This is a genomic window from Deltaproteobacteria bacterium (assembly GCA_019310525.1).
Lineage (GTDB): Bacteria > Desulfobacterota > DSM-4660 > Desulfatiglandales > HGW-15 > JAFDEE01.
Genome location: JAFDEE010000040.1, coordinates 1 through 49,123, shown reverse-complemented (window position 1 = coordinate 49,123; position 49,123 = coordinate 1). Strand labels below are relative to the sequence as shown.

The 49,123-nt window shown below is 55.9% G+C and carries 47 protein-coding genes; 21 read left to right on the top strand and 26 right to left on the bottom strand.

Going from position 1 to position 49,123, the window contains the following annotated elements; genetic code table 11:
- Positions 1 to 116 precede the first annotated feature (116 nt).
- The 6 genes from JRF57_09480 to JRF57_09455 all read right to left on the bottom strand — a co-directional run bounded on the left by JRF57_09480 (position 117) and on the right by JRF57_09455 (position 5,847).
- A complete protein-coding gene (locus tag JRF57_09480) occupies positions 117 to 557 on the bottom strand; it encodes a dinitrogenase iron-molybdenum cofactor biosynthesis protein (GenBank protein ID MBW2303930.1) in 441 nt (146 codons plus the stop codon).
- Between the two features lie 45 nt (positions 558 to 602).
- Positions 603 to 1,031 carry a NifB/NifX family molybdenum-iron cluster-binding protein gene (locus tag JRF57_09475; GenBank protein MBW2303929.1) on the bottom strand — a complete coding sequence of 143 codons (429 nt, stop codon included), beginning with the start codon at positions 1,029 to 1,031 and terminating at the stop codon, positions 603 to 605.
- A 69-nt stretch (positions 1,032 to 1,100) separates the two neighbouring features.
- Positions 1,101 to 1,463, bottom strand: coding sequence for a NifB/NifX family molybdenum-iron cluster-binding protein (locus JRF57_09470; GenBank protein MBW2303928.1), 363 nt, complete (start codon positions 1,461 to 1,463; stop codon positions 1,101 to 1,103).
- 182 nt (positions 1,464 to 1,645) lie between these two features.
- Positions 1,646 to 2,872, bottom strand: coding sequence for an aminopeptidase P family protein (locus tag JRF57_09465; protein ID MBW2303927.1), 1,227 nt, complete (start codon positions 2,870 to 2,872; stop codon positions 1,646 to 1,648).
- Positions 2,873 to 3,252: 380 nt separating this feature from the next.
- Positions 3,253 to 4,635, bottom strand: coding sequence for a sigma 54-interacting transcriptional regulator (locus tag JRF57_09460; protein MBW2303926.1), 1,383 nt, complete (start codon positions 4,633 to 4,635; stop codon positions 3,253 to 3,255).
- Between the two features lie 393 nt (positions 4,636 to 5,028).
- Complete coding sequence (locus JRF57_09455) at positions 5,029 to 5,847, bottom strand: MBL fold metallo-hydrolase (GenBank protein MBW2303925.1); 819 nt, start codon at positions 5,845 to 5,847, stop codon at positions 5,029 to 5,031.
- A 12-nt stretch (positions 5,848 to 5,859) separates the two neighbouring features.
- Between JRF57_09455 and JRF57_09450 the strand changes: the two genes are divergently transcribed.
- From JRF57_09450 to JRF57_09440, 3 genes are all read left to right on the top strand, one after another.
- A complete protein-coding gene (locus JRF57_09450; protein ID MBW2303924.1) occupies positions 5,860 to 6,264 on the top strand; it encodes a response regulator in 405 nt (134 codons plus the stop codon).
- 2 nt (positions 6,265 to 6,266) lie between these two features.
- Positions 6,267 to 8,228, top strand: coding sequence for a PAS domain S-box protein (locus JRF57_09445; GenBank protein ID MBW2303923.1), 1,962 nt, complete (start codon positions 6,267 to 6,269; stop codon positions 8,226 to 8,228).
- A gap of 298 nt (positions 8,229 to 8,526) precedes the next feature.
- Positions 8,527 to 9,234, top strand: coding sequence for an epoxyqueuosine reductase (locus JRF57_09440; protein ID MBW2303922.1), 708 nt, complete (start codon positions 8,527 to 8,529; stop codon positions 9,232 to 9,234).
- Between the two features lie 76 nt (positions 9,235 to 9,310).
- Here the strand turns inward: JRF57_09440 and JRF57_09435 are convergent, their stop codons facing one another.
- The 9 genes from JRF57_09435 to JRF57_09395 form a co-directional block, all read right to left on the bottom strand.
- Complete coding sequence (locus JRF57_09435) at positions 9,311 to 10,807, bottom strand: amidohydrolase family protein (GenBank protein ID MBW2303921.1); 1,497 nt, start codon at positions 10,805 to 10,807, stop codon at positions 9,311 to 9,313.
- Between the two features lie 24 nt (positions 10,808 to 10,831).
- Positions 10,832 to 11,446 carry a BMC domain-containing protein gene (locus JRF57_09430; protein ID MBW2303920.1) on the bottom strand — a complete coding sequence of 205 codons (615 nt, stop codon included), beginning with the start codon at positions 11,444 to 11,446 and terminating at the stop codon, positions 10,832 to 10,834.
- 235 nt (positions 11,447 to 11,681) lie between these two features.
- A complete protein-coding gene (locus JRF57_09425) occupies positions 11,682 to 11,972 on the bottom strand; it encodes a BMC domain-containing protein (protein ID MBW2303919.1) in 291 nt (96 codons plus the stop codon).
- Positions 11,973 to 12,272, bottom strand: a complete 300-nt coding sequence (locus JRF57_09420; protein MBW2303918.1) for a EutN/CcmL family microcompartment protein — start codon at positions 12,270 to 12,272, stop codon at positions 11,973 to 11,975. It lies immediately after the preceding gene.
- Positions 12,273 to 12,366: 94 nt separating this feature from the next.
- Positions 12,367 to 13,803 carry an aminotransferase class V-fold PLP-dependent enzyme gene (locus JRF57_09415; GenBank protein ID MBW2303917.1) on the bottom strand — a complete coding sequence of 479 codons (1,437 nt, stop codon included), beginning with the start codon at positions 13,801 to 13,803 and terminating at the stop codon, positions 12,367 to 12,369.
- A 198-nt stretch (positions 13,804 to 14,001) separates the two neighbouring features.
- Positions 14,002 to 15,279 (bottom strand): TRAP transporter large permease, encoded by a 1,278-nt coding sequence (locus JRF57_09410; protein ID MBW2303916.1) that lies wholly within the window; start codon positions 15,277 to 15,279, stop codon positions 14,002 to 14,004.
- 4 nt (positions 15,280 to 15,283) lie between these two features.
- Positions 15,284 to 15,763 (bottom strand): TRAP transporter small permease, encoded by a 480-nt coding sequence (locus tag JRF57_09405; GenBank protein MBW2303915.1) that lies wholly within the window; start codon positions 15,761 to 15,763, stop codon positions 15,284 to 15,286.
- Positions 15,764 to 15,827: 64 nt separating this feature from the next.
- Entirely contained in the window at positions 15,828 to 16,829 is a 1,002-nt protein-coding gene (locus tag JRF57_09400; protein ID MBW2303914.1) for a TRAP transporter substrate-binding protein, read from the bottom strand.
- Between the two features lie 189 nt (positions 16,830 to 17,018).
- Complete coding sequence (locus JRF57_09395) at positions 17,019 to 17,543, bottom strand: helix-turn-helix transcriptional regulator (protein MBW2303913.1); 525 nt, start codon at positions 17,541 to 17,543, stop codon at positions 17,019 to 17,021.
- A 426-nt stretch (positions 17,544 to 17,969) separates the two neighbouring features.
- On the opposite strand from JRF57_09395, the gene JRF57_09390 reads away from it, so the two are divergent.
- The 3 genes from JRF57_09390 to JRF57_09380 are packed head-to-tail and all read left to right on the top strand — an operon-like array spanning position 17,970 to position 20,578.
- Complete coding sequence (locus tag JRF57_09390; GenBank protein MBW2303912.1) at positions 17,970 to 18,251, top strand: TIGR04076 family protein; 282 nt, start codon at positions 17,970 to 17,972, stop codon at positions 18,249 to 18,251.
- Positions 18,248 to 18,769, top strand: coding sequence for a 4Fe-4S dicluster domain-containing protein (locus tag JRF57_09385; protein ID MBW2303911.1), 522 nt, complete (start codon positions 18,248 to 18,250; stop codon positions 18,767 to 18,769). The genes JRF57_09390 and JRF57_09385 overlap by 4 nt, the downstream gene beginning before the upstream one ends.
- Complete coding sequence (locus JRF57_09380) at positions 18,770 to 20,578, top strand: aldehyde ferredoxin oxidoreductase family protein (GenBank protein ID MBW2303910.1); 1,809 nt, start codon at positions 18,770 to 18,772, stop codon at positions 20,576 to 20,578.
- Between the two features lie 194 nt (positions 20,579 to 20,772).
- Here the strand turns inward: JRF57_09380 and JRF57_09375 are convergent, their stop codons facing one another.
- The 7 genes from JRF57_09375 to icd all read right to left on the bottom strand — a co-directional run bounded on the left by JRF57_09375 (position 20,773) and on the right by icd (position 28,595).
- Complete coding sequence (locus JRF57_09375; protein MBW2303909.1) at positions 20,773 to 21,240, bottom strand: hypothetical protein; 468 nt, start codon at positions 21,238 to 21,240, stop codon at positions 20,773 to 20,775.
- An 87-nt stretch (positions 21,241 to 21,327) separates the two neighbouring features.
- Entirely contained in the window at positions 21,328 to 22,053 is a 726-nt protein-coding gene (locus tag JRF57_09370) for an ABC transporter ATP-binding protein (protein MBW2303908.1), read from the bottom strand.
- Between the two features lie 4 nt (positions 22,054 to 22,057).
- Positions 22,058 to 23,923: a branched-chain amino acid ABC transporter ATP-binding protein/permease gene (locus JRF57_09365; protein ID MBW2303907.1), complete on the bottom strand. Its 1,866-nt coding sequence runs from the start codon at positions 23,921 to 23,923 to the stop codon at positions 22,058 to 22,060.
- Positions 23,923 to 24,861, bottom strand: a complete 939-nt coding sequence (locus JRF57_09360) for a branched-chain amino acid ABC transporter permease (protein ID MBW2303906.1) — start codon at positions 24,859 to 24,861, stop codon at positions 23,923 to 23,925. Before JRF57_09360 ends, JRF57_09365 begins: the two co-directional genes overlap by 1 nt.
- A gap of 297 nt (positions 24,862 to 25,158) precedes the next feature.
- Positions 25,159 to 26,319 (bottom strand): branched-chain amino acid ABC transporter substrate-binding protein, encoded by a 1,161-nt coding sequence (locus tag JRF57_09355; GenBank protein ID MBW2303905.1) that lies wholly within the window; start codon positions 26,317 to 26,319, stop codon positions 25,159 to 25,161.
- 163 nt (positions 26,320 to 26,482) lie between these two features.
- The gene (locus tag JRF57_09350) at positions 26,483 to 27,184 is read right to left on the bottom strand and encodes a GntR family transcriptional regulator (GenBank protein ID MBW2303904.1); all 702 of its coding nucleotides are present in this window, start codon (positions 27,182 to 27,184) and stop codon (positions 26,483 to 26,485) included.
- Positions 27,185 to 27,356: 172 nt separating this feature from the next.
- Positions 27,357 to 28,595 carry an NADP-dependent isocitrate dehydrogenase gene (gene icd, locus JRF57_09345; protein MBW2303903.1) on the bottom strand — a complete coding sequence of 413 codons (1,239 nt, stop codon included), beginning with the start codon at positions 28,593 to 28,595 and terminating at the stop codon, positions 27,357 to 27,359.
- 281 nt (positions 28,596 to 28,876) lie between these two features.
- On the opposite strand from icd, the gene JRF57_09340 reads away from it, so the two are divergent.
- From JRF57_09340 to JRF57_09295, 10 genes are all read left to right on the top strand, one after another.
- Positions 28,877 to 29,536 (top strand): hypothetical protein, encoded by a 660-nt coding sequence (locus JRF57_09340; GenBank protein MBW2303902.1) that lies wholly within the window; start codon positions 28,877 to 28,879, stop codon positions 29,534 to 29,536.
- 344 nt (positions 29,537 to 29,880) lie between these two features.
- Positions 29,881 to 31,461: a citramalate synthase gene (locus tag JRF57_09335; GenBank protein MBW2303901.1), complete on the top strand. Its 1,581-nt coding sequence runs from the start codon at positions 29,881 to 29,883 to the stop codon at positions 31,459 to 31,461.
- Between the two features lie 156 nt (positions 31,462 to 31,617).
- Positions 31,618 to 33,159: a 2-isopropylmalate synthase gene (locus JRF57_09330; protein ID MBW2303900.1), complete on the top strand. Its 1,542-nt coding sequence runs from the start codon at positions 31,618 to 31,620 to the stop codon at positions 33,157 to 33,159.
- Between the two features lie 58 nt (positions 33,160 to 33,217).
- Positions 33,218 to 34,471 (top strand): 3-isopropylmalate dehydratase large subunit, encoded by a 1,254-nt coding sequence (gene leuC / locus JRF57_09325; protein MBW2303899.1) that lies wholly within the window; start codon positions 33,218 to 33,220, stop codon positions 34,469 to 34,471.
- Positions 34,472 to 34,575: 104 nt separating this feature from the next.
- Complete coding sequence (locus tag JRF57_09320) at positions 34,576 to 35,070, top strand: 3-isopropylmalate dehydratase small subunit (protein MBW2303898.1); 495 nt, start codon at positions 34,576 to 34,578, stop codon at positions 35,068 to 35,070.
- 73 nt (positions 35,071 to 35,143) lie between these two features.
- Positions 35,144 to 36,829, top strand: a complete 1,686-nt coding sequence (ilvB, locus tag JRF57_09315; GenBank protein ID MBW2303897.1) for a biosynthetic-type acetolactate synthase large subunit — start codon at positions 35,144 to 35,146, stop codon at positions 36,827 to 36,829.
- A 74-nt stretch (positions 36,830 to 36,903) separates the two neighbouring features.
- On the top strand, positions 36,904 to 37,401 hold the full coding sequence (ilvN, locus tag JRF57_09310; protein ID MBW2303896.1) for an acetolactate synthase small subunit: 498 nt from the start codon (positions 36,904 to 36,906) through the stop codon (positions 37,399 to 37,401).
- A gap of 115 nt (positions 37,402 to 37,516) precedes the next feature.
- Entirely contained in the window at positions 37,517 to 38,575 is a 1,059-nt protein-coding gene (gene ilvC / locus JRF57_09305) for a ketol-acid reductoisomerase (protein MBW2303895.1), read from the top strand.
- A 26-nt stretch (positions 38,576 to 38,601) separates the two neighbouring features.
- Positions 38,602 to 39,666: a 3-isopropylmalate dehydrogenase gene (locus tag JRF57_09300; GenBank protein MBW2303894.1), complete on the top strand. Its 1,065-nt coding sequence runs from the start codon at positions 38,602 to 38,604 to the stop codon at positions 39,664 to 39,666.
- Positions 39,667 to 39,742: 76 nt separating this feature from the next.
- The gene (locus tag JRF57_09295) at positions 39,743 to 40,570 is read left to right on the top strand and encodes a nitrilase (protein MBW2303893.1); all 828 of its coding nucleotides are present in this window, start codon (positions 39,743 to 39,745) and stop codon (positions 40,568 to 40,570) included.
- A 143-nt stretch (positions 40,571 to 40,713) separates the two neighbouring features.
- Here the strand turns inward: JRF57_09295 and JRF57_09290 are convergent, their stop codons facing one another.
- The gene (locus JRF57_09290; protein ID MBW2303892.1) at positions 40,714 to 41,031 is read right to left on the bottom strand and encodes a TusE/DsrC/DsvC family sulfur relay protein; all 318 of its coding nucleotides are present in this window, start codon (positions 41,029 to 41,031) and stop codon (positions 40,714 to 40,716) included.
- An 80-nt stretch (positions 41,032 to 41,111) separates the two neighbouring features.
- Positions 41,112 to 42,551, bottom strand: a complete 1,440-nt coding sequence (locus tag JRF57_09285; GenBank protein MBW2303891.1) for a cobyrinate a,c-diamide synthase — start codon at positions 42,549 to 42,551, stop codon at positions 41,112 to 41,114.
- Positions 42,552 to 42,955: 404 nt separating this feature from the next.
- On the opposite strand from JRF57_09285, the gene dsrA reads away from it, so the two are divergent.
- From dsrA to JRF57_09260, 5 genes are all read left to right on the top strand, one after another.
- Positions 42,956 to 44,377, top strand: coding sequence for a dissimilatory-type sulfite reductase subunit alpha (dsrA, locus tag JRF57_09280; GenBank protein ID MBW2303890.1), 1,422 nt, complete (start codon positions 42,956 to 42,958; stop codon positions 44,375 to 44,377).
- Positions 44,378 to 44,399: 22 nt separating this feature from the next.
- The gene (dsrB, locus tag JRF57_09275; GenBank protein MBW2303889.1) at positions 44,400 to 45,587 is read left to right on the top strand and encodes a dissimilatory-type sulfite reductase subunit beta; all 1,188 of its coding nucleotides are present in this window, start codon (positions 44,400 to 44,402) and stop codon (positions 45,585 to 45,587) included.
- A gap of 34 nt (positions 45,588 to 45,621) precedes the next feature.
- The gene (locus tag JRF57_09270; GenBank protein ID MBW2303888.1) at positions 45,622 to 45,852 is read left to right on the top strand and encodes a dissimilatory sulfite reductase D family protein; all 231 of its coding nucleotides are present in this window, start codon (positions 45,622 to 45,624) and stop codon (positions 45,850 to 45,852) included.
- An 88-nt stretch (positions 45,853 to 45,940) separates the two neighbouring features.
- Positions 45,941 to 46,567 carry a tetratricopeptide repeat protein gene (locus tag JRF57_09265; protein MBW2303887.1) on the top strand — a complete coding sequence of 209 codons (627 nt, stop codon included), beginning with the start codon at positions 45,941 to 45,943 and terminating at the stop codon, positions 46,565 to 46,567.
- Entirely contained in the window at positions 46,564 to 47,196 is a 633-nt protein-coding gene (locus JRF57_09260; GenBank protein MBW2303886.1) for a YkgJ family cysteine cluster protein, read from the top strand. Before JRF57_09265 ends, JRF57_09260 begins: the two co-directional genes overlap by 4 nt.
- Here JRF57_09260 and JRF57_09255 read toward each other — a convergent pair.
- Together JRF57_09255 and JRF57_09250 are read right to left on the bottom strand one after the other, a co-directional pair.
- Positions 47,177 to 48,322 (bottom strand): hypothetical protein, encoded by a 1,146-nt coding sequence (locus JRF57_09255; GenBank protein ID MBW2303885.1) that lies wholly within the window; start codon positions 48,320 to 48,322, stop codon positions 47,177 to 47,179. The genes JRF57_09260 and JRF57_09255 overlap by 20 nt on opposite strands.
- On the bottom strand, positions 48,319 to 49,123 hold an 805-nt coding region (locus JRF57_09250), incomplete at its 5' end, for a HEAT repeat domain-containing protein (protein ID MBW2303884.1). The genes JRF57_09255 and JRF57_09250, both read right to left, overlap by 4 nt.

Here is a 49,123-nt window from a genome sequence, read left to right as displayed (position 1 = left end):
GGCAGACAGGTCAGACTCAAATTTTAATCCTCGAAATACTCCAATGTATTCCTGCGGTTAAAATTTTCGCCTTCCTTGACCCTTGGACAAAATTGAACATTTTTCAAAGGTCTCGTCTAGTGTATGGTTCCCCCTTTTTCGGCTCGGGATCCTGATTGAAGGTGCCTGGCACACCCCTTTTGTCGTGTACCGCCCCCCCGGCGACACCGCCTTGAACCGTTCCGGCGGCATCCCGGCATGAAAAAGTCGCCGTGGAGCAGTTCTCCCTGGAAATAGGCCTTGAGGACCTCCTCCGCCCGGCCGGATATTTCCTGGATAAGGGCAATTCCCTCGCTGGCGAGCAAACGCGAAAAAGCGCTGGAGACGGCCCCGCAGATCAGGAGATCCACTCCGAGGCCCTTCATTCGGAGGCACCTGGAGGAAAGGTTTTCTTCATCCAGAAAGATTTCGAACCGAGAGGATTCCTTCCCGTTTTTTTCTTCAACAATAAGAAGCCGGGAAGCCGTATCCAATACCGGAGATACCTTGTCCTCCCAGATGGGAATGGCGATCTTCATCAAGGGCTCCTTGGGTTATTTTACCTCCCGGAGGGGCAAAATTTGCTACGAAACCCCACCGTTCCCCCGGCCACCGAACCGGGAACCGAATCCACCTCTGCCTCCCCCCCGTCCCATACCCGAGTGAGGGGGCACGTTGGGCCTGTCGGAAGGCGTCAGTCGGCCGTTCCGGAGTTTTTCGACAGCCTCCCTGGCCTTTCCCGTTTGGCCGAGATACAATTGCAATCCTCCGGCGGTGAGGGCCTGAACCGCATTGGGCCCGCAAGACCCCGTAATTACGGCCCGCGCCCCTTTCGAAGCTACCAGCTGGGCAGCCGCGATTCCTGCCCCGCCCCTCATACCGGGGCCCCCGTTCGGGATGACCTCGAAGCTCATGTCTTCTGTATCAACAATGAGGAAGAAGGCACATCGCCCGAAACGTGGATCGATTTCAGAGTCCAGTTCTCTTCCCGTTGAGCTGACGGCTACTTTCATTTCCATTCCTCCCTTTTCAAGACCTTTGCAAAACGCATATTCAGGATGATTCCATCAGGAGATGTCCTCTCAAACCCAGTGCCCTTCTACATTGGCGTCGCTCGCGGCTTGATGTTTCCCTTCCAGGTGATCCTTTACGACATCCCGGATCCTCCCCTTCAGTCCCATAAAGACGGGTATCCCCGCCGCTTGAAGGGTTTTGAAGGCCTTTGGGCCGCAATATCCCGTCAAGACCGCCTCGGGCCGTTGGGCTATTACGTTTTGAGCGGCCTGGATGCCTGCCCCCTGGGGAAGATCCAGGACCTGGGTGTTTTCCAGAACCTCGAAATTCATTGTGTCGGTATCGACGATAAGGAAACGGGCGCATCTTCCGAACCTGGGATCCATCTCGGAATCCAGATCCATACCTTGGGCCGTGATTGCGATTCGCATCTGTCTGAATGCCTCCTTGTCTGGTTTTCCCCATGGGGACCGAAATGTTGGTTTTTGCCTCCGCTTCTCTTCGATCAGAGTTTCGCAGCGGTATGAAAAACAAGCAGGGACTCCCGCCCTCCCATGGCCTTTTCCCCGCAGCCGCGGATCATGGACCAAAAAGGGGCGGTGCAAATCCCGGTCTAAGGGATCGTAATGAGGTCCTGATCCGTCAAGGTAAGCCGTTCCAAGCCCGAGGAGGTGACAAGGTAATCGTCTTCAATACCGACAACGCCCCGGCCGGGGAAAATAAATTTGGGTTCAAGGGCAAAGACCATTCCCTCCTGGAGAACATCAGGGAAGGACGGGGTGATGATCGGGTACTCGTCGATCTCGAGTCCGAATCCGTGGCCGATAAACTTCACTTTCCCTTCCCCGTACCCCATAAAGACATCCCCAAATCCTTCCCTTCCGGCAAGGTCCTCGGCCAGATGATACAACTCCCGGCAGGGAACGCCCGGTTTTGCTTCTTGGGCCAGGAGGTGAAGGATCTTCCTGCTGCAATCGTGGGCCCTCCTGAGGTCATCCGGGAGTTCGCCCAGAACCAGGGTCCGGGTTTGGTCGCTGAGATATCCGTTGACTCCCACCCCGAAGTCAACGCTGATGGGCTCGTTTTTTCGAATTTTGCGGAATCCCGCCCCTTGGGCCATGGCGGGGGTAGTCCCCATCCCGCCCACCGGAGTATCTCCGAAGGAGACGACCGCTCCGCTTTCGCCCGAGACCACATGGGCATAAGTCATCTCTTGATTCCAGCCCCGCATCCTGAGAATCCCCATGTGGCCTTCCCGCCGGGCGATTAAAGCAAGGTGCCCGTCGATTTCCAATTCGGTCATCCCTTCCCGAAGGAGCCCCCGGATTTCCCTGTATCCTTTATCCAGGATTTTGGTTGCCCGGCGGATCTGCTCCACCTCGTAAGGAGACTTGATCATCCGAAGTTTCCGGATCTCCGGGGAGACGTCCGAGAAACGGGTATCGGGCAGGTTCCCACTGAACCAGAGATATTGAGCGGCTGGAAGAACATCCAGCTCCAGGCCCAGGTGCTCGAATCGGCGATGGCCGTGGTCAGTCAGGATATTCCAGATTTCCCGGCGGCCTTGGATTGGAATGATGTCCTCCAGTGAGGATTCCTCCCGCGCCCGCTGGTAGCTCTTTATGACCATCAAGAGGGGAGCACCTTCTCGGGGAACGTAAAGAACGGAGCGCTGGAGGGTCCCTGTCAGGTAAAAGATGTCCACGTTTTGGAGGAAAAAGGCGCCCGTCATATCCCTGGAATCCAGGATCGACTGAAGACCCTGGATACGCCGCCGAATCTCTTCTTCAGGAACTTTTTCCAATCCCGCACCTTCTGCACAACTCCTTGTAAAATCCATCTCGAATCACCCTTTCCTTCGCGGTCCCTTTTGTCCGGGAAGCCGATCCTTTCCTCTATTCCTTCCGGGACCTAAAGCCTCGATTCACCGGCCCTCAGGCCCGCCCGAAGCATTCCCCCTTTGAAATACATATCCCTGCTGTCAAAGAACTATCGGTTCTCCAGTTCCCCGCCTCTCTCCCGGCAGGTTGGATATCCGGCGATATGTTCAAAGGAGAGCAGGAAATATGCCATTTGTATGGTAAAGGGGCGGATGCACGGTTATCTATTAGAAAATACATAGGAAATATGATTATTCCCTCTGAAGGTCAACCGGGAGGCTTGTCGCGATATTGCAATATTTTTAGCACAAATATCGCAGTATCGCAAAGAAGGATTGTCTCATTCGTTGATTCCTTTGGGTAGGTTTTCTCTCCCCGGGGCCTGGATACGGAGACGCTTCATTTTGCGCCATAGCGTAGAGGGGTGAATTCCCATCTGGGCGGCCGCTGCCTTTCGATTCCAATGGTTTTTTCGGAGAACCTCGTAAATAAACCCGCGCTCGACTTCCTCCAGAGAGAAATTTTGGCTTTCCGGTTTTCCGGAGGTCATTTCTGTCCCCTCCCTCGGCGGGGGGCGGAGGGATTCTGGCAGGTGCTCGATGCCGATCAACCGATCACGGCACACCACAGTGGCATATTCGATAATGTTTTCAAGCTCCCGGATATTGCCCGGAAAATCATGGGCCATGAGGATGGGGAGAACCTCTGGGAGGACTCCCTGAATCTCCTTTCCGCTCAGGCGGTTGAATTTCCGGATGAGATGGTCCACCAGGAGGGGAATATCCTCCTTTCTCTTCCTCAGGGGAGGGAGAACGAGTCTTACCACGTTGATTCGGTAATAGAGGTCCTGCCGGAAGACCCCTTCTTTTACCAGCTTTTCAAGGTCCCTGTTTGTGGCTGCTACTATCCTGACATCGGCTTTTAAGGACTTGGTGCTTCCCAGGGGCTCGTAGACCCGGTCTTGGAGCACCCGCAGGAGTCTCACCTGGAGGGCCGGTGAGATATCCCCGATTTCATCCAGGAAAAGAGTGCCGCCCTCTGCCAGGGCCAGCCTGCCGGGTTTGTCCTTGTACGCGGTGCTGTGGGCGCCCTTCTCGTATCCGAATAATTCCGATTCGAGCAGGCTGTCCGGCAGGGATCCGCAATTGACCACAACGAAGGGACCGTCCTTTCTGGTGCTTAGGGAATGGATCGCCTTGGCGAAAAGTCCTTTGCCCGTTCCGCTTTCTCCCTCGAGCAGGATGGTGGCCTCGCTTTCCGAGACCTGCTCCAGCATGCGGAAAAGGCGTTGCATCTCCTTGTTTTTGCTTATGATATCCAGGAAGGAATGTCGTCCGGCCAGCTCCTTTCGGAGTTCTTCCAGGACGCTCAGGTCCCTGAAGGTCTCCACCCCGCCGATGACCCCTCCCTTTTCGTCCCGCAGGAGGGCCGTTGAGATGCTGACTGGAAGGCGGTCTCCCTCCAGGTTGACGATAAAGATGGACTGGTTCACGATCGGGACACCGGTCTCCATGGTTCTTCTCAAGGAACAATCCTTTTCGCAGATGCTGGCCCTGAAGACCTCCCAGCAGTGGCGTCCCAGTGCCTCCTCCTTCTTGATGCCCGTTATGTTCTCCGCGGCCCTGTTGAAAGATGTAATGATGAAGTCGCCGTCTACGGTAAATACACCGTCCGCGATGCTGTCCAGTATGATTTGGGTCTGGTTTTTGAGGGGTTGTTTCATCCTGGCTCCCTTTAGCGGCCCTTGAATCCCTATTCCAATCGGTCACGGGTGAATGTCCCATTCTGGGAATGGGAGAACCTTGGGCCTTCAGGGGAAGACTTTAATCGGATCGTTTTTATAATAGGGTTCAAGGATCCAAGGGTTCAAGTGGCCGAGTGATTGTTGTAGAAACTAATAAGCCGGCCCCTATGCATTTCCCCTTGCCCCCTCGGCCCCTGGGGCCCTAAAGCTATCGGCTACAGCCGATAATAGTTTGCTGGGAGACTTTCTTACCACGCGGGGCACGGGCACTTGCAAATTTTTTTTATCGGCCCTCGCTGGTGCAGTTTTCAATATAATCTCGAAAACCATTATAGCAAGCGGAAGGACGGCCGGCGCCTTCCTGGGCCCGATCTATTCCGGGAACCATAGGATTTTTCCCGCGCCGGCCCCGATAACTTTTCCGGGAAAGTGGTTGCGGAGTTCCTCGGTGTACTTCGAACAATGGGCCGGGCAGATCCATTTCAGGGATTCCAGCAGTTCAAACTCCTTGAAACCGTGAAGCCCCCCCACCAGGGCCGCCACCGATCCAAGCCGTGATGCCTGCTTCAGAATGGCCCCGACACCCGGATGGGAACAACCTGTGATCACCACCAGGCCCCTTTTGAACCGAACCACCAGGGACTGTTCAATGCGGGCCAGCTCGCCCGTTGAAAAGATTCCGGGATGGATTTCAACCGGCTCCTGGATCGTGACAAAGTTGCTCTTTCCGGTCGGGACGGTTATGGAGGCAGGAAGGTAGACTGGGATGGAGCGACCGGAGAGCACTTCGGGCAGACCGCCCGTATGATCGAAATGGGAGTGGGAGATAAAGACCCCGTCCAGGTCTGCGGGGTCGATGCCAAGGTGTCCCATGTTGTGGAGGAGGATTTCACCCTTGGCGCCTGTGTCGAAGAGTATCCTTTTCCCATGGGCCTCCACCAGACAGGAAAATCCCCAATCCGGGATCAGTTCCGGTTCCAGGGAGGTGTTGTCATATACGATAGTGATCCTTGCAGCTTCAGTCACAAAGCGTACCTCCTTCGCGTGAATTCTCAATAGCACAGAATGGCCCGGGTACGTCAACCCCGATATCGTGAATCCCCACGTTCCGCTTTCCCCTGTTAGTTGACGAAGGCCTCTCCAAGCGGATATAAAATCAACAGAGTCGGAAATTCTCCATCCATTCTTCATCGGGAGAGGGGTATGAATAAAAGAATCCTTATTATTGATGATGATCCCGACGTGATCCTTTTCCTTTCAACACTCCTTGAGGACAACGGGTACAGAACCCTCAGCGCCCAGAACGGCCGGGAAGGGCTGAAGCTCATCGAGAGCGAAAGGCCCGACCTGGTACTCCTTGATCTCATGATGCCCCAGAAGAGCGGCCTTTCCCTGCTCTCGGAGATGAAGGGCAGGGATGAATTGAAGGAGATTCCCGTGATCATGGTGACGGGTGTAGCCGGGGAGACGGGCATAGAATTTGAGTCCTTTCTGGATAAAAAACCCGGGACCTCTGCCGGCCCGGCCCTGTTCCGTCCCGACGGCTACGTGGAAAAGCCCGTGGACCCTGATAAACTCTTGGCTCTGGTCAAGGAGGTCTTGAAATAGGGATGGAAACCCTCAACCTGGCCATAGTAGGCGGGGGCAACGGCTGTGTGGTCTTCATGGACCGGCTCTCTTCGGATGGATCGAGGCGGCTGCCCTTGAATCTCATCGGGGTGGCGGACATCAACCCCGAGGCGCCGGGGATCCGGCGTGCCCGGGAACTGGATATTTTTACTACCGTAGACTACCGGGACCTTTTCCAACTGGAGGATCTTCATCTTATCCTGGAACTGACCGGGAGTCCGGACATCGTCGAGGCCCTTCACCGGGAGAAGCCCCCGTGGGTCAGGATCATGGATCATACGATCGCGGATTTTTTTTGGGATCTCATTGATTACATCATCGACCGAGAAGTGGAGTTGAGAAAAAGACACGAGGAGGCCCAAAGACTTTATTCCGAAAAACTGGAAAGGGAAGTCGAGGCCCGTACCCGTGAACTGGAAGCGGCACAGAGAGAGGCCCTTCTCCAGAAAGAGATCGCCGAAGGCATCATCCATGGATCGCCCACGCCCATGTTCGTGATCGACAAGAACCATAAGGTGGCGTACTGGAATCAAGCCTGTGCAAACCTGACCGGATACAGCAGTGAGGAGATGATCGGGACCGACTGGCATTGGAAACCCTGGTACAAGCGGAAGATCCCCTTGCTGGCCGATCTCATCATCGACAGGGATTACCGGAGGATGAAAAAGCTCGATGAACGCATCGGGCTCAGAAGGTCCCCTCTTATCGAGGATGCTTACGAATCCGAGCACTTCTTCCCCCAGATCGGGGAAAAGGGAACCCACATCCATCTGTTCGCGGCCCCCATCAAGGACGACCGGGGCGAGATCCAGGGCGCAATCGTGACCTACATCGATATCACCGACAAGGTGAGAATGATGCAGGAACTCAGGAAGCGGGAGGCCTTTGAGCAGAACCTGATTCAGAATTGCATCGACGGCATCATCGCGACCGACAATGAGGGTAAACTGGTTATCTTCAATCAGGCCGCTTCCGAGATCCTGGGGTATTCTCCCGAGGAGGTGATCGGGAGGAGGAGTTACAGTGAAATCTTTTCCAGGGAAACCGCCAAGGACTTGAGAAAGACCTTTTACAGCGACGAATACGGCCCTTTTGGAAAGGTCGTCAACAAGGAGATCGAGGTAACCAACAAGCAGGGTGAACCCGTTCCCGTACGTTTCGCCGGAACGCTCCTGTATGACAACGGCGAGGAAGTGGGCAGTGTGGCCTTCATCCAGGATCTCAGGGAGGTGCGTCGGCTTCAGAAGGAAAAGGAGCAATCAGAGCGGATGGCGGCCATCGGCGAGACCGTGGCGGGTGTGGCCCATTACATCAAGAACATTCTCAATGGTTTGAAGGGCGGGGGATATGTCATAAATTCGGGGATCAGGAAGAAGGACATGGCGCTGGTGGAGAAGGCCTGGCGTATGCTGGAGAAGAGTATAGACCAGATCGGGCAAATCGTTATGGATATGCTCGTCTACGCCAAGGATCGGAAACCCGAATTCCGGCCCGTGGATCCTAATGAGCTGGTCATGAACGTCATAGGTCTCATGGGGGAAAGGGCCGAGTTGGCGGGGGTGCAACTGGTTCACCGGCTCGACCCCGAACTGGGCGAAGTCTCCATGGATAGGACGGCCATACACCATTGCCTCCTGAATCTGGTCAGCAATGCCATCGATGCCTGCACCCTTGAAGGAATCACCCGGGGCAGGGGCAAGGTGATCGTGATGACCGACAGGCCGGAAGGGTGGAGCGTTCGCTTCAGGATCGTGGATAACGGAACCGGAATGGACGAGGAGACCCAGAAGAGGCTTTTCACCGGGTTCTTCAGCACAAAGGGTTACAAGGGGACCGGGCTCGGGCTGCCGGTGACACTGAAAATCGTAAAGGAACACGGAGGGGAACTGACCTATGAATCGGAACCCGGCAAGGGTACCACCTTCACCCTCCTGCTTCCTTAGAAGCCATTGACAATGGGTGAAGGGTAAAGGGATGTTCCCTTCGCTACGTTCCCGCCAAACAGCCGGCGGGCAGGCGCTACGCCGTCCATGGCTTCGTTCTCCCTGCCTGCGGCAGGCAGGCTGCTCCAGAGCCAAAATAGGCCGCTTACGGGAAAATCCCTTTACCCTTTCTTGGACAGGCCGCGCCCGAGGCGGGCAAGCGTCCACGCATAATTTGGGTTCAACAGGCCGTTGAAAAACTACTGTGCTCGCCACGTTTTTCAATAGCCTGTTAAGAGAAAAGGAGAAAGGTACGGCCATGGAAAGCTTGCTTGGGGCTTACACCGCGGAGTTGAAGAAAAGGATCAGGGGCTGGGGCGCTGACTTGGTGGGCGTGGCCGACATTGCGGCCTTGGAAGGGCTCAGGGTGGAACCCCTTGGCCTGTTGGATCCCTTCTCCCGGGCGATTGCGATCGCGGTTCGCCTCCCTCGGGTGATCTTCCAGGGGATCGAGGACCGGCCCACTCCCCTCTACAAGGCCGCCTATGAGACGGCGAACCGGCTGTTGGACGAGATCGCCTTCAAGACGGCCGTTCACCTGGAAGATGCCGGTTATGAAAGTCTTCCTATCCCTGCCTCCCAGATCCTGGACTGGGAAGGACTATATGGGGCCGTAAGTCACAAGGCCGTGGCCCGCGTGGCGGGTCTGGGCTGGCAGGGAAAGAGCCTGCTGCTCGTCACCCCCCAATACGGCCCCCGGGTTCGACTCGTTACAGTCCTGACCCAGGCCCCCCTGGATCCCGACTCCCCCTTGGAAAACCGGTGCGGAGAGTGCAACAACTGCCGGGATGCCTGTCCGGCCGAGGCCATCAAGGGTGTGAATACGGAGCATCATTACAAGGATCGGGAGGAGGCCCTCTTTTTTTCCCGATGCGTGGATCAAACCGTGAACCGTTTCGCTAAGTTGCCCGGGATCGGAACCCCCATATGCGGAATATGCATCAAGGTGTGTCCTTACGCCGATTGAAAGGAAATCAGGAAAAGATTCGCCGCCCGGGACCGGGAGTTCCAGGCCCGAACCGGGGAAGTTTCGGTAGATCGGGTTATCCCATGTCCCCGTCAACCCCCCTCTCCAGGTACCGTCCGATTTTTCTCATCACCCCTTGGCTTCCCTGCACCGGATCCAGAATCCGCCCGGACTTGATGATTGCTACGGGCCAGCCCGTGAGCCTCTTTCCTTCGTGCAGGGCATAGTCGGCCCTGGATGCCGCGGCCTGGTGGGTGACGGCTTTCTCCAGCAGTGGGTCCACGATGACAAGGTCTGCGTCGCTTCCGGGAAGGAGGGTGCCTTTGCGGGGGAAGAGCCCGAAGACCTTAGCGGGTTCGGCGGTCATCTTTTCGATGAGACGCTCCAGAGGAAAATTCCTCTTGCCGGCCTCGTGGAGAAGGGAAGGAAGGTGGGTGCCCAGGGCCGGATAACCTGGCGGTGTTCCCCAGACGTCCGGAGCCGCACCTTTCTGCTCCCTGGTCATGGGGGTATGGTCGGTGCCGATGGTATCCAGGGTTCCCTCCCTGAGGCCCTCCCAGAGGGCGTCCTGGTCTTCACGCTTCCTTATGGGGGGGGACATCTTGTAAAGGAGATTCAGGTTCTGCTCGAGGCAAAGGGTCAGATAGGGGGAAGTGGTTTCGAAGTAGAGATTCTTCCTCCTGTGCTTGAGGCTTGCTGCAGATTGCACAGCCTCCTTTGAGGAGAGGTGAACGAAATAGATCCGCGCTCCGCTTTCATCCGAGAGGCGGGCCGCCCTCTCCACCGCCTCGGCCTCTCCAAACCCAGGATGGCTCTCTTCCCAGGTGGAGAGGGATCGACTGGAGGGATCTTTCCTCTTCAACTTTTCCGTGGCCCGGGCGACGACCCGGTGGTTTTCCGCATGGATATTCAACACGGCGCCTTTTCCAAGGGACGCCACGGTTTCCATGAGATCCATGAGAAAGTCGTCTTCGGCGTCGGGAATGAGGCCCGGGATGCCGCACATCCAGGTCTTGAAGGAGGTGACGCCGAACCGGGAATGGTAAAGGGGGATTTCCTCCAGTTGCTTGCGGTTGAAGATGGCGAGATGGATGAATACGTCACACAGGGAGATTTCTCCGATGCGCCGGATCGTATCCTCCAGCATTGGGAGATAGGATTCTTCGGAATTGACATAAAGCCCGATGGTCGTGACCCCGTTGAGCACCGCAGAGCGGGTTTCCGTGGCCAATTCGTCCTGGAATTCGGCGTAGATTCCCAGGTGGACATGGGGGTCCAGGATCCCGGGAATCACGTATTTTCCTCGGACGGGCACGATCCGGGCGCCGGCCTCGGGTAGGTCTTCTCCTATTTCGAGGATTCTGCCTTCCTCGATCCTGATGTCCATGGGTAAAAGTCCCTCATAGGGGACGACGCATACCCCGCCTTTGAGCAAGAGAGGAGAAGTCCCGGTCTCCTCCAGGGGAGGGAAGGAATCGGTGCCAAGGGAGGACGGCCTATCGGCCTCCCCCAGCCAGGTGGGGACGAAGGGCTTTCCCCTTTCTTTTTTTAGGTAATGGGGTATGAAGACCATGATTCAGATCAGCCCCATAAGGCCTCAGGGGTTTTCGATCGCTGCAACGGCCGCCTCCAGGGCGGACCTGATTTCCGATTCCCGGCCGGAAAGGAAAAGCCTCCCAAACCGGCCGAAGGGGTTGAAGTGTACCAGTTGCACGTCGCTCGCCTTCTCCGCCTCGTTGGCGGCCGAAACAATATAGGCCGCCGGCTCCACCTCGAAGACAAGGAGAGAGAGGCCCGGAAGGAGGAGATTCCCCTTCCTGTTCTTGTTGATTTGCTGGGCCTGATAGGGATTCACCTTGTGGATGATCTTCGATGAGACCACCTTGGGCCTGAGTCTCTGGGAGATATCCAGCCCGCAGGTCTCCAGGATGGTCTTCCCGGCGTCCTTCACGGACTCCACGGAAAAGGAGTGGATTTCCAGGACCCCGAATTCCCTCTCCACCATTTGAAGACCCGGCCTTGCGTCGCTGGCCTTGAGGGCCAGGTCGAGCAGGTTGTACACCTCACTGCCCGGGGCCAGTTCCATCCACAATTCCGCCATGTTGGCCAGGGGTACGTCCCCGTCGAGCTCCGAGCCCAGGAAGGCGGCGAACTGAGGCTGCATGCTGTCTATGAAGGCATACGTCCTGAGTTGAAAGTGTTCCTCAGCCATAAGGACCCGCTTTCTTTCCACTAGCTGGTTTCCATCCATAAATGGCCTTTTTGCGCAATCTCTGCATCAATCTGCGGGATTCCTTGCCTGCCTGTGCCTGGTCCGGCAGACAGGTGCGGCGTACTAGATGTACGCCTCCGCGTAATCCCTTGATTTTCTTGATCTTGCATAAAAATTCTCATTTCTGGATTGGAAACTCGCCAGTGCCCAAAATTATTTTATGGATGGGTACTGGCTAGTTTTTCTTGCCCGGTTTCTCTCTTTTGGGGAGCGCCTTGAGAGTTTCTTCACTCGGCCGGGCGATGACATGGACGGAAACGATCTCGCCGATCTTGTTGACCGAGGCCGCGCCCGCGTCCAGAGCGGCCTTTACGGCCCCGACATCCCCTTCCACGAAGACCGTGACCAGCCCCGCCCCGATCTCCTTCATGCCCAGGACCTCGATATTGGCGGATTTTACCATGGTATCCATCGCCTCGATGGCGCCCACCAGACCCTTTGTTTCGATCATACCTAACGCCTTCATCTATTCCTCCTTGCTCTTGCTGTAGATTTCTTTTTGGTTTACGGATACGCTGTCAAGGATTGCCACGATGACCGCGTCAACGGGCAAGTCTTTGTTATTCAGGGCATTGAGGGCGGGTGCTCCAGTCGTTACAGCAACGAGTTCGGAATGACCCGCTCCAAGGGTGTCCACGGCCAGGAAGGGCTGACCCGAGGGAACGCCCTCCTCATCGATACCTTTTACCACCAGGAGCTTGAAAGCACTCAACCCCTCCTCCTTGATGGAGGCGGTGGCGAATCCAACGACCTTGCAAAGTTTCATGGGGCCTCCTCTGATCATTTCATTCGCCTTCGCCAAGATGCCCTGTAGCCGGGCTGCAGGGAGAAACGGCGGGACGACTTCGTAGCAATTCCGTTCAAGATACCCTGCTGCTTGCAGCAGGTAGCTTCATTTTCTTCATGATTTTCACATAGCAGTCAAGGACATAGTCGATATCCTCCAGTGTGGTGAAAAAGTGGGGAGCTATCCTCACCACGTCCGCCCTGGCCGATGCGATGACCCCTTCTTCCCTCAGGGCCAGCTCGAAGTCGTGGGAATTGCCGGGAACCCGGATGGCGGTGTTTGGGGCCTTTATGCTCAGATCAGTGGGGCTTACGACCTCAAGGCCCCGCTCCAGGGCCCCCTTGATGCAATGCTCGGAAAGGACGTTGGTCCATTGGAAGATCTTGTCCACCCCGACGAGATTTATGATTTTCATCCCCCCCCTTGCGATGTAAGCGGTGGGGACCGGGGGGGTCCCGGTATCGAACCGGCGTGCATCCTCAGCATAATCCACGGTGTGAATATCGAATGCAAAGGGTTCCTTCCGTCCGAACCACCCCGTGAAGGCCGGCTTGAGGTATTCCACGATCTCACGCTTCACGTATAGGAAGGCGATGCCGGGAACCCCAAGGAGATACTTGAGGTTCCCGGAAGAAAGAATATCGATATCCAATGCCTTTACGTCCAGGGGATGAGTGCCCAGGCCCTGGTAGGCGTCAATGTACACCAGGGAGCCCTTTTCGTGGACCTTTGGGATGATGCGTGCCAGGTCCTGCCGGAAACCGTTGTAATAGTAAACATCGCACAGGGAGGTGAGGAGGGTGTCTTCGTCCACGTACCGGTCATAGTCCTCGATATCGATCATGCCGTTCTTGACGGGAATGAACCGGACGTCATAGCCGTATTTCCGAGTGGCCTGCCAGACGTGGCCCACGGTAGGGAATTCGGCCTCGGTCAAGACGATGGTTTTCCTCCCGGCATTCAGGGGGAGGGAACTGGCAACCACGCTCGTCAATTCCGAGACCGACGTGCCCACGGCGATCTCGCTCGGATCGGCATGGATGATTTTCGCGAACTCCTCCTTGGAGCGGTGAATCTCCTCCATCCACCGCTCCCAGTCCATACCCATCCTGTTCCAGTTTTCCATGTATTCCATGGCCGCATCCCGGGTGAAGGTGGATTGAGGTGACTGGGAGCAGTTGGCCACATGGACACGGTCTTTCAGGATGGGAAACTGTTTGCGCCAGTAGTCCATATCAAAGGGCGGGCTGGGAGAAGAGCCCGGAGGAGACGGGGAGGGGGAAGTCCTATCTCCAGCTATCTCCAGTCGCCGGGGAACGAAGACCCCCGCCCCTGCCGGAGCCCCTGAGGTTAAGGGAGCGGATTCGGTTTCCCGGACAAATCGCAGTCCGTATTTTTCGGCGGTTTCCCTGGCTACACTCGTAACGATGTCCTTTGGTCCCAGGCGGATCTCTTTTTCCCCCGCCTTATATGCCAAATGGACGTCTTCTCCCGTGATCACTTTTTTCATGGAAACATTCCTCGGATGTGTATGGGTTCTCCCGGAGCCCACCATACTCCAGGGCATGGATCGACCCGGGATCCTCGTGTTAAATCAAAAGGAGTTTTCCCCTTCGGGCTCTTCAGAAATGTCATGAACGGGTTTTAAGTCCACGCCTATCATAATAGCTCCCAAAAAGGAAAGACAAAACCGAATCGTCAATCCCCGCTAGTACCCCATGAAGATCCTCGGAAGGACCAGGGAAAACCAGGGCACATAGGTCACCACCATGAGAAAGGCGATCATGGTGAGGATATAGGGAAATATGGGTTTGATGATGGAACTCAGCCTGACCTTGGCGATACTCGAAGCGATGAACAGGGACAGGCCGAAGGGAGGGGTCGTAAAACCGATCCCCAGGTTCATGATCACGAAGGTGCCGAAATGGACCGGGTGGATGCCGAGCTTGAGCGCCACCGGGAAAAGGATGGGCACCAGGATGACAACGGAAAGGGAGGCGTCGAAAAACATGCCCATCAATAGCAAGAGCAGGTTCACGGCAAGGAGGAAGACCCACTTTCCGCCCGGGATCCCGAGCATGAAGTTGGCCAGCTTGACAGGAATCTGCTCCTTTGCAAGCACCCATCCGAAGGCATAGGAGATGCCTACGACGAGCATTACCACCCCGGATATGACGGCTGATTTCCAGAGGATTTCAGGCAGCTGGGACCACTTGATTTCCCTGTAAAGGATCACGGAAAGGAAGAAGCCGTATACCACGGCCACGGCGGCGGCCTCCGTCGCGGTGAAGATTCCGAGGATGATCCCCCCGAGAATGATCACCCCCATGAAGAGGGAAAGGAAGGAGCGTTTGAACGCCACCAGCAGTTCTTTTAAAGTGGCCCGTTTCTCACGCGGGAAATTTTTCTTCCTTGCTATGACATAGGTCAGCAGCATCAAGATGAGCCCCATCCCGATTCCCGGTACGAAACCCGCAAGGAAGAGGGCGCCGATGGAGGTGTTGGTAAGGCTGCCGAAGACGACCATCGTGAGGCAGGGCGGAATCAGGACACCCATGCCGCCGGCCGCGGTTACCAGGGCCGCGGCGAAGCTCGGGTCATATCCCCTTTTTTTCATGGGCGGGATCATCACGCTGCCGATGGCCGCTGTATCGGCGGCCGAAGAACCTGAAATATCCGAGAAGAAGATGGTGGCCACCATGACCACCATGCCCATGCCCCCTCGGATATGACCCACCAATGCGTTGGAAAGATCCACGATACGCCTGGAAATGCCCCCGGTCTCCATGAGCATCCCTGCAAGGACGAACAGCGGTACGGCCAGATAGGGGAAATGGGCCAGTCCGGAGAAGATCTTCTGGGGCAGGATTTCGAGGGGGATGCCGCCCACCATGAGGGCTGCGGTGGTTCCAACCCCGATGGCGAAAACGATGGGCGCCCCGATGATGAGAAGGACAAAGAATATTGTGAAAAGCGTGAGGGCCATGAATCTAATCTTCCTTTTCCTTCTTCCTGAAGAGGTCCAGGGCCTGAACGATTATGTGAAGGAGCATGATGAGAGCGGAGATCGGGAGAACGACATAAACAAAGGATACGGAGTATCCCAGCGCCGCGGTGGACTGACTCCTCATGGCCAGGGTCAACTTTATTCCGTAAATGAAAAGAATCACCAGCATGAAGATGATGCTCAGGTTGATGATCGTCTTCACGAAGATCTGAATTTTTCCGGAGAGCCGCATGAAAAAGATGTCCAGGGCGGGATGTTCTTCCCCTTTCAGCCCGACGCTCGCCCCCAGGAGGGCCATCCAGGTGAAGGCGAAGGTGGCCATCTCCTCGGACCAGTCGAGGGGCGCGTTGAAGACATAACGGAAGAGCACCTGGAGAAAGACCACGACGGTCATGGCCGCCGTGAGGAGACCCGCCAGGTGTTTTACAAAGATATTGAGAAGGTGACTTATCCTGTCCAGCATTCCCGGTGATCCAGGAGAAGCGGGACAGCCCGGGGTGAGCGGCCGGGCTGCCCGGCATTTTGATTTATTTCACTGCCTTGATGGCGTCGATGATATCTTTTCCCACCTTGGCGGAGTACTTTTCACTCACCGCCCTGGAGGCCTTCCTGAAGGCCTCGATATCGGCCACGTTGAAAAGGACCTTGTTTTCCCTGACAAGTTTGCCGATGACCCGATAATCGATGTCCTTGGTGATCTGAACGGCCGTGGGGACAAGGGCCTTCGCTGTACTCAGGATGGCCTCCTGAACATCGGCGGGGAGGGAGTCGAATTTTTTCTTCGACATGGTGAGCAGGAAGGCCTGATAGATGTGGTTGGTTATGGAGAAATAGGGGGCCGGTTCATAGTGCTTCATGATCTCATAGGAGTACGGCTCCAGTCCCGCCGCATCCAGGACTCCCTGCTGGAGGGCCGTATAGACCTCCCCGAAATTCATGGGGACCGCCTTTGCTCCCCAGGAATTGATGAGGTCTACGTAAAGGGGGTTTTGGATCACGCGGTACTTCATTCCCGCCACGTCTTCTGGTTTATAGATGGGTTTTTTTCTATTGTAGATGCCGCGAAAACCCAGATTCATGCATGCGAGGATTTTTACACCGTGTTTTTCCATCTTCCGGTTGATGGATTGCCCGATCGGTCCGTTCATCACCTTGATGGCATGGTCTACGTCCCGGTACAGAAAGGGGATGTCAATGTAGACCATCTGTTCTTCCCAGAGGGCTAAGAGTGAGCTTTGAACAATGGCCATGTCCACGGTTCCGATCATCTCGCCTTCAATGGTGTCCTTTTCTCCACCCAATTGTCCCGAGTGGTAGATTTTTACGGTGACCTTGTCCCCGATCTTCTGTTCCAGCATCTCCTTGAATTTTTTGGAGATGATGGTGTAGACGAAAAACGGCGGTGCTTCGTTGGCCAGTGAAAGTTCGATCTTTTTTGCGTGGGCCGCACCACCCGGGATGCTCAACATAATGCCCGTCAAAAGAAATGTGATGATGCATGCCAGGGTAAAGATTTTCCTCTGTTTCATGATCCGCCCTCCTTCTGATAGGTGATGAGTTACTTTGGAAATCCGTATTCAAAAGCCCGATGTATTTCCCTCACCCCCTTTCTCTTTATCTTCACCTCGGAGATCGGGCTGGATTCCCGGTTGACATTTCAGCCTCGCAGGGCGCCCCTGTGGATCCGTTTCAGGGGCCCGCTTCCCATACTTTCAGGGTTACCTTCTGATGGTGATCCGGATGGACTCCAGGGTCGATTTGACCTTGAGGTGTTGGGGTTTGGCCGCATCGTAGAAAATGGAGTCCCCTTTTTTTAATTCATGTTGAACCCCGTCGTGTTCGAAGGTGCAACTTCCTTTAAGGATATACACCCAGCAATACCCGTCATGCCGCTGGGGTTCGATTTCAGCCCCCTTCTTTCCCCGGAAATGGCTGACAACTATGTCCTTTGAGATAAGGCCGTAAGGGCATAGAATGGTGATATCGCAACCGCTGATGTGGATCGTTTTCTGGTTTGAAGGGTCGAATTTCCGAAACCCGATGGGCTTATTGTTGAGGAATTCGTCGATCGGTTTCCGGCAGACGTTGGCGATCTCGACCAAAAGATCGACCGAGGGGGACCTCACACCGGTTTCCACCCGCTGCAACATGGAGGTGCTCGTCCCCAGGAGTTCGGCGAATTGTTCAAGGGTGAGTCCCAGGGCCTTTCGTTCCTCTCTGATCTTGGAGCCCAAGCCTTCCATACTTTGTTCCCTTACTTGAACTTGTCGACGATCGCCCGTCAGGGTGAACACGGCATTTAATGAAACTTTAACGGCCATCCTAGCAGAGCCTGGCGGGAAATGCCAACAAAAATATTTATATATGAATGGTTTTTTTCATATATAAATCTGTATTTTCGTGTATAGTGAGAAAGCAACCGGGTAGAGCAAGTTTGACTGGAGGGCGGCCTTTTGATAGTTACAGTCCGGAAAACCACCCATTTGCAAGGGGTTGGGCATCCAGAAGAGGATTAAGGAGATCCTTGGTAAGATCATGGGTTGCCGCCCATAATCCCCTGATCGAAGCGGGAGGCCTTCGGCGTCTGAAGGCCATTGCCGGACGGGCAGGCGGTGATCCAGCTTTTGGGCCCAGGCCTCATAATTTCCTCAAAAGAGAGGAGGAATTTCGTGTATAAATTGAAGATTACGGTGGAAAGGATAGATGGTTATTGCTCCCTTCCCATGTTGGTCGGTGATAGCTTTATTCTGGAGGAGCGGGGGAAGATCATGATCCCTGAGGGCAAATTCATATGTATGTGGGCCCTTCAGAGCATGATGCCCATCCTACCCATCCTCCAGCGAACCGAACCCAGGAAGGGGGAATGGACCAGCCTTTCAGGGGTTCGATTCTCTTGCCCTGATCCCGATGGGCGGGTTCAGTACCGCATAGAAAGGATAGAGGAAGAATGATCATCGTGGATGTTTCAAAGTGTTCGGGTTGCCGCCGTTGTGAAGTCCACTGCTCCTTTTATCATTCTGGGAAGGTTGGAAGGAGCGGGGCCCGAATCAAGGTGGTGAAGGTGGAGGAGTCCGGGATCGATTTCCCCGTCAACTGCAGACTCTGCAAGGAACGTTACTGTGCAAAGTGCCCGGAATCGGCCATCCAGTTCGGTCGGTACGGTCAGGTGGTCCTCTCAACCACACTATGCACGGGATGTGGCACCTGCGAGAAACTCTGTCCCATCGGGGCGATTGAGCTTTTCGAGGAGGTCCCGGTGGTTTGCGATCTTTGCGGCGGTGATCCCCGCTGTGTGAAGGCTTGTACCATGGGGGCCCTTTCCTTTGAACCTGAAGGGGCTGGAAAGGTCAGCCTCGAAATCTTCAAGAAGAGGGCCCGGGGTAAGACCCCGGAAGAAAAGCGACTGGACTTCGCCCTTGAATCCGTTGAGGGACTCAGGGAACAATGGCTCAAGCAAAGGAGGGGTTGAATGCTTCACGGATACGGCGGATACGTGCTTCGGGTCGACTTGACCACGGGCGGAACAAAGAGGGAAAAAACGGATCCCGCTTATGTGATGAGGGCCATCGGGGGGCGGGGCCTGAACTCCTGGCGCCTTTACGATGAGCTGAAGAGGGATGCGGATCCCCTCTCAGAAGAAAACATGCTTCTTATCGGAGTGGGACCCTTAACCGGTACGCTTCTTTCCACGTCGGCCTACACCACTATTTCGGGCAAATCTCCCATGACCGGGATTCTCGGGGATTCCGCGGCAGGCGGTTTTTTCGGTCCTGAGCTCAAACAGGCTGGCTATGATCAGATTATCATCACCGGGAGAGCGGAAAAGCCATGCTATCTCTTCATCGCCGATGACTTCGTGGAGGTCCGGGACGCCTCCCACCTGTGGGGAAAGGATATCTGGGAGACCACATCAGCCATCCGGAAGGAATGTAGTGACAATGCCATACAGGTGGCGGCCATCGGTCCCGCGGGCGAGAACCTGGTCAGGTATGCCACGGTGGCCTGCAACAACTCCCGGATGTTCGGGCGGAGCGGGATGGGTTGCCTTTTCGGTTCGAAAAAACTCAAGGCCGTGGCCGTGCGGGGAAAGGGACGTCTAAGCGTATCGGATCCCCTGGGATTCATGGACCTGTGCCGAGAGCTGGATCGGAGGATTATGGATCACCCTGAGTATGAACGGCGCAAGGCCCTGGGGTCCACGCTCCTGATGAAGGCCTTGCACGGAATCGGGATCCTCCCCACCAATCATTTCCAGGAAGGGTTGGCCCCTTATGTAGATCAGGTGAGCGGTGAGAGGCTGGCGGAGATCTATAAAGTCAAGAACAAGGCCTGTTATAATTGCAACATCCATTGCTCACGGTATTATATTACGGAAGATGGAGAGTCCGAGGGTCCGGAATTCGAGACCCTTTGCAGTTACAGCAGCCGGATCGGGAACGATGATCTCCGCTTCGCCCTGAAAATGAACGCCTTCCTCAACCGCATGGGGGTGGATTCCCTGAGTTCCGGGGAAACAATCGGCTGGGCCATGGAATGCGTGCAAAGGGGGCTTTTGGGCAGGGATGATTTTGAAGGGCTCGATTTTACCTGGGGAAACAGGGAGACCATCGAGAAACTTCTCCATATGATCGTTTACCGGCAGGGAATCGGCGATTTATTCGCGGAGGGAACTCGGCATCTGGCCCGGCATTACGGGAAGGGGACGGAGGAATACGCTTTCCACGTAAAGGGCCTGGACATGATCTGCGGAGATCCCCGGGGCCTGAAGGCCTTCGGGCTCACTTACGCCATCGCCTCCAGGGGGGCGGATCATCTGCGTGCTGAACCTTTCTTCGAATTGACGGAACGCTACGAGGAATCCGAGAGGCGATTCGGCACCCGGGATGCGGCGGACCGTCTATCCGACAATGGAAAGGCCGTTCTGGTGGAGTATACCGAACGGCAGGCCCTGCTCACCGATTGCCTGACCATGTGCAAGAATGTGGGTCTGAGTATGGACATCCTGGATTTCGAGTTTGCCGCCGGGCTGCTTCGGACCGGCACGGGTCTCAAGTTTACGGAGGGCAAGGTGAACGAGGCGCTGCGGGGCGTCATAGATGCCGAGCGGCGCCTAAATATAGATTTCGGGGTGGATGCGAGTCAGGATACCCTGCCGGGGCGGTTTACACGGGAACCTTTGCGGGAAGGCCCTTCAAAGGGAAATGTGGTTCCCATTGAGAAGATGGTCAAGGAGTATTATCGACTCAGGGGCTGGGATGATGACGGGGTCCCGAAATAGCATTACCAGCCGGAAATATTCGTGCGGTTATATCCAAACAAGGACCGGGCCTTTGGGCCCGGTCCTTGTTGTTGATCCTAGGGAATGACGGCGATGACCCTGACTGGAAACCCCGTGGCATCCTTGCCCTTCGGGACCCCGACGAAAACAAGGAACCCGCGGGGCGGCAACCGGAGTCCGCGTGGTGGTAAATATCACTCCTTGTCCCGTATAGGGGGCCAGACTCCTTCTCCGAGAAGAATCCTTCCAACGGTATCTTCTGTGGGGCGGACCTCTCTCATCATCGGAAGTACACCGTCGGCCCCTTTTCCCCAGGCCGTTCCGTAACTCAGTAGAGCACCGAACTCTGAGAAGTGCCGGATGGGGTTGAACCCTTTGTTTCTCAATTTTTTGTATTCTTCCAGGACTTCAGGGAATTTGTACATCACAAACCAGTGAAGCCTGTTTGCCGGGGGTAGATCCGGATTTTCCTCGTACCAGAGATGAATCCCCTGTTCCCGGGCGATTCGTTCGGCCTCTGGCAGAACCGAACTGTAGTCACTGGAGTAAAAGGGAGGGGAGAGGGCCATCCTTTTTGATTCATTGGCCAGGCATTCGGCAAAGGCCGTAATCATCCCCAGGATGAAGGAGATACGATCAACAGGTTGCGTTTTGAGGTTCATTTTCTTCTCCACCCGAAACAGTCTTTTCGAAGCGGTGAAAAGCAGTAGAAGGAAGGAGGTTTCAATCCTGATGCAGCTTGGCCCGGCTTATCCGCCCGTAGCCAGGTAGGCCCGTTTCATCATGTCGTTTGCGAGTAGTTTTTCCGCCGTGTCGGTCAGGAGTATGGCGCCGGTCTGGAGCACATAGCCGCGGTCCGCTATGGAAAGGGCCATGTTGGCGTTTTGTTCCACCACGAAAATCGTGGTTCCCCTCCGGTTGACTTCCTTGATCAGCTCGAATTGTTGGTCCACGAGGATGGGGGCAAGTCCCATGGAAGGTTCATCCATGAGGAGCACCTTCGGGTTCGAAAGAAGTGCGCGGGCCATGGCGAGCATCTGCTGTTCTCCGCCGCTCAAGGTCATCCCGGGCCTGTGGAGGCGCTCCCCGAGGCGGGGGAAAAGGTCTAGCATTCGCTCTATGTCTTTCTTGACGCCCTCCGGATCCTTTCTCAGGTAAGCCCCCATTTCCATGTTTTCGAGCACCGTGAGGCGGGGGAATATCCGGCGGTTTTCGGGAACGATTGCTACCCCGCGGGCTATAATATGCTTGGTGGGTTTGCCGTCGATCCTCTCTCCCATGAGCCGCACGGTGCCCCTTTTGATCTTACAGATTCCCAGGATGGTCTTAAGGGTGGTGGATTTTCCGGAAGCGTTTCCACCCAGGAGACAGACCAGTTCTCCTTCATGAATGCGGATGTTGATATCGTACAACACCTGGATGCTTCCATAAAATGTATCAACGTGTTCCAGTTCCAGGACAGGCGCCTGCTCCATGGCTCTACCCTCTTTTCCTTCCAAGATAGGCCTCGATGACCTGTTCGTTGTTGGCCACCTCGTCGTAAGTCCCCTCCGCGATCTTTCTCCCGTAATCAAGTGCGATGACGGTGTCTGAAATGGCCTGTACCACATTCAGTTTGTGCTCGATAAGAAGAATGGTGTAGCCGTATGTGTCCCGCAGCTTCTTGATGAACAGGGTGATCTCTTCCGTTTCCTGGGGGTTCATCCCTGCCGAGGGCTCGTCCAGCATGAGCACTTTCGCGTTGGTTGCCAGGGCCCTTGCGATTTCAAGGCGCCTGCGGTTGGCGTAAGAGAGGTAAAGGGCCTGCTGATCGAAACGATAACCCGTAAGCCTGGCTCCGAAAAGCTCGAGGATTTCCTTTACTTTCTTTTCCGTTTCTTCTTCTTCCCTCCGGAAGCGGGGCAGGTGAAGGAGGATCGATAAGGGACCTGAACGTGTTCTGCAGAACTGACCGACCTTGGCGTTGTCAAGGACGCTCATGTTGCCGAACAGGCGGAGATTCTGAAAGGTTCGGGCTATTCCCGTCTTGACGATCTGGTGGGGCTTGAGACCTGTGATGTCCTTTCCCTCGAACATCACCATCCCGGTCGTCGGGGGGTAGATTCCCGAAATGATGTTGAATACCGTGCTTTTCCCCGCCCCGTTAGGACCGATGATGCTCAGGATTTCCCTCTCGTGAAGCTTGAAGCTCAGGTCGTTCACGGCCCGGAGACCTCCAAAGTCCTGGGTCACATTACGTAACTCAAGGAGGACCCTCTCGCCCTTTGTATAGCATTCCTCCCCGCGCTCCACCGGATGCTCGCGGCTCCTGTAATATAGATCGGTGGAGGCCCGGAGGACCCCGGATTCGTCCTTGTCCGGGCGTTTCATGCCCCGCACCAGGAACCCGATGGATCCCAGGATGCCCTGGGGGCGGAGGGCCATGAGAACAATGAGAATGAGACCGAAGGACATCATCCGGTATGCCCCGTATTGACGGAGAAACTCGGGAAGAATGGCCAGAAGAACGGCCCCGAGGACTACGCCGATGATGTTCCCAAGGCCTCCAAGGATGACCATGCAGTAGATGATGACGAGCTGTGGGAAGTCGAAGTTATTGGGAAAAACGGAGTCCTGAAAGGAGGCGAAAAGCGCCCCGCTGGCCCCGGCGATGAAGGCTCCGCCGGCAAAGGCCTTGAGTTTCATCCAGGAGGTATTCACCCCCATGGCCTCCGCGGCCAGTTCGTCTTCGCGGATGGCCTCCCACCCCCTGCCGTAACGGGAATTTTTGATTCGGTAGCATCCCAGGAGGACAAGGATGGCGGAGAGCCAGATGAGATAGGAGTAAGCAAGGGGAGAGACGAGCTGAAACCCCAGGATCCTGATAGGATCGAAGTTGAAGATGCCGTTTACCCCACCCGTGATGTTAATGGGGCGGTCGAGGTTCAACAGGAGCAGCTTGAAGATTTGGGAAAAGGCCAGGGTCACGATGGCCAGGTAGTCCCCCTTCAGGCGCATGCTTGTCGAGCCCAGGGCGAAACCGAACCCCATGGTGGCGAAGGCGCATATCGGCAGAACCAGAAGAAAGGGTAGGTGGATGCCGAACTGCTCGGACGAGAGGAAGGCAAAGATATAGGCCCCGATACCAAAGAAGGCGACATAGGCAAGGTCCAGGAGACCCGCGAATCCGGCCACCACGTTCAATCCGAGAGCGAGCATGACGTAGAGACCGGCCATGGTTTGAATTCGAAGCCAGTAATTGTTGGGCATAATATGGGGGGAGAGTGCGAGCAGCAACAACAGCCCTCCCCAGAGGGCGACTCTGGACTTCAGTTTCAATGGGTTTTCCTGCGTATATGTTTCCATCAGACTTTTTCCGGTATCTTTTCCCCGAGCAGACCCGAAGGCCTGAAGATGAGAACGAGTATAAGGATAACGAAGGCAACCACGTCCTTGTAAGCCGAGGGAAAGAAGGTGGTGGCGAGGGATTCGAGAAGGCCGAGGATAATGCCGCCCAACATGGCCCCGGCAATGTTTCCGATACCCCCGAGCACAGCGGCCGTGAATCCCTTGAGGCCCGCCTGGAATCCCACGTAGTAGTCCACCTGGGTGAAGAGAAGCCCCACAAGGGTCCCGGCGGCCCCACCCAGGGCTGAGCCGATGAGGAAAACGAGCACAATGATGCGATCCACGTCTATGCCCATGAATGTGGCGGCCTCGATATCCTGGGCCGTGGCCCTCATCGCCTTGCCGACCTTGGTTTTCTTGACCAGAAAGGTCAGGAGTCCCATGAGAAGGAAAGTAACGGAGAGGACCAGGATCTTCATGAAGGAAAGGACGACGTTTCCCACTTGGAAAACGCGCAGCCCCTCAGGGATAAGTGAAGTGACATGGAAGAACCGTACCTTGGCCCCCTGGTAAGTGAGCACGAGGTTTTGCAGGAAGATGGATACCCCGAGGGCACTCAACAGGAGATTCATCCTGGGGGCCTTCCTGAGGGGTCGATAGGCGAATCTTTCTATGGTGATTCCCAGGAGACCCGTCACTCCCATGGCGATGACGATCATGAGGGAGATCACCAAGGCGGCATGCATTATGGGGACATTGTTCCGTGTAAGTAGATGAAGCACCCACCACCCGGCGAACCCCCCGATCATGTAAACTTCACCGTGGGCGAAGTTCAGCATGAAAAGGATGCCGTAGACCATGGTGTATCCAATGGCGATCAGGGCGTAAACTCCCCCCAAGGTCAGGCCGTTTACCAGTTGCTGGGGAAGTTGCTGGAGTTGGAGGTAAAAGTCCATATTTCTTGCTCACCGTGAAGTTGAGTAAGGGCCGGGAAAATGTGGCCGGGGAACCTCCTCCCCGACCACTTACAGATTTTCTCCAATCTCTGCGCCTGCCTGTGCCGGGCCTATCTGCCATTCCAAGGGGCAGGCAGGCACGGCAGACAGGTCAGGCTCAGATTTTAATCCTCGAAATACTTCAATGTATTCCTGTGGTTAAAATCTTCGCCTTCCTTGACCTTGAATAAAATTGCCTATTTATGGATGGACACGAGTTAATCTCCCTCCGGGGTCAGGACCTCCCGGAAGACCGGATTACTTTCCGGTCATGACGGTAACCTGCTTGAAATCTTTCCCTTCCACGCGGAAGAAGTAAGTCGCGCCACCCTCAAGGTCGCCTTTCTCGTCGAAGGTCACCGGGAACCCTAAAATGCCTTTGTACCCCTTGGTTTCATGGAGGTATTTTACGACTTCTTTTCGGGTGATATCGCCGTCCTTGGCCGCCTTGTCGATTGCGGTGAGAAGGATGTTCATGGCCTCATAGGCGGGAGGACCGAATCCGCTGAGGGTTCCGTACTTCGACTCGTACTTCTTCACATAGCCGGCTGCCTCGGGAATGCTGTAGATATCCGGGGCGAAATGATACACATAGGCTCCCTCGGCCGCACCCTCGGCTGCGGCGATGAAGTCGTTTTTGTCCCTGGCACCTTCTGTTCCGAAAAACACGGCCTTGATGCCCAGTTCTCTCGCCTGCCGCACGCCGATGGCCTGGTCCGGAGCCGTAGTGGCCACGAAGAAAAGGACATCGGGATTATAGGCCTTGACCTTGGTAAGGACGGGAGAAAAGTCTTTGGCCCCGGCCACGATGGTGTCCTGGAAGATATCGGTGATTCCCAACTTTTTGAGCCCCCGGATGGTTTCAGTGGCCAGGTTTTCGCAATAGGCCACCTTTTCGTTGAGAATGGCCACCTTTTTGGCCTTTAGGTGTCTCTTGATAAAAAGGGCACAGTTCCAGCCATGGGCATCGTTCCTGGCGTTGACACGGAAAAAGTGCTTGTACCCCTGTTCGGTGAGGGACGGTTTGGAGGCGGCGGTGGTAATGCATGCGAGGTTTGCGGCGCCGTAAATCTTCATGGTGGCCTGGGCGATGTGGCTCATGGGGGGACCGATAACGCCGTACATCAGCTTATCGGCGACGAATTTCTGGGCCACGTTGACACCTTGGGCTGGATCCATGGCGTCATCACCCATAATGTGCTTGATCTTCACACCTTGGATGCCCCCCTTTGCATTCCACTCATCTACGGCGATCTGGGCGGAATTGAAGATTTCCATACAGGGTGCAGCCGCGTCCCCGGTGAAGGCCCCGGCATTCCCGACATGGATGCCTTTGGAAACTTTTCCTGCGAGTAATGGTGAAGCTGACAGGATCAACAGACCGATCACGACAAACCCCAACATAAGAAATTTTTTCATAATGCCCCTCCTTTTGTAGGTGTGTTAAGAGGTGTGTTAAGAGGACGAAAGAGGAAGACCTTGCGAAAAGTCCCGGTAATGGGCCGCGTTCCCTGAGAGGCCCGCGGTGCCCTGAACCGAAACTGTTCTTCGGCCATCCGGATTTCGACTTCCCCCAAGACGATCAATCAAGGCCCTGTCTGATGAACTGTTTTTCCCTGGAACGTTTCAAAAAGCTGAGGATATCCTCCTTGACCACCATGAGGTGGGCGGAGATGGCCTTTTCCGTTTCTACGGGATCTCTTGCCGCTATCGCCTGATAAATTTTTTTATGATCATCCCTGGCACGCTCGGCGATTTCAGGAATATGGATGCATGCGATACGGAATTTCAGGGTGTGGTCTCCCAGATTTTTGCTGATCAAGTAAAGCCGTTTGCTCCGGCATGCCTTGTAAATGATGTGGTGAAATTCGATATCCAGGTCAATCATCTTTTCAGTCCGGCCGCTTCGGAGCACCTCGTCCGTTTCATCCAGGTTTTTTTTGAGAAGGGAGATTTCTTCATCTGTAATCTTAGGCAGAGCCCATCGGGCCACGATCTGTTCAATGGCCGTGCGGACGGCGAAGAGATCCTCGACATCTTCGTCAGACAAGTCCTCGACCACGTATCCGGCCCGAGGAATGGAATAGACAAGACCCTCCTGGGCGAATCTTTTCAAGGCCTCCCTGACGGGGGTTCTGCTTACCCCCATCTGATCGGCCAACGCGGCCTCGATCATCCTGGTTCCGCCGGGAATTTGACCGGTGATGATGGCGTTTCGAAGATCCCGATACACGCGCTCGGTCAAGGACATCTCATCCATTTTTGAAGGGACGGTTATTTTCATGGAATGGGCTTTATGTGTTGAAATGGAATGGTATTATATTTTTTGTATACAAGCGGCATACATTTAACTATACAAATTTCTCCCCCCTCGTCAAGGAGAAAATTGTGGTGGATTTTATTCCAATGTGGATCAATGTTTCCGGTTCTTTTACCAGGGCGGACAAAGCCTTGCCCTAGACCATATTTTCGCAGACCAGATCGGCGAATCCCGAGCAGGATACCTCTTCAGCCCCGTCCATGAGCCTGGCAAGATCGTAAGTGACCTTGCGTGATGAAAAGGTTTTCTCCAGGCCCATCTCGATCCGCCGCGCCGCTTCGGACCAGCCCAGATGGTCGAGCATCATGGCCCCGCTCAGGATCAAGGAAGAAGGGTTCACCTTGTCAAGGCCGGCATATTTAGGGGCCGTACCGTGTGTGGCCTCGAAGATGGCATAGCCGGTTTCGTAATTGATATTGGCGCCGGGGGCCATTCCGACCCCTCCCACTTGGGCGGCCAGGGCGTCGGAGATATAGTCCCCATTCAGATTGGTGGTGGCGATGATATCGAAATCTTCCGGCCGGGTCAGGGCCTGCTGAAAGAAGATGTCCGCGATGGTGTCTTTGATAAGGACCTTTCCCCCTGAAGAGCCCCCCTTCGCTTCTTCCCAGGAAGCGGTCTTATCCGGGTAAAGTTCCCGGGCGAGTTCATATCCCCAGTTTCTGAAGGCCCCTTCGGTGAATTTTTGGATGTTTCCCTTATGAACAAGGGTGATGCTCCGTCTCCCCTTGGCCAAGGCGTAATCAAGGGCAGCCTTGATAAGACGGCGGCTGCCCGTCTTACTTATGGGTTTGATCCCTATGCCCGAATCGGGCCGGATGCGCCAGCCGAGTTCTCGGGAAAAGTAGTCCATAAGATTCCGGGTTTCTTCCCGCCCGGCCTCCAGTTCCATGCCTGCATAGACATCTTCCGTGTTTTCCCGGAAAACGACCATGTCGACTTTCCCGGGTTCTTTGACAGGGCTTGGCACCCCCCGGAAATAACGGACCGGCCTTATGCAGGCATAGAGATCCAGCTTGTGCCTCAAGGCGACGTTGAGGCTGCGGATGCCTTCTCCGACAGGCGTGGTAAGGGGGCCTTTGATCCCGACCCTGTATTCCCTGAAGGCCTCGATGGTCTCCTGGGGCAGCCATCTCCCGGTTTCCCGGTGGGCCTTTTCCCCGGCCAGGACCTCTTTCCAGACGAGCCTCCGGGTCCCTTCCCAGCAGAGTTCAACGGCCCGGTCCAGTACACGGGCCGCCGCCTTCCAGATATCGGGTCCTATGCCGTCTCCTTCAATATAAGGAATGACGGGATGGTTCGGGACCATCAGCCGATTTTCTTCAAATGTGATTTTTTCCTCGGGTCCCACGTCGTCAACAACCTCCGCTTTCATTTCTGGCTCAGGGAAAGTGTACCGGAACCGATCGCGTAAGGTCCCGGGAGGCGGATTCCCTTCAAGGACTTTCATGTGCGAGTGAAGCATATTCGAGGGAAATGTTCAAGGAGGAAAGATTATGAATAAGGATTATATTGATCGGCCTGAAAAGGGGGAATTGACAGGGGCCGGAGGGGTTGATATGAGCTTCTTTTAAGATCATTCAATCCGAGCGGGAACCCTCGTGTTCACAGCTTGTCCAGAAGGGACGCCCCGGGCGGAGAAGGAGAGGGTGAACCATGACCAAACTCCATCTGAGCGTTTCGGAGGCTTACAGGAAGCGGTATCCTGGAGTACCTTTCGGGTGGTCCATGATCCGTGGATGCCGAAATCACCCCAATCCCCCGGGATTCGACGCTTACAAAAGGAGACTTCTCCGAAGAATGAGGAAAAGGGAGACCCTGGCACGGATCACGGAGCGGATCGAGGCCTATGATCGGTTCTTCCGAGGATTCGGATATGAATGCCCTTTGCCGAAGCACCTGAAGCGGACTATTCACAGTGGCTTCCCTCGCTATGACCTCTTCGTGGACGCCCATATAATGGCGGAAATGTGCGCGGGTATCCTGGTGGCCGTGACGGATCTTGATCGTTTCGAGGGGCGTTTGACCCTGGATGTGGCCGGGGAGGGGGAAGTCTCTGAAGGAATGGGCGGACGGGAGTTTCAAACAAAGGAAGGAGAAATAGTCCTGAGGGATGAAAAGGCCATCGTGTGTGTCCTGTGCCAGGGCGCGGACGAGAAGACCCGGGTGCGGAGCGAAACCGAAAACGTCCTTTTTTATGCCTTCGGCATCCCCGGCATCGGAACCGATCATCTCCGGTACGGTCTGGGAGTGGCGGCAGAGGCCGTGAACGAATTCGGCGGGGGGCGGATCCAAGGCATCGAGATCCTTGAATGAACTTGATGCCGGTTTGATTCAAGTTTCAGTAAGGGAAGGACGATTTGAGGGATAGTAGCAAAAGGCCGAAAAATTTCTTGACATTGTATCTGAAATAGATTAAAAATGCTTTTTAATTTTAATTCGGCAGCAAAATAAAAGAAAAAATGAATCTGGTCCATAACATTATCGTCATTATCAGCGCAGTAGGGATACTTGTATCCCTGCTGCTTCTCCTGCTTGGGGTAATTCCAAGACCCCCGGGCCTGATAATGACTTAACGCTCAAACCAGTTCATCACAAGATCCGTTATCAGGCCCGCCTGATAACGGATCTTTTTTTTGGTTGCGGGGGGAGCATGGAAAATGGGAAGGCAAATCCTGCTATACGACACGACACTCAGAGACGGTACCCAGGGGGAGCAGATCAATTTTTCCGCCGAGGACAAGATCAGGGTGTGCCGGAAGTTGGATGATTTCGGTATCCACTATGTAGAAGGAGGCTGGCCGGGTTCCAACCCGAAGGATGCCAGGTTTTTTGACATGGCCCGACAGATCCCTTTTAATCGGACACGGCTTGCCGCCTTTGGGAGTACACGTCGCGCCAGCCTGAGACCGGAAGAAGATCCCAGCATCCAGGCCCTCCTGGATACCGGGGTCGGGACTGTGACGGTCTTCGGCAAAAGCTGGGATATCCACGCCACCGAAATTCTCGGGGTGTCTCTGGAGGAAAACCTCGCCATGATCCGGGAGACGGTGGCCTATTTAAAGGAAAAGGGGAGGGAGGTTATTTACGACGCAGAACATTTCTTCGACGGGTACAAGAGAAACCCCTCCTATGCCTTTGAGACCGTGAAGGCCGCAGCGGAGGGAGGGGCCGATCGGATCGTTTTTTGCGATACCAACGGCGGGAGCCTGCCGGACGAAATCGAGAAGATCATCAGTGAAGTCATGCCGGAGGTGGATGTCCCCACGGGGATCCACGCCCATGACGATTGCGGTCTGGCCTTGGCCAATTCCCTGAGTGCTGTTAAGAGCGGTGTCACCATGGTCCAGGGGACCATCAACGGTTATGGGGAGCGGTGTGGAAATGTGGACCTGATCGCCGTCGTGGGTAACCTTCAGTTCAAGATGGGCTATGAGGTGCTGCCTACTGAAAACCTCAGGAAGCTTACGGAACTCTCCCGCTATGTGAGCGAAATCGCCAACGTGCCTCCTTTCAATCAGCGGCCCTTTGTAGGCAAAAGCGCCTTCGCCCACAAGGGCGGTGTCCACGTGAGCGCCATCCTCAAAAACCCAGTGGCATACGAACACATGGAACCTGAGTTGGTGGGAAACCGCCGCAGGGTCCTGGTATCGGATCTCTCCGGGAAGAGCAACATCGAGTACAAGACCCAGGAGATGGACATCAAGCTGGGCGGGAACGGATACACGAGCCGGAAAATCGTTGAGGAGATAAAGCGTCTGGAGGATCAGGGATATGAATTCGAGGCCGCCGAGGGGTCCTTGGAGCTTTTAATAAAGAAGGCGACCGGGCAGTTAGAGGAACCTTTCAGCCTTGAATCCTTCCGGGTGACGATCGAAAAGAACGGCAAAGGCCCAAGTGCATCCCAGGCCACGATCAAGATCTCGGTGGGAGATGAACAGGAGATTACGGCCGCCGAGGGTGATGGACCGGTCAATGCCCTGGACAACGCCCTCCGGAAGGCCCTCCACAAGTTTTACCCGGAGATCCGGGAGATGAGGCTGGTGGATTTCAAGACCAGGGTGATCGAAGGATCCGACGGAACGGCGGCCCGGGTGCGTGTCCAGATCGAGTCCAGGGATGCGAAGGAGATCTGGTCTACGATCGGGGTTTCTACAAACATCATTGAAGCCAGTTGGCAGGCCTTGGCCGACAGTGTCCAGTACAAACTTTCACGATCAGTGAACGGGAAAAAGGAATGAAAACAGGAAAAGACAGAGAAACGGTGAATAACGCCGCAGGTTCCTCCCAAGGGGGGAACCTGCGGCGTATGCTCGTTCGATAACCTCCATTGAGAACGGTTTGTCCATACTGCTTGAAAAACGCTGAAAACGATTATACGAGGAGGTTATCAGCCTATGGAACGAGTGATTATCTTTGATACCACCCTCAGGGACGGAGAGCAGTCCCCGGGGGCGAGCATGAATGCAGCCGAGAAACTAAGGCTGGCAAGGCAACTGGAAAAACTGGGAGTGGATGCCATTGAAGCGGGATTCCCCGCCGCCTCTCCCGGCGATTTTGAAGCTGTCAAGCAGATTGCGGCAAGGATTCGGAAGGCACAGATCACCGCCCTTGCGCGCGCCAACAAGGAAGACATCGACAAGGCCTGGGGAGCCATCAAGGATGCAGCCAATCCCAGGATCCACACCTTTATCGCCACCTCCGACATCCATCTGAAACACAAGCTCCGTATGAGCCGGGAAGAGGTGATTAGGGCGACCGTGGAAGCGGTCGGTTACGCCAAGTCCTTCACGGACAACGTGGAATTCTCGTGTGAGGACGGATCCCGGAGCGACAGGGATTACATCTGCCGGGTCTTCGAGGCCGCCATCGAGGCGGGTGCCACGACCGTGAACCTTCCCGATACCGTGGGTTACGCCATGCCGGACGAGTTCGGTGAACTGATCCGCTATGTCCGTACCCACACCCCCAATATCCACAAGGCGGTCCTGAGCGTTCATTGCCACAACGACCTGGGGCTGGCAACGGCCAACACCCTGGCCGGGATCCGGAACGGTGCCCGTCAGGCCGAGGTGACCATCAACGGCATCGGGGAGCGGGCCGGGAACACTTCCCTGGAAGAACTCGTCATGGGTCTCTATACCCGGCGCGAACACCTGGGACTCCGGACCTCCATCGAGACCCGGGAGATTTACCCCACAAGCCGCCTGGTGAGCATGATCACGGGAATCGTGGTCCAGCCCAACAAGGCCGTGGTGGGGGCGAATGCCTTCGCACACGAGGCAGGGATCCACCAGGATGGGGTCCTCAAGAACCGGATGACTTATGAGATCATGGAGCCGGAGACCATAGGGTTGGCCAAGAACCGCCTGGTGCTTGGGAAACACTCGGGGCGGCACGCCTTCCGGGAGAAACTCAAGGAACTCGGCTACGAGGTATCCGATGAAGACGTGCAGCGTCTTTTTGAGAAGTTCAAGACCCTGGCGGACAAGCGCAAGGAGATCCAGGACGAAGACATCGAGGTCCTTTTCGCCGAGGAGATCCTGCGGGTGCCGGATCGCTACAAGCTGGCTTATCTCAATGTGGTGAGCGGAACAGGGGCGGTGCCGACCGCGACAGTGAAACTGTTGATCGACGGGGAGGAGGTCCAGAGCGCGGGGTTCGGTGTGGGACCCATTGATGCCGCCTTCAATACCATCGCTAAGATGACGGGAACCCGTTCCAGGCTGATACGCTTCTCCGTCGAATCCATAACCGGAGGGATGGACGCCCAGGGAGAGGTGACCGTAAGGCTCAAGGAAAACGGCCTGGTGGCCCTGGGAAAGGGGGCGGATCCCGATATCATCACGGCGAGCGCCAAGGCTTATGTCAACGGGTTGAATCGACTTGAATACCTGAAGAAGAATCCCAGCGTGGCCCCTGAGGCGATGGGATTGTAAAACCTGAAACTGAGCAAAAGGGACATCAAGAGAGGAAGGGGAATCCATGACACAACCAATGACTATCACGGAAAAGATACTGGCCGCCCACGCCGGGCTCGGGACCGTAAGTCCGGGTGATTTGATCCAGGTGGACGTGGATCTGGCCCTGGCCAATGACATCACCGCGCCCCTGGCGATCCGAGTCTTCGAGGAGATCGGGAGGGAACGGGTCTTTGATCCGGAGAAGGTCGCCCTGGTCTCGGACCATTTCGTTCCCAACAAGGACATCCCCTCGGCCAGGCAGGCCAAGATCATCCGGGAGTTCGCCAGGAGCCAGGGAATCGTCCACTATTTGGAATTGGCTTACGGGGGAATCGAACATGTCATCCTGCCCGAGCAGGGCCTGGTCCTCCCGGGGGATCTGGTCATGGGAGCGGACAGCCACACCTGTACTTACGGGGCCCTCGGTGCCTTTTCAACTGGGGTGGGGAGCACGGACCTGGGAGCCGTCCTGGCCACCGGGCGGACCTGGCTCAGGGTCCCTCCAACGATCAAGGTGATCTACCGTGGGACCCTGGGAAAATGGGTCGGGGGCAAAGATCTTATTCTCTACACCCTGGGAAGGATCGGCGTGGAGGGCGCACTTTACAAGACCCTGGAATTTTCAGGGGAGGTCATAGGTTCCCTTTCAATGGACCAGAGGCTGACCATGGCCAACATGGCGGTGGAAGGGGGAGCGAAAAACGGGATCGTGGAACCGGATGAGATCACCCGGCAGTACGTGGCCGGGCGCTCTGAACGGGAGCCCATTTTTTACAGTAGCGACAGGGATGCCCGTTACGAGCGGGTCCTGGAGGTACAGGTGGACGATTTGGAACCCCAGGTGGCCTTTCCCCACTCCCCTGACAACGTGCGGCCCGTCTCCGAGGCGGGAGACGTCCCGGTGGATCAGGTATTCATCGGCTCCTGCACCAACGGGCGCATGGAGGACCTTCGGATCGCCGCGGACATCCTGAAGGGCCGAAGGACTTCCAGGAACCTCAGGCTGATCGTAATCCCCGGCAGCACCCGTATCTACCGGGAGGCCATCGAAGAGGGAATCATCCAGACCTTCCTGGAAAGCGGGGCCGTGATCGGGCCTCCTTGCTGCGGTCCCTGCCTGGGGGGACACATGGGCATCCTTGCGGAGGGAGAGCGGGCCCTTTCCACCACCAATCGAAATTTCGTCGGCAGGATGGGACATCCGGAAAGTGAGGTATACCTGGCAGGTCCGGCCGTGGCAGCGGCAACGGCCGTCCTGGGGAGAATAGCTTCCCCTGAGGAGTTGTAAGCAATAGGGGGGAAGTGTTTCGTTTGCAATGGCCCGAATCCCGGACCATGGCATGCCGGGGAATGCCGGTAAAATTCCTGCAGACACTAAGGAGAGAGAATATCATGAAATACGAGGGAAGGGTGTGGAAATTCGGGGACCACGTGGATACGGACGTGATCATTCCCGCGAGGTTCCTCAATGTATCGGACAAGGACGAACTGGCCAAGCACTGTTTTGAGGATGTGAGGCCCGAGTTCGTAAAGGAGGTCGCACAGGGAGATATCCTTTTGGCCGGGGTCAATTTCGGTTGCGGGTCCTCGCGGGAACATGCCCCCTTGGCTATCAAGTCGGCCGGAATCGGGGTGGTGGTCGCAAGGAGCTTCGCCCGCATCTTTTACAGGAGCGCCTTTAATATCGGCCTGCCCATCCTTGAATGCGAGGAGGCTTTTGATGCCTTCTCTGACGGGGAACAGATCTCCGTGGATCTCCGGACGGGTGAGATAGGGAGCAAGGTCGAAGGGGTCAGGGTCTTCGCCAAGCCTATACCGGATTTCATGAGTAGAATCATCGAGGCCGGTGGCCTGGTTCCCTATATAAAGGCAAAGGGGACTTTTTGATAAAGGGTGCTCGAAAAAGGGCCAAGATATCGTCATTATCCAAACCCATTTTTTTAGAAAAGAGGTGATCGCTATTAAACTCACTGGTGCGCAAATCATAATGAAGGCCCTCCAGGAAGAGGGAGTGGATACGATCTTCGGTTTCCCCGGCGGCGCCGTCCTGGATATATACGACGCGCTGGTCAAGACGGATCTCCGGCACGTCCTGGTCCGTCACGAGCAGGGAGCCGTTCATGCCGCCGACGGGTATGCCCGGGCCTCGGGCAAGGTCGGGGTTTGTCTGGTGACCTCCGGGCCGGGGGCCACAAACACGGTGACCGGGATCGCGTCGGCTTACATGGACTCGGTCCCCCTGGTGGTGTTCACCGGACAGGTGCCCACGGCCCTGATCGGCAACGACGCCTTTCAGGAGGTGGATATCGTGGGGATCACCAGGCCCTGTACAAAGCACAACTACCTTGTCAAGGACGTGGAGGAGCTGGAAAGGACCATCAGGGAGGCCTTTTTTATCGCCCGTTCCGGGCGTCCGGGGCCGGTTTTGATCGATTTGCCAAAGGACTTGGTCCAGGCCAAGACCTCGAACCGGCCCATCAAGGAGGTTCGCCTCCGCTCTTATCATCCCACTTACGAGCCCAACAGCAAACAGTTGCCCAAGGTGGTGAAGCTTCTAAAGGAGGCCAAGCGGCCTCTTGTTTTCACGGGTGGAGGGGTCATCCTGTCAAAGGCCTCCGAAGAACTCAGGAGATTCGTCGCAAAGATCCATGCCCCTGTGACCTCCACCCTCATGGGGCTGGGGGGCTTCCCCGCCTCCGACCCCCTGTGGCTGGGAATGATAGGGATGCACGGCACTTACAGGGCCAACATGTCCAGCGGGGAGTGCGATCTGCTTATCGCCATCGGGGTCCGTTTCGACGACCGGGTCACGGGAAGGACGGATGCCTTCGCCCCCAACGCCAAGATCGTGCATATCGATATCGATCCCACATCGATACGGAAAAATATCCCTGTGACCGTTCCCATCGTGGGCGACTGCCGGATCACTCTGGAAAAACTCAATGCACTCCTGGAGACGGAGGATCTGGGGAATATCAAGGAGAAAAGGCGTCCCTGGCTGGACCAGATCGAAGAATGGAAATCCACCATGCCCCTGGACTATGAGCAGAGCGATGTGATCAAGCCCCAGTTCGTTGTAGAAAAGCTATACGAGCTGACCCGGGGGGAGGCCATCATAACCACTGAGGTGGGCCAGAACCAGATGTGGGCCGCCCAGTACTACCATTTCGATCGGCCCAATTGTTTCATCACCTCGGGGGGGCTTGGTTGCATGGGATTCGGGTTCCCCGCGGCCATCGGGGCCCAGATCGCCTGCCCGGACAAGCTCGTGATCGATATCGCGGGTGACGGGAGTATCCAGATGAACATCCAGGAGATGGCCACCGCCGTCCAATACAACCTGCCTGTCAAGGTGGCGATCCTGAACAACGGATACCTGGGGATGGTCCGCCAGTGGCAGGAATTGTTTTACGACCGCTGCTATGCCCACACGGAAATGAGCTGCGCCCCGGACTTTGTCAAGCTGGCAGAGGCCTATGGCGCAGTGGGGCTCCGGGCCACGAAACCCGAAGAGGTGGAGGGGATCATCAAGGAGGCCCTCTCAGTGCAAAGACCGGTCATTATGGATTTCCAGGTGGAGAAGGAGGAGTGTGTCTATCCGATGGTGCCGGCGGGTGAGCCGATCACCGAGATGCTTCTCGTTTAGAGACCAAAGATGTGTCCTCCTGGCACTTCCCCTGGTTTGTGGGGTGGATCGTTGAAGAAAGGTGGTCTTTTTTTATGGGAAAACTGGATGAAAAGAAATCCATTCTGTCGATTCTGGTGGATAACAAGCCGGGTGTGCTTTCACGTATCGTTGGGCTGTTCAGCGGCCGCGGATTCAACATCGAGAGCCTTTGCGTAGCTGAAACCACGGATCCTCTGGTCTCCCGGATCACCATCGTGACTTCGGGTGAATCCCGGGTGCTCGAACAGATCAAGAAGCAGCTCAACAAGCTGATCAATGTGATCAAGGTTATGGATTTTACGGACCTGGCCTTTGTTCAGGGGGAAATGGCCCTTGTCAAGGTGCGGGCGAAATCCGAACACCGGGCGGAGATCCTGCGGACCGTGGATATCTTCAAGGCCAGGGTGGTGGATGCCAGTCCCGAGTACTATATTGTAGAGATCATCGGGGACGACTCCAAGATCGACGCCTTCCTGAGCCTTGTAAAACCCATGGGGATAAAGGAGATCGCCAGGACCGGAACCATTGCCCTGGCAAGAGAAAAGAAGTAGGAGAAAATCCGACGAAAGGCTCATCGCGGATCGCCGTCGGGTACCCCGGCGGGAATAATCCTGGAGTCGGCATCCGTACCTGTATGAAATATCAGATCAAAAGAAAGGAGATAGCATGGCAAAGATTGATTTTGGTGGCGTGATGGAAGAGGTTATAACCTCGGAAGAATTCCCCCTGGAGAGGGCCAGGGAGGTTCTCAAGGACGAAACCATCGCCTGCCTGGGTTATGGCGTTCAGGGACCCGGACAGGCCCTTAACTTGAGGGACAACGGGTTCAAGGTGATCGTGGGGCAGCGGGAAAGCGAACCATTTTACTGGGACAAGGCCGTGGCGGACGGCTTTGTGCCGGGCGAAACCCTCTTTTCCATCGAGGAGGCGGCAAAGCAAGGGACCATAGTGCTCTATCTCCTCTCAGATGCCGGGCAGGTGGCCACCTGGCCGATGGTCAAAGAATGCCTGAACCCGGGGGATGCCTTGTACTTTTCCCACGGTTTTTCCATCGTGTACAAGGATCAGACAGGTATCATTCCCCCGGAGAACATCGATGTGATCATGGTCGCTCCCAAGGGTTCAGGGCGTACCGTGCGGACAAATTTTCTTGACGGCAGCGGAATCAATTCGAGCTACGCCGTGTTTCAGGACTACACGGGGCGGGCCAAGGACCGGACCCTGGCCCTTGGTATCGCCATCGGATCCGGTTACCTTTTCGAAACCACCTTTGAAAAGGAGGTGTACAGTGACCTGACCGGAGAGCGGGGTGTGCTGATGGGATGTCTTGCAGGCGTGATGGAGGCCCAGTACAATACGTTGAGGAAAAACGGGCACAGTCCCAGCGAGGCCTTTAACGAGACGGTGGAGGAATTGACCCAGAGCCTTATCCGGTTGGTGGCCGAGAACGGCATGGACTGGATGTTCTCCAATTGCAGCACCACGGCCCAGCGCGGTGCCCTGGACTGGGCGCCGAGGTTCAGGGACGCTGTTTTGCCGCTCTTCGACGAACTCTACGAAAAGGTTGTATCCGGGGAGGAGACCCGAAGAGTGCTGGAGGCCAACAGTGCGCCGGATTACCGGGAAAAGCTGGAGGCGGAATTGGAAGCCATCCGGAACTCGGAAATGTGGCGGGCCGGGGCCGCAGTACGTTCCCTGAGGCCTGAAAACAGGAAGAAGAAATAGCGCTGAGCCCGAGGAGGAAAGTGGACATGGCAACTTACGATGTCGCGGTGATCCCCGGAGATGGAACGGGTCCGGAGGTGGTGAGAGAAGGGGTGAAGTGTCTGGAGGCCGTTTCAAGGAAATACGGCCTCGATTTCCGATTTCAAAACTATGACCTGGGGGGGGAGAAATACTTGAGGGAGGGGGTCCTGCTCCCGGATGAGGTGATCGAGGAACTCAGGGGCATGGACGCCATTTTCCTGGGGGCTATCGGCCATCCAGAGGTCAAGCCCGGAATCCTGGAGAAGGAAATCCTCCTGAAGGCCCGCTTTGAGCTTGACCTTTACATCAATCTCAGGCCTGTCCTTCTTCTCCCCGGCGTGGAGACGCCCCTGAAGGACAAGGGGCCGGAGGATATCGATTTCGTGGTGGTGCGGGAGAACACGGAAGGGGTCTACGCCGGGGGAGGCGGCTTCTTCAAGAAGGGAACCCCGGAGGAGATCGCCATCCAGGAATCGGTGAACACCCGAAAAGGGGTGGAGCGTTGTATCCGTTATGCCTTTGACCTGTGCCGCAAAAGGGATAGGAAGAAATTGTTGACCCTTTGCGCGAAAACCAACGTGTTGATATACGAATCCGATCTCTGGTTTCGGGTATTTGAGGAAGTCAAGGAGGAATATCCGGATATCCGCACCAATTACCAGCACGTGGATGCCCTTTGCATGTGGATGGTCAAGAATCCCGAGCAGTTCGATGTCATAGTCACGGGAAACATGTTCGGGGATATCATCACAGACCTGGGGGCCGTGATCCAGGGAGGACTCGGAATCGCCGCCGGGGGCAACATTAATCCCGATACGACGGCCATGTTCGAACCTATCGGCGGCTCTGCCCCGAAATATACGGGGCTCAACATAATCAACCCCATGGCGGCCATCGGCGCGGCCCAGATGATGCTGGAGTACCTTGGAGAGGGAGAGGCCGCCGATTGGTTGCTGGAGGCCATGAAAAAGGTGCTCCTTAATGATCTCAAGAGCATGGATGCCGGAAAGATGGGATACGGAACGAGCGAAGTCGGAGATCTTGTGGCCGGTTACGTGGAGAGCTCCTGAGTCCGGGTGACCTGTGAGGGCCGGGTAGGGGTGACGGCTTGACGCCGTCGCGCCCCGGTGAAGGGGGAGGAGGAAGGTGAAGGACGTCAAGGTGGCGGTGGTCTGCATGCGTTCCCGGCCGGGGAAGATCGAGGAAAACCTGAAGAAGACAGCATACTTTTTGCAGGAGGCCGCCCGGGCGGAGGCCGATCTGGTCTGTTTCCCCGAGTTGTCCCTTACCGGTTATGTGCTGGATGATCCCGGAAAGATTCTTGCCCCTTCCCGAAGCGGGGATCTGGTGAAAGAGGTAGCCCGGCTGGCAAGGGAGTATGAGGTGGGGGTGCTGGCAGGAACCATCGAGTGGGGGGAGGAGGGCCCATTTATCAGTCATGTCCTGGCTGATTCGGAGGGAATTGTGGGGATCCACCGCAAGACCCACTTATCGCCCCCGGAAAAGGCCGCCTATGTCCCGGGGGAAAGGATCAGGGTTTTTCCTTTCTCAAAGGCCACCTTGGGTGTGGAACTCTGTTACGAGGCCCACTTTCCGGAAATCAGCACCCTGCTGGCCCTGAAGGGAGCTGAGATCCTGTTCATCCCCCATGCCTCCCCAGGGGGCTCCCCGGTGGAGAAGGCCGAAAGCTGGCTCCGGCACCTCACCGCCAGGGCCTTTGACAATGGAGCCTTCGTGGTGGCCTGCAACCAGGTGGGAAAAGGTGAAGAAGGGCTCGTTTTCCCTGGGGTCGCCCTGGCCCTGAATCCGGCGGGACGCGTAATCCGCCGCTTCGAGGGGGAAGGAGAGACCCTCATGACGGTCGAACTGCGGGAAAGGGACCTCCAGGAGGTTCGGGGCCACAGAATGAAATATTTTCTCCCCCACCGGAGGGCGGAACTCTACGAAGCCCTTTGGCGGGGGAAAAAGGGATAATGAACCACCTCCCGAATGCCGTTTTTCCGTTCAGGAGGACCGCAAAACATCATCTGGGATCATAAAAAAAGGCACAAAAGAAGCTTTTTTTCTTCTGATGTGCCTTTTGGGCGTGAAAGGATGGGACCTGAATCCCGTAAAACCTAGACGCATCCAGTAGGTTTTGGCAGACCCGCCATTTTACAGGCGCCCTTGCCCGGGCCCGATGGAAACAGCTCGTAAATGTATTTCAGCTTGTATCCGGTAACTTTGGAGAGAATCCTCACCATCGGAGCAATGCCGTTCTTTTTGTAATAGTCCTGAAGAACCTTGATGACCTTCCAGTGTTCGTCGGTCAGCTCTTCGATCCCTTCGGTCTGTTTCACATAGCGCACCCAAGCCTCGTTCCAATTGTTGAAGTCGTCGATGAAGCCGTCTTCGTCGACATTGAAGGTGTGACCTTCAAATTCTACCGTAGGCATACCTCTAACCTCCTTGATGATTAAATAAGATGCTTGCTCCTCTTACAAATTTTGACATATAAACCAAATCCCAGATAATGTCAATCCTTCATTTTATTCCCGGAATCCCTTCCCTCTCGCCTTTCTTTATAGGTCTTTGCGATCTGAAAGAGCGTTTCCCCCCACATGGAATTCCCCGCGGCGTGAAGGTGGGTATAGGTGGCCAGAAGGTTTTTCCTGCAAAGGCCGTCCTTCCGGCCGTCCAGACCCTTTCCCCGCAGAACCCGGAAAACCGAGCGCGTGTCCCCTGACGGTTCCCCCAAGGGACGTGAATAGTGGAATTCATGTCCCCGGAGGACCTCTCCGGTGTCGAAATAGGGGTTTTTCTCCGTAACTTCCAGTATTGTATAACCATGGCCCTGGGGTCTCTTTTCCATGGCGAAGGATAGGGATAGGGCACCGACCATCGGGTAGGTGTGTCCATCGGTCACCAGGTGTTTCCCGAGAAAGAGCAACCCGCCGCACTCCGCGTATACCGGGAGTCCCTCATCGATCCTCCGCCCCAGGGTTTCCCGAAAGGATCGGTTATCGGCGAGGACGGAAGCCTGAGTCTCCGGAAAACCTCCCCCGATGTAGAGGGCGTCGAGCTCGGGGAGTGCCCTTTGGGATGTGGCATCGACTTTTACGAGAAAGGCGCCCAGGCGTTCCAAGTGTTCCAGGTTTTCCGGGTAGTAGAACCAAAAGGAACGGTCCAGGATGTACCCGATTCGGGGACGATCTTGCCTTTTTACCGGGGTTCCCTTGCCTTTTGATACTTCCGATAAATCGGGCCCGGGGCTGATGGGTGGGACGTCGTGGGCCAACTCCCAAATGGCTTTAAGGTCGAGGTAAGATTCGACCGTCGACCGGGCCCATGCGATGGCCCCTTCCGCATGGTCTCTTTCTTGATGGGGAACAAGGCCCATATGGCGTTCAGGAAAGGGATTGTCTTTCAGTTTGGGGATCGATCCCACGATCGGGATACCGCAGTAATGTTCGATGGAGGCGCGAATGATGGATTCCTGCCTTTGACCGGCCACCCGGTTCAGGATGACCCCTGCGATCCGAAGATCCTTTTCAAAGGTTTGACATCCATGGACAAGGGCGGCGACGGTCCTGGTGGACATGGTCACATCGGCTACCAGGAAGACGGGGCATTTCAAGAGTCTCGCCAACTCCGCCGTGCTGCAACATCCTTCCTGGTCGAGGCCGTCGAAGAGCCCCCGGTTGCCTTCGATGAGGGCGAGGTCCGCGTCTAAGGAGTAAGTGAGAAAGGAGTGAAGGTTCTGCTCATCATTCATCATGAAGGAATCCAGGTTGCGGCAGGGGCGGCCTGCGGCCAGGGAAAGCCATGCGGCATCGATGAAGTCCGGTCCCTTCTTGAAAGGAGCGATGCGAAAGCCCTGGGCCTTCCAGGCAGAGGCAAGGCCCAGGGAAAGGACCGTTTTTCCGGATCCTCCCTTGAGGGCGGAGATGATCATGCGGGGCGGCGCGTTCAGCATAGTCCCCCTTTGTTTTCTCGGGTTGACCCTTTGTCCTTCTACCGAAAAGATGTCCCGAATCTAAGAGAAGGGCTATAGGACCTTGCATAGTGAATGTCAATAGATAATGAAACGGCCCGCACAGGAACGCCTGTCGTCCGAGTTTTTTGTTGACAACACAAGGAGTTTCTGCCTATAAACATCCTCTTGATTTGGCTCTATTTCTAGTGCTTGAGGATTCCGAAAGGAATGTTCAGCAAAGGTTTCGTCGCCGCCCAGAGGGCGAGACCGTAAGGGTAAGAGGAATAAAACAAGTCACATGGGAATATTGAATTCAAACTGAGGGAGGAGGTGAGCACTGGAGAAAGGTCTGAGATCGCTGCTTTCTCTTTTTGTCAATCAGCAAGTCAAAGGAGGCATGAAGAATGGCGTTTGAACCAAAGGAACCACAAAAAGAATTGAAGTACGATGAGCTCAGGATTTATTCAGACGATGAGCTCAATAATTACACGGAAGAGGAGCTGAAGAATTTCAAGATCAAGCATGACATCCCCATGGTGGAGGACCTGGAATCGGGTCCGTGGCCCAGCTTTGTGGCCGACGCCAAGCGGGAGGCCCTTCACCGCAGGAAACTGGGCCAGGATCGCTTGATGATCGAGCAGGACGTGGTGGAGGACATGCTCGGCCAACTCGAGGTTTCCTTCCAGGACGGGGAAACCCATTGGAAGCACGGCGGTATCGTGGGCGTGTTCGGTTACGGGGGCGGTGTTATAGGCCGGTACTCGGATCTCCAGGAACAATTTCCCTCCATCGCCCACTTCCACACCCTCCGTGTGAATCAGCCGGCGAGCAAGTTCTATAGCACCGATTACCTGAAGACCATCTGCGATCTTTGGGAGTTCAGGGGAAGCGGTATGATGAACATGCACGGCTCCACCGGCGACATCATTTTCCTGGGAACCTTCACGGAGCAACTGGAACCCATCTTCTTTGAACTGGGACACGTCCTCCAGCAAGACCTCGGCGGGTCAGGTTCAAACCTGCGGACACCCTCCTGCTGTATCGGGAAGGCCCGGTGCGAATTTGCCTGCGTGGATACCCAGGAACTCTGCTACGAGCTGACCCATTACTATCAGGACGAGTTGCATCGCCCGCAGTTCCCCTATAAATTCAAGTTCAAATTCGACGGATGCCCCAACGGTTGCGTGGCCTCCATCGCCCGTTCCGACATGTCCTTCATCGGGACCTGGCGGGACAATATCCGCATCGACCAGGAAGCGGTCCAGGCTTATATCGGCGGTGAAATAGCCCCCAACGGCGGCGCCCATGCCGGGAAGGATTGGGGTAAGTTCGATATCCAGAAGGAAGTGATCGATCTCTGTCCGACCCGGTGCATGTGGATGGAAGACGGAAAGCTCAAGATCGACGACAAAGAATGTACCCGCTGTATGCATTGCATCAACGTGATGCCCAGGGCCCTCAGGCCAGGAACGGATACCGGGGTCAGCATTCTCCTGGGCGCCAAGGCCCCCATTCTGGAAGGCGCCCAGATGGCCCTCCTGACCATCCCCTTCATGAAGGCCGAACCTCCCTTTGACAACATCAAGGAGAAAGTCATCGAGCCGATTTGGGATTGGTGGATGGAAGAGGGGAAGAACCGCGAGCGGCTCGGCGAACTCATCCAGAGGCAGGGTGTCCAGAAACTCCTCGAAGTGCTCAACATTCCGCCCATGCCGCAGATGGTGAAAGAACCCCGCGCCAACCCTTACATCTTCTGGAAAGAGGAAGATGTTCCCGGCGGTTGGGATCGAGATATCAAGGACTATCGCGCCAGACACAAGAGATAGGACGGACAGGAGGGAATGAAATATGGCATTATCACAGGAAAGACTGGGACGTTACAACCCTGACAAGCCCATGGAAAACCGGCTCACAGACCTTGGGCCGAGACATTATTGGCAATATTTTCCACCCGTCATCCAGAATAATTACGGCAAGTGGCTCTACCACGAGATCCTCGAACCCGGGGTGCTGGTCCACGTATCGGAGACGGGGGACAAGGTATTTACCGTCAGGTGCGGGGGTTGCCGCTTCATGACGGTGGAAAACGTCCGGGAGATCTGCGAGATCGCTGACAAGTACTGCGACGGTTACGTGCGTTTCACCACCCGGAACAACATCGAATTCATGGTGGACACTCAGGACAAACTGGATGCCCTGGTAAAAGACCTCAGAAGCCGAAAGCACGTCTCCGGGAGTTACAAGTTCCCCATCGGTGGAACCGGTGCGGGTGTGACGAACATCGTGCACACCCAGGGCTACATCCATTGCCATACCCCGGCGACTGACGCCTCCTCCATGGTCAAGTCTATCATGGATGAGCTTTTCGACTATTTCCAGGGTATGACCCTTCCCGCCCAGGTCCGGGTCTCCATGGCCTGCTGCCTGAACATGTGCGGCGCGGTCCATTGCTCGGATATCGCTCTGCTGGGCTACCACAGGAAACCCCCGATCATCGACTCGGAGGTCCTGGAGTCGGTCTGCGAGATTCCCCTGGTCATCGCGGCCTGCCCCACGGCGGCCATTTCTCCCGCCAAGACGGAGGAAGGCAAGAAGACCGTCAAGATCAAGAAAGAGCGGTGCATGTTCTGCGGCAATTGTTACACCATGTGCATGGCCCTTCCACTTTCCGACAAGGAAGGGGACTGCGTGACCTTGCTGGCCGGCGGGAAGCTCTCCAACCGGATCAGTCCCCCGAAGTTTTCCAAGGTGGTCATCCCGGCCTTGCCCAACAACTTCCCGCGTTTCCCGGAAACCTGCGAGGCGATAAAGAAGATTATCGAGGCTTACGCCGCGGACGCCAGGAAGTACGAACGCATCGGCGACTGGGCCGAGCGCATCGGATGGGAGAAATTCTTTGAGAAGTGCGGCATCCCCTTTACCGAGCATCTGATTGATGACTACCGGCTTGCTTACGATACCTACAGGACCTCCACCCAGTTTAAGTTTACGGAGGCAGCTTGGGCGGTATCCAAGGCCGCCGGCGGTATCGAGTAAACCGCCCTTCGGTATACACAAAAGGAGCACCGACATGGAAGATCTGAAAAAGGCGATTCTCGAATTCGCCGAGACGAGCAAGAAGACCAAGTTTTATTTCAAGGACATGGAAAAGGCCGTCCAGAAACAGTTTCCCAACGCCAAGGCCAGGGAGATCAAGAAGGCGGCCACCGCCCTGGTGAATGAAGAAAAACTGATTTACTTCTCCACCGGGAGCAGCACCATGTACGGCCTGAAGGGCCGCGGGCAAACCGAGGACCATTAGGTCGATTATCCAGACTCCTTTTTAACAAATAATTGAAAGGGGCCGCTGTCCGGAGGATAGCGGTCCCTTTCAGTTGACGGGGATCCCTATGAAACAGCCACAGGATTCGGAAGAATTTATCCAGGAACAAAAAAAAATCCTTGCGGAAAATCCCGAGTGCGCCACTTCCCAGTACAACATCGGGGTTTCCTTGATGGAGCAAGGACGATTAGAGGAGGCCGTTCCCTACTTCCGGGAGGCCATTTCCAACAGCGGCAGGATGTTCGAGGCCTGGGTGAATCTCGGATATATCTATTTCAAGAAAGGTGACCTCGAACAGGTGGCTGAGGCCAACAAGCGGGCTATTGAGATCGAACCCCGTTATGCACGGGGGTATGCCAACCTGGGATTCGCCTATCTCCAGATGGGCAGGACGGATGAGGCCATCGAGGCCCTTGAGAAGGCCATTGAACTGAACCCGGATATCGTGCAAGCCTGGAACAACCTGGCCAATGCCTATCTCCAGAAGGAGGACACTGCAAAGGCCATCGAAATCGGGGAAAAGCTTGTGAAGATGGCCCCTGATTTCGCCCTGGGACACAACAATCTCGCCTTCGCCTATTACAGTGACGGTCAGTGCGACAAGGCCATCGAACACCTTGACCGGGCCGTTTCCCTGGGATTCGAAGTCCACCCGGAATTCCTGAAACGCCTTGAACCCCACCGCAAGTCATGATCCCGGCGGATCTTCTCAACCGTTACGAGAACCTGATTCTGGGGGCGGACCGGGCCTTTCAGAAGATAGAAAGGGAATATCCCCAAGAGGTCCTGTGCAGGATCGGATGCTCGGACTGTTGCCATGCCCTCTTCGGCCTGTTTCTGATAGAGGCGGCCTATATCAAGGGACATTTTGAAGGATTGGATCGGAAGGAGAGGCGGGAGGTCCTCGCGCGGTGCGTGAGGATGAACCGGGATCTTGAGAGATTTCAAAAAAACGTCGGGCCCGGGATGGAGACGGGTTCACCCACCCCGGACATCCTGGGAAAGGCGCGGATCCGCTGTCCTCTCCTGGACGATGAAAAGAGATGCGTCCTGTATCCCAGCCGTCCCCTGACCTGCCGGGTTTACGGGATCCCCACCAGGATCCGGGGGAAGGCCAGGGTATGCGGAAAGGCCGGTTTCAACCAGGGCCGCTCTTACCCGGCCTTCAATCTCGACGAAGCTCAACAGATCCTTTTTTTGCTCTCCCGTGAGTGGCTGATACGACTGGGAACCGAGAATCCCGGGAAGGCCTCTCTCCTGATATCTCTGGCCAGGGCCCTCGAATCGCCCCTGGATGAAATCCTCAGGGAGTGCTATGTATGACCTGGAGCAGGTCTTCCAGGTGAGCTTCCTGATGATGCCGGATCAGTGGAAGGTCCTCAGGATCATCCGGGGGCAGGATCTCTACGAGGGTGTCAAGCAGGTGTCCCATTTCCTCTTTGGAGAAACTTCTCAGTAACCACCGGAAATCCGCTGGTTCCCCCAGGGGGAATCGGCCCTCCCCATTCTTGACTTCCAGGGCCTCGAAAAATCCCTCCAGCACCGGTTTGAGGATCTCCCTTCCGGCAAAGTGCCGTTCACCTGTTCCCTCCAGCCTGTCGATCCTCATTTTCAAACACAACTCCAGGAAGAAGAAAAGGAGGGGGATCCCGGGTGGATTCTCTTCCCTCCCCTTAAAAGACTCCGGGATGTCATAGTCCCTCACGGTCGTCAATTTTACGTCGACGGCTCCATTTTTCTCCCGGACGACGAAATCCCCGGCGGCATGATGCCAGGAAAGGATCCTGCTTCCGGTCTCGATATCGTAGTAGAGGGTCAGTATCTTGGCGGCCTGCTTAAAGATTTTCTCCATCGATTCTTTTCCCAAAGGACGGTGACCCCGGTCGGGGTCCCAGAGCAGGAGCACCGGTTCTCCCGTTTTCCTAAAGGAGAAGTGCCACTCATGATAATCCTGGAACCACTCCTCCAAAATCATTCCTAGGCGAAGGGGCGGGTCTCCTCTCCCCACCGGGACCTCCCCCGAAGCGAAGACCTCTGGCACGTAACGGAACGAAAAGGCGGCCCATAGTCGCCTGAGGGCCTCCCTTTCGTGTCTCAGGGAATCCGCACCCCTCCCGGGGAGAGCCGAAAGGAGAGCGAAATTCACTTTTTCGTCCTGAACAATGACCTCGATACGGGCCACGTGGTAAAGGGCCCCGTGTTTCTCGCTGATGATGCGGATCTCCTCGATGGCGCCGGGAAGAACCGGAGTACCCGCCTTCCGGCCGAGGGCGGTGAGTATGGGTGAGGGAGGGGCCTCAAGGAGGAACCGGCCGATTGCATCGAAATAATCGTTCAGGCGCAGGGTGGGGTGCTCCTGGGTCGGGCTGAGAAGAAAAGGCCCCTGGAGGAAATCCTCCGGGACGGGAACCGGTCCGTCGGTTGAAGAGAAGAGATAGCGGGTTTTCACAGCTTTTCCAGGGACTCGGAGGCCAATTGGCCGACCGTTTTCTTCATGATCCGGCCGTTTCGGTAGATTTCCAGGGGAACCGGGTCTTCCAGCAACGAAGTGAGTTCTTCTCTTGCCTCTGCCGCTCCCAGGCCGCCCAGGAAGAGGGCCGCGTAACCCCTCACGGCCGGTTCAGGGTCCTGGAGGAGTGGGATGAAATAAAAGGCCTTTCCCCTGAGAATCGCCGGGCTTGCCGTTGCGATCATCTCCAGGGCCCGGAGGACCTGGGGGAGAAGTGTCCTGTCCTTCAGGAAGGAGAAGAGCTGGGGAACGAATCCGGCAAACCGTTCCGGACTGTTCCGGATGATCTCTCCGATAGCGTCCAGGGCGCCCCAACTGGAGGCCGCGGTGTCCGAGAGGCTGGTGAGAAATCCCTGGAGGAGACGCGAGACAGCGCCGGGGTTCGTTTCAGCGATGCGGGCGGAAACCTGTCCGAGGGCGTCCGCCGCACGGTAGCGGAGTAAGGTGTCGACGGTGTACAGGAGCCGTTGGAGATGCCGGAGGAGCCGCCTGTCAGTAGCGGCGGCCTTGAGAAGAGGCTCGAACCTGTAATTTTTAACCAGATCCTCTACTTCCCTTTTGCCAAGGGGTCTGGCCCTGGTTTTCCCCGCCGGATATTCCTTGACAGCCGGGGTGCTCCTCTCCAGGTTTTTTTTCAATCCGTCCCTGGTAACTTCCAGGACGTCCTCATGGATTTTGATGAAGTAGAGGGTCCCGAGAATCCGGCGACCCTGGTAAGCCCCACCGTGGACGATGAGGTGG

Bases quoted from the DNA above. Each gene is read 5' to 3' on its own strand.
- leuC (MBW2303899.1), top strand. From the start codon at position 33,218: ATGACTATCACGGAAAAGATACTGGCCGCCCACGCCGGGCTCGGGACC.
- JRF57_09470 (MBW2303928.1), bottom strand. From the start codon at position 1,463: ATGCGAATCGCAATCACGGCCCAAGGTATGGATCTGGATTCCGAGATG.
- JRF57_09415 (MBW2303917.1), bottom strand. From the start codon at position 13,803: ATGAAAAAAGTGATCACGGGAGAAGACGTCCATTTGGCATATAAGGCG.
- JRF57_09355 (MBW2303905.1), bottom strand. From the start codon at position 26,319: ATGAAAAAATTTCTTATGTTGGGGTTTGTCGTGATCGGTCTGTTGATC.
- ilvC (MBW2303895.1), top strand. From the start codon at position 37,517: ATGGCAAAGATTGATTTTGGTGGCGTGATGGAAGAGGTTATAACCTCG.
- JRF57_09400 (MBW2303914.1), bottom strand. From the start codon at position 16,829: ATGAAACAGAGGAAAATCTTTACCCTGGCATGCATCATCACATTTCTT.
- icd (MBW2303903.1), bottom strand. From the start codon at position 28,595: ATGAAAGCGGAGGTTGTTGACGACGTGGGACCCGAGGAAAAAATCACA.
- JRF57_09285 (MBW2303891.1), bottom strand. From the start codon at position 42,551: ATGCTGAACGCGCCGCCCCGCATGATCATCTCCGCCCTCAAGGGAGGA.
- JRF57_09270 (MBW2303888.1), top strand. From the start codon at position 45,622: ATGGAAGATCTGAAAAAGGCGATTCTCGAATTCGCCGAGACGAGCAAG.
- JRF57_09410 (MBW2303916.1), bottom strand. From the start codon at position 15,279: ATGGCCCTCACGCTTTTCACAATATTCTTTGTCCTTCTCATCATCGGG.
- JRF57_09375 (MBW2303909.1), bottom strand. From the start codon at position 21,240: ATGAACCTCAAAACGCAACCTGTTGATCGTATCTCCTTCATCCTGGGG.
- JRF57_09300 (MBW2303894.1), top strand. From the start codon at position 38,602: ATGGCAACTTACGATGTCGCGGTGATCCCCGGAGATGGAACGGGTCCG.
- JRF57_09265 (MBW2303887.1), top strand. From the start codon at position 45,941: ATGAAACAGCCACAGGATTCGGAAGAATTTATCCAGGAACAAAAAAAA.
- JRF57_09435 (MBW2303921.1), bottom strand. From the start codon at position 10,807: ATGGTCTTCATACCCCATTACCTAAAAAAAGAAAGGGGAAAGCCCTTC.
- JRF57_09450 (MBW2303924.1), top strand. From the start codon at position 5,860: ATGAATAAAAGAATCCTTATTATTGATGATGATCCCGACGTGATCCTT.
- JRF57_09395 (MBW2303913.1), bottom strand. From the start codon at position 17,543: ATGGAAGGCTTGGGCTCCAAGATCAGAGAGGAACGAAAGGCCCTGGGA.
- JRF57_09380 (MBW2303910.1), top strand. From the start codon at position 18,770: ATGCTTCACGGATACGGCGGATACGTGCTTCGGGTCGACTTGACCACG.
- dsrB (MBW2303889.1), top strand. From the start codon at position 44,400: ATGGCATTATCACAGGAAAGACTGGGACGTTACAACCCTGACAAGCCC.
- JRF57_09350 (MBW2303904.1), bottom strand. From the start codon at position 27,184: ATGAAAATAACCGTCCCTTCAAAAATGGATGAGATGTCCTTGACCGAG.
- JRF57_09460 (MBW2303926.1), bottom strand. From the start codon at position 4,635: ATGAAACAACCCCTCAAAAACCAGACCCAAATCATACTGGACAGCATC.
- JRF57_09330 (MBW2303900.1), top strand. From the start codon at position 31,618: ATGGAACGAGTGATTATCTTTGATACCACCCTCAGGGACGGAGAGCAG.
- JRF57_09420 (MBW2303918.1), bottom strand. From the start codon at position 12,272: ATGAAACTTTGCAAGGTCGTTGGATTCGCCACCGCCTCCATCAAGGAG.
- JRF57_09425 (MBW2303919.1), bottom strand. From the start codon at position 11,972: ATGAAGGCGTTAGGTATGATCGAAACAAAGGGTCTGGTGGGCGCCATC.
- JRF57_09475 (MBW2303929.1), bottom strand. From the start codon at position 1,031: ATGAAAGTAGCCGTCAGCTCAACGGGAAGAGAACTGGACTCTGAAATC.
- JRF57_09445 (MBW2303923.1), top strand. From the start codon at position 6,267: ATGGAAACCCTCAACCTGGCCATAGTAGGCGGGGGCAACGGCTGTGTG.
- JRF57_09370 (MBW2303908.1), bottom strand. From the start codon at position 22,053: ATGGAGCAGGCGCCTGTCCTGGAACTGGAACACGTTGATACATTTTAT.
- JRF57_09290 (MBW2303892.1), bottom strand. From the start codon at position 41,031: ATGCCTACGGTAGAATTTGAAGGTCACACCTTCAATGTCGACGAAGAC.
- JRF57_09360 (MBW2303906.1), bottom strand. From the start codon at position 24,861: ATGGACTTTTACCTCCAACTCCAGCAACTTCCCCAGCAACTGGTAAAC.
- JRF57_09320 (MBW2303898.1), top strand. From the start codon at position 34,576: ATGAAATACGAGGGAAGGGTGTGGAAATTCGGGGACCACGTGGATACG.
- JRF57_09385 (MBW2303911.1), top strand. From the start codon at position 18,248: ATGATCATCGTGGATGTTTCAAAGTGTTCGGGTTGCCGCCGTTGTGAA.
- JRF57_09340 (MBW2303902.1), top strand. From the start codon at position 28,877: ATGACCAAACTCCATCTGAGCGTTTCGGAGGCTTACAGGAAGCGGTAT.
- JRF57_09455 (MBW2303925.1), bottom strand. From the start codon at position 5,847: ATGAAGAATGGATGGAGAATTTCCGACTCTGTTGATTTTATATCCGCT.
- JRF57_09260 (MBW2303886.1), top strand. From the start codon at position 46,564: ATGATCCCGGCGGATCTTCTCAACCGTTACGAGAACCTGATTCTGGGG.
- JRF57_09335 (MBW2303901.1), top strand. From the start codon at position 29,881: ATGGGAAGGCAAATCCTGCTATACGACACGACACTCAGAGACGGTACC.
- JRF57_09440 (MBW2303922.1), top strand. From the start codon at position 8,527: ATGGAAAGCTTGCTTGGGGCTTACACCGCGGAGTTGAAGAAAAGGATC.
- ilvN (MBW2303896.1), top strand. From the start codon at position 36,904: ATGGGAAAACTGGATGAAAAGAAATCCATTCTGTCGATTCTGGTGGAT.
- JRF57_09365 (MBW2303907.1), bottom strand. From the start codon at position 23,923: ATGGAAACATATACGCAGGAAAACCCATTGAAACTGAAGTCCAGAGTC.
- JRF57_09405 (MBW2303915.1), bottom strand. From the start codon at position 15,763: ATGCTGGACAGGATAAGTCACCTTCTCAATATCTTTGTAAAACACCTG.
- JRF57_09465 (MBW2303927.1), bottom strand. From the start codon at position 2,872: ATGGATTTTACAAGGAGTTGTGCAGAAGGTGCGGGATTGGAAAAAGTT.
- dsrA (MBW2303890.1), top strand. From the start codon at position 42,956: ATGGCGTTTGAACCAAAGGAACCACAAAAAGAATTGAAGTACGATGAG.
- JRF57_09430 (MBW2303920.1), bottom strand. From the start codon at position 11,446: ATGGCTGAGGAACACTTTCAACTCAGGACGTATGCCTTCATAGACAGC.
- JRF57_09480 (MBW2303930.1), bottom strand. From the start codon at position 557: ATGAAGATCGCCATTCCCATCTGGGAGGACAAGGTATCTCCGGTATTG.